The 46,638-nt window shown below is 59.9% G+C and carries 46 protein-coding genes and 2 pseudogenes; 37 read left to right on the plus strand and 11 right to left on the minus strand.

Translation table 11 applies throughout. The features are described from left to right. Positions 1 to 218: 218 nt before the first annotated feature. Positions 219 to 326: pseudogene (locus PQR53_RS36450) on the plus strand (transposase domain-containing protein); the annotation flags it as partial. A gap of 211 nt (positions 327 to 537) precedes the next feature. Here PQR53_RS36450 and PQR53_RS36455 read toward each other — a convergent pair. Beyond that, on the minus strand, positions 538 to 1,887 hold the full coding sequence (locus PQR53_RS36455; protein WP_408465080.1) for a hypothetical protein: 1,350 nt from the start codon (positions 1,885 to 1,887) through the stop codon (positions 538 to 540). Positions 1,888 to 1,925: 38 nt separating this feature from the next. Next, positions 1,926 to 2,594, minus strand: coding sequence for a TetR family transcriptional regulator (locus PQR53_RS36460; RefSeq protein ID WP_408465082.1), 669 nt, complete (start codon positions 2,592 to 2,594; stop codon positions 1,926 to 1,928). Positions 2,595 to 2,973: 379 nt separating this feature from the next. On the opposite strand from PQR53_RS36460, the gene PQR53_RS36465 reads away from it, so the two are divergent. Next, the gene (locus PQR53_RS36465) at positions 2,974 to 4,488 is read left to right on the plus strand and encodes a DUF1254 domain-containing protein (protein WP_408465084.1); all 1,515 of its coding nucleotides are present in this window, start codon (positions 2,974 to 2,976) and stop codon (positions 4,486 to 4,488) included. A gap of 84 nt (positions 4,489 to 4,572) precedes the next feature. Next, on the plus strand, positions 4,573 to 5,619 hold the full coding sequence (locus PQR53_RS36470) for a DUF1254 domain-containing protein (protein WP_408465086.1): 1,047 nt from the start codon (positions 4,573 to 4,575) through the stop codon (positions 5,617 to 5,619). Between the two features lie 244 nt (positions 5,620 to 5,863). Here the strand turns inward: PQR53_RS36470 and PQR53_RS36475 are convergent. Continuing rightward, positions 5,864 to 6,124, minus strand: a pseudogene (locus PQR53_RS36475) (phage integrase N-terminal SAM-like domain-containing protein); the annotation flags it as partial. A 375-nt stretch (positions 6,125 to 6,499) separates the two neighbouring features. Here PQR53_RS36475 and PQR53_RS36480 point away from each other — a divergent pair. From PQR53_RS36480 to PQR53_RS36490, 3 genes are all read left to right on the plus strand, one after another. Next, complete coding sequence (locus PQR53_RS36480) at positions 6,500 to 7,642, plus strand: ATP-binding protein (protein WP_408465088.1); 1,143 nt, start codon at positions 6,500 to 6,502, stop codon at positions 7,640 to 7,642. Between the two features lie 252 nt (positions 7,643 to 7,894). Next, positions 7,895 to 8,287, plus strand: a complete 393-nt coding sequence (locus PQR53_RS36485; protein ID WP_408465090.1) for a hypothetical protein — start codon at positions 7,895 to 7,897, stop codon at positions 8,285 to 8,287. Positions 8,288 to 8,419: 132 nt separating this feature from the next. Next, entirely contained in the window at positions 8,420 to 9,139 is a 720-nt protein-coding gene (locus PQR53_RS36490; RefSeq protein WP_408348931.1) for a Crp/Fnr family transcriptional regulator, read from the plus strand. A gap of 418 nt (positions 9,140 to 9,557) precedes the next feature. Here the strand turns inward: PQR53_RS36490 and PQR53_RS36495 are convergent, their stop codons facing one another. Genes PQR53_RS36495 through imuA form a run of 4 tightly spaced genes read right to left on the minus strand, consistent with a single transcriptional unit; the run spans position 9,558 to position 15,826 of the window. Further along, on the minus strand, positions 9,558 to 10,517 hold the full coding sequence (locus tag PQR53_RS36495) for an SOS response-associated peptidase family protein (protein WP_408465156.1): 960 nt from the start codon (positions 10,515 to 10,517) through the stop codon (positions 9,558 to 9,560). Between the two features lie 46 nt (positions 10,518 to 10,563). Continuing rightward, positions 10,564 to 13,713, minus strand: coding sequence for an error-prone DNA polymerase (locus PQR53_RS36500; RefSeq protein ID WP_408465092.1), 3,150 nt, complete (start codon positions 13,711 to 13,713; stop codon positions 10,564 to 10,566). 6 nt (positions 13,714 to 13,719) lie between these two features. Next, complete coding sequence (locus PQR53_RS36505) at positions 13,720 to 15,189, minus strand: Y-family DNA polymerase (RefSeq protein WP_408465094.1); 1,470 nt, start codon at positions 15,187 to 15,189, stop codon at positions 13,720 to 13,722. After that, positions 15,119 to 15,826: a translesion DNA synthesis-associated protein ImuA gene (imuA, locus tag PQR53_RS36510; protein WP_408465096.1), complete on the minus strand. Its 708-nt coding sequence runs from the start codon at positions 15,824 to 15,826 to the stop codon at positions 15,119 to 15,121. The genes PQR53_RS36505 and imuA overlap by 71 nt, the downstream gene beginning before the upstream one ends. A gap of 86 nt (positions 15,827 to 15,912) precedes the next feature. On the opposite strand from imuA, the gene PQR53_RS36515 reads away from it, so the two are divergent. The 4 genes from PQR53_RS36515 to PQR53_RS36530 all read left to right on the plus strand — a co-directional run bounded on the left by PQR53_RS36515 (position 15,913) and on the right by PQR53_RS36530 (position 21,003). Continuing rightward, the gene (locus PQR53_RS36515) at positions 15,913 to 16,197 is read left to right on the plus strand and encodes a hypothetical protein (protein ID WP_408375243.1); all 285 of its coding nucleotides are present in this window, start codon (positions 15,913 to 15,915) and stop codon (positions 16,195 to 16,197) included. A 637-nt stretch (positions 16,198 to 16,834) separates the two neighbouring features. Then, positions 16,835 to 17,329, plus strand: coding sequence for a zinc-finger-containing protein (locus PQR53_RS36520; protein ID WP_408375284.1), 495 nt, complete (start codon positions 16,835 to 16,837; stop codon positions 17,327 to 17,329). Between the two features lie 671 nt (positions 17,330 to 18,000). After that, positions 18,001 to 19,968 carry a diguanylate cyclase domain-containing protein gene (locus tag PQR53_RS36525; RefSeq protein ID WP_408465098.1) on the plus strand — a complete coding sequence of 656 codons (1,968 nt, stop codon included), beginning with the start codon at positions 18,001 to 18,003 and terminating at the stop codon, positions 19,966 to 19,968. Positions 19,969 to 19,980: 12 nt separating this feature from the next. Further along, positions 19,981 to 21,003, plus strand: coding sequence for a helix-turn-helix transcriptional regulator (locus PQR53_RS36530; RefSeq protein ID WP_408465100.1), 1,023 nt, complete (start codon positions 19,981 to 19,983; stop codon positions 21,001 to 21,003). A 163-nt stretch (positions 21,004 to 21,166) separates the two neighbouring features. Here the strand turns inward: PQR53_RS36530 and PQR53_RS36535 are convergent, their stop codons facing one another. Then, positions 21,167 to 21,565 carry a helix-turn-helix transcriptional regulator gene (locus PQR53_RS36535; RefSeq protein ID WP_408320138.1) on the minus strand — a complete coding sequence of 133 codons (399 nt, stop codon included), beginning with the start codon at positions 21,563 to 21,565 and terminating at the stop codon, positions 21,167 to 21,169. Between the two features lie 84 nt (positions 21,566 to 21,649). Between PQR53_RS36535 and PQR53_RS36540 the strand changes: the two genes are divergently transcribed. From PQR53_RS36540 to PQR53_RS36655, 24 genes are all read left to right on the plus strand, one after another. Beyond that, on the plus strand, positions 21,650 to 21,898 hold the full coding sequence (locus PQR53_RS36540) for a DNA-binding protein (protein WP_408465102.1): 249 nt from the start codon (positions 21,650 to 21,652) through the stop codon (positions 21,896 to 21,898). A gap of 146 nt (positions 21,899 to 22,044) precedes the next feature. Next, positions 22,045 to 22,704: a lytic transglycosylase domain-containing protein gene (locus tag PQR53_RS36545; protein ID WP_408465104.1), complete on the plus strand. Its 660-nt coding sequence runs from the start codon at positions 22,045 to 22,047 to the stop codon at positions 22,702 to 22,704. A gap of 50 nt (positions 22,705 to 22,754) precedes the next feature. After that, positions 22,755 to 23,120, plus strand: a complete 366-nt coding sequence (locus PQR53_RS36550) for a hypothetical protein (RefSeq protein WP_408465106.1) — start codon at positions 22,755 to 22,757, stop codon at positions 23,118 to 23,120. A 7-nt stretch (positions 23,121 to 23,127) separates the two neighbouring features. Beyond that, positions 23,128 to 23,565 carry a VirB3 family type IV secretion system protein gene (locus PQR53_RS36555; RefSeq protein WP_408465108.1) on the plus strand — a complete coding sequence of 146 codons (438 nt, stop codon included), beginning with the start codon at positions 23,128 to 23,130 and terminating at the stop codon, positions 23,563 to 23,565. Then, entirely contained in the window at positions 23,565 to 26,135 is a 2,571-nt protein-coding gene (locus tag PQR53_RS36560) for a VirB4 family type IV secretion system protein (RefSeq protein ID WP_408465110.1), read from the plus strand. Before PQR53_RS36555 ends, PQR53_RS36560 begins: the two co-directional genes overlap by 1 nt. A gap of 25 nt (positions 26,136 to 26,160) precedes the next feature. Beyond that, complete coding sequence (locus PQR53_RS36565; RefSeq protein WP_408465112.1) at positions 26,161 to 26,934, plus strand: TrbJ/VirB5 family protein; 774 nt, start codon at positions 26,161 to 26,163, stop codon at positions 26,932 to 26,934. Beyond that, positions 26,927 to 27,172, plus strand: coding sequence for a hypothetical protein (locus tag PQR53_RS36570; RefSeq protein WP_408360376.1), 246 nt, complete (start codon positions 26,927 to 26,929; stop codon positions 27,170 to 27,172). The genes PQR53_RS36565 and PQR53_RS36570 overlap by 8 nt, the downstream gene beginning before the upstream one ends. A gap of 21 nt (positions 27,173 to 27,193) precedes the next feature. Then, positions 27,194 to 28,108 carry a TrbL/VirB6 family protein gene (locus PQR53_RS36575; RefSeq protein ID WP_408465114.1) on the plus strand — a complete coding sequence of 305 codons (915 nt, stop codon included), beginning with the start codon at positions 27,194 to 27,196 and terminating at the stop codon, positions 28,106 to 28,108. 9 nt (positions 28,109 to 28,117) lie between these two features. Next, entirely contained in the window at positions 28,118 to 28,243 is a 126-nt protein-coding gene (locus PQR53_RS36580; RefSeq protein ID WP_408465116.1) for a hypothetical protein, read from the plus strand. A 23-nt stretch (positions 28,244 to 28,266) separates the two neighbouring features. Further along, positions 28,267 to 28,554, plus strand: a complete 288-nt coding sequence (locus PQR53_RS36585; RefSeq protein ID WP_408465118.1) for a hypothetical protein — start codon at positions 28,267 to 28,269, stop codon at positions 28,552 to 28,554. A gap of 148 nt (positions 28,555 to 28,702) precedes the next feature. After that, positions 28,703 to 29,542: a VirB8 family type IV secretion system protein gene (locus tag PQR53_RS36590; RefSeq protein WP_408465120.1), complete on the plus strand. Its 840-nt coding sequence runs from the start codon at positions 28,703 to 28,705 to the stop codon at positions 29,540 to 29,542. Continuing rightward, positions 29,539 to 30,450: a TrbG/VirB9 family P-type conjugative transfer protein gene (locus PQR53_RS36595; protein WP_507022020.1), complete on the plus strand. Its 912-nt coding sequence runs from the start codon at positions 29,539 to 29,541 to the stop codon at positions 30,448 to 30,450. Before PQR53_RS36590 ends, PQR53_RS36595 begins: the two co-directional genes overlap by 4 nt. 18 nt (positions 30,451 to 30,468) lie before the next feature. Next, positions 30,469 to 31,824 (plus strand): TrbI/VirB10 family protein, encoded by a 1,356-nt coding sequence (locus PQR53_RS36600; protein WP_408465122.1) that lies wholly within the window; start codon positions 30,469 to 30,471, stop codon positions 31,822 to 31,824. An 11-nt stretch (positions 31,825 to 31,835) separates the two neighbouring features. Then, positions 31,836 to 32,498 carry a hypothetical protein gene (locus tag PQR53_RS36605; RefSeq protein ID WP_408465124.1) on the plus strand — a complete coding sequence of 221 codons (663 nt, stop codon included), beginning with the start codon at positions 31,836 to 31,838 and terminating at the stop codon, positions 32,496 to 32,498. Positions 32,499 to 32,552: 54 nt separating this feature from the next. Then, positions 32,553 to 33,593 (plus strand): P-type DNA transfer ATPase VirB11, encoded by a 1,041-nt coding sequence (gene virB11 / locus PQR53_RS36610; protein ID WP_408465126.1) that lies wholly within the window; start codon positions 32,553 to 32,555, stop codon positions 33,591 to 33,593. Further along, positions 33,590 to 33,853 carry a hypothetical protein gene (locus tag PQR53_RS36615; protein ID WP_175054589.1) on the plus strand — a complete coding sequence of 88 codons (264 nt, stop codon included), beginning with the start codon at positions 33,590 to 33,592 and terminating at the stop codon, positions 33,851 to 33,853. Before virB11 ends, PQR53_RS36615 begins: the two co-directional genes overlap by 4 nt. Continuing rightward, the gene (locus PQR53_RS36620; RefSeq protein WP_408465128.1) at positions 33,850 to 34,077 is read left to right on the plus strand and encodes a DUF3717 domain-containing protein; all 228 of its coding nucleotides are present in this window, start codon (positions 33,850 to 33,852) and stop codon (positions 34,075 to 34,077) included. Before PQR53_RS36615 ends, PQR53_RS36620 begins: the two co-directional genes overlap by 4 nt. Continuing rightward, complete coding sequence (locus PQR53_RS36625; protein ID WP_408465130.1) at positions 34,074 to 34,364, plus strand: hypothetical protein; 291 nt, start codon at positions 34,074 to 34,076, stop codon at positions 34,362 to 34,364. The genes PQR53_RS36620 and PQR53_RS36625 overlap by 4 nt, the downstream gene beginning before the upstream one ends. 56 nt (positions 34,365 to 34,420) lie before the next feature. Then, positions 34,421 to 34,777 (plus strand): hypothetical protein, encoded by a 357-nt coding sequence (locus PQR53_RS36630; RefSeq protein ID WP_408465132.1) that lies wholly within the window; start codon positions 34,421 to 34,423, stop codon positions 34,775 to 34,777. Positions 34,778 to 34,779: 2 nt separating this feature from the next. Continuing rightward, positions 34,780 to 36,561 carry a type IV secretory system conjugative DNA transfer family protein gene (locus tag PQR53_RS36635; protein WP_408465134.1) on the plus strand — a complete coding sequence of 594 codons (1,782 nt, stop codon included), beginning with the start codon at positions 34,780 to 34,782 and terminating at the stop codon, positions 36,559 to 36,561. Next, the gene (locus tag PQR53_RS36640; RefSeq protein ID WP_408465136.1) at positions 36,558 to 38,231 is read left to right on the plus strand and encodes an LPD7 domain-containing protein; all 1,674 of its coding nucleotides are present in this window, start codon (positions 36,558 to 36,560) and stop codon (positions 38,229 to 38,231) included. Before PQR53_RS36635 ends, PQR53_RS36640 begins: the two co-directional genes overlap by 4 nt. 76 nt (positions 38,232 to 38,307) lie before the next feature. After that, positions 38,308 to 39,021 (plus strand): StbB family protein, encoded by a 714-nt coding sequence (gene stbB, locus PQR53_RS36645; RefSeq protein ID WP_408465138.1) that lies wholly within the window; start codon positions 38,308 to 38,310, stop codon positions 39,019 to 39,021. Next, positions 39,021 to 39,473, plus strand: a complete 453-nt coding sequence (locus tag PQR53_RS36650) for a hypothetical protein (protein WP_408465140.1) — start codon at positions 39,021 to 39,023, stop codon at positions 39,471 to 39,473. The genes stbB and PQR53_RS36650 overlap by 1 nt, the downstream gene beginning before the upstream one ends. 11 nt (positions 39,474 to 39,484) lie before the next feature. Then, positions 39,485 to 39,799 (plus strand): TrbM/KikA/MpfK family conjugal transfer protein, encoded by a 315-nt coding sequence (locus PQR53_RS36655; RefSeq protein WP_408465142.1) that lies wholly within the window; start codon positions 39,485 to 39,487, stop codon positions 39,797 to 39,799. A 503-nt stretch (positions 39,800 to 40,302) separates the two neighbouring features. Here the strand turns inward: PQR53_RS36655 and PQR53_RS36660 are convergent. Beyond that, entirely contained in the window at positions 40,303 to 40,569 is a 267-nt protein-coding gene (locus tag PQR53_RS36660) for a hypothetical protein (protein WP_408465144.1), read from the minus strand. A gap of 61 nt (positions 40,570 to 40,630) precedes the next feature. Between PQR53_RS36660 and PQR53_RS36665 the strand changes: the two genes are divergently transcribed. From PQR53_RS36665 to PQR53_RS36675, 3 genes are all read left to right on the plus strand, one after another. Continuing rightward, positions 40,631 to 41,095 carry a response regulator gene (locus PQR53_RS36665; protein WP_408465146.1) on the plus strand — a complete coding sequence of 155 codons (465 nt, stop codon included), beginning with the start codon at positions 40,631 to 40,633 and terminating at the stop codon, positions 41,093 to 41,095. A 991-nt stretch (positions 41,096 to 42,086) separates the two neighbouring features. Beyond that, complete coding sequence (fliG, locus tag PQR53_RS36670) at positions 42,087 to 43,082, plus strand: flagellar motor switch protein FliG (RefSeq protein WP_408465148.1); 996 nt, start codon at positions 42,087 to 42,089, stop codon at positions 43,080 to 43,082. A gap of 169 nt (positions 43,083 to 43,251) precedes the next feature. Then, complete coding sequence (locus tag PQR53_RS36675) at positions 43,252 to 44,823, plus strand: EAL domain-containing protein (RefSeq protein ID WP_408465150.1); 1,572 nt, start codon at positions 43,252 to 43,254, stop codon at positions 44,821 to 44,823. A gap of 202 nt (positions 44,824 to 45,025) precedes the next feature. Here the strand turns inward: PQR53_RS36675 and PQR53_RS36680 are convergent, their stop codons facing one another. Then, positions 45,026 to 45,820: a 2OG-Fe(II) oxygenase gene (locus tag PQR53_RS36680; RefSeq protein WP_408465152.1), complete on the minus strand. Its 795-nt coding sequence runs from the start codon at positions 45,818 to 45,820 to the stop codon at positions 45,026 to 45,028. Between the two features lie 339 nt (positions 45,821 to 46,159). Next, positions 46,160 to 46,534, minus strand: coding sequence for a glutaredoxin family protein (locus PQR53_RS36685; protein WP_408465154.1), 375 nt, complete (start codon positions 46,532 to 46,534; stop codon positions 46,160 to 46,162). Positions 46,535 to 46,638: the final 104 nt, after the last annotated feature.

Genomic DNA, 46,638 nt, shown 5'->3' on the forward strand with positions numbered 1-46,638 from the left:
ATGAGCCGTCATTGGCTCACCTCATCTGTTCGACATCCGGGAGCCGGCTCGACTCCAAAAGCGGTCGCCTGAGGGCGACTCCAGGCAAATGCGTCATTCTCTTATTCGATCCTGGGAAGCCTACTTCGCGTGATGCAACGCATTAGCAACGACGACGAACGCCGGAGTCGGCTGGCGGCGGCTGGGATAGTACAGATGGAAGCCAGAGAACGACGGACGACCCATATCGCTACCTCACCTGGCTCTTCCAGCGCGTCCCACTGGCGAAGACCGTCGACGACTACGACGCGCTGTTGCCGTGGAAGATGCCCGTCGATTTCCGCTGACCCTTCTCCCTACCACACAATTTACGCCTCAGAGTACCTCTGCGTGGCGTCGTTCGTGGACCGCATACGAACAGGTGACTCGTTAAAACGACCCGCCGTTATCCTCGTCGTTCTCAATCTGAGGATCATTGCTGTCGCGGTAAATTGCGAATTGAGGCTCACCTGCCGCGAGCGGCTGACTCCATGCGAGTCAGCCGCAGCGCCCAAGTGCTTACTTACACCCAAGCGACTGGAATGCGGCCGTCGTCGTGTACGAAATGGTGGGTAGATACGGACCTATAACAGTGGCTTCATCTCCCGGGGTTTTGGTGTTCTGGATGGCGTTTGAGAAATCCGCGCTAGCTAGCATGTTGCGCATGATCAAGAAACCGTCGTCTGTATGGCCCATCCCATCGCCGGCGTCCGACCACGCGATGAAACCGCGCCCGCACGCCGCCGTCGCGTTTGACGGCCGGTCGGCAGAGCGGCTCACAACGATCGTGTAGTTTCCGTTTGAGTCGACAGGAATCTGTTCGTCATACAGACAGACAGTTCCCTTCTGGCTGTAGAACTCGTTTGTGCAGATCGACCAGTAACGCACCTGTCCAGTTGTCATGGTGGGGGCGTTATTGAACGTTTTCGGCGCATTGGGCACACGCCCCTGCAGAACAACAACTGCGCCGAAAGCACGATTGAGCAAGGCGGTAACGTACGCATTATCGAGGTTGGCGAAGAAAGAAACCTGGCGAACCGGATTGCCGCCGCATTTGCCTAGAAACATACACTGCAAGCCGTATTGGGTGTTGTACTGAGTCATCCAGACACCGGGATTAAAGGCCGGGAAGCCGGCCGGTTTGCCCGTCTGGTCGCGCAGAGACGTATAGGTTGCGGCTGGTATCAACGGCGAAGCAACCACGGTCTGCGACGGCGAGAGTGCATTGCACGCGTTTGCACCGGTGAGCACCGTGCCGTCCGCCTGCTGTACCTCCAACTCTGGAAGTCCAACGCCGCCCGTGGCATCGGCGCCTTTGTCCGGGACATAGACCCGATACCATACAGTGATTGTCTGGCCATAGTCGCTATCCGCATACAGCGTATTGGGCGCAGGAGTTCCGGCCTCGGACGTCGGTACTACCTCGACCGTAAAGTTGCGATTTGTCGCGTACCGGGCAGCGCCTCCAATGAACGGATTCGTTGAACCAGCATCAGGCGCTATCTGGTAGTCAGTCAACGCGACGGCCGGCGAATTGTCGGTTCGGTAGCTATTAAAGGAAACATACCGCGAATAGGTGAACTGCCCTTTCAGAAACACGCGTGCTCCTGATGGTATCTTGAACTGGGCAGCCCAGTATTGTGCACCGGCATCCGGATAGGCTTCGTTGACGTCCGTCGGCGCGGTGCCAACCGGTCCTTGCCACAAGCAGGTGGACATTGCGTGCGACGCGGAAAAGCTGGCGGGAAGCGGATGTGCGGCATCGACACTATCGCCACCGCAACCTGACAGCAAGACGGTGCTGACCAGTATCGATCCACTAAGTACAACTGATTTTATCAGTGAAGATGCAGATGTTGTTTTTTCCATAGATTCTTGTCTCCCAGTTTGTTGTGCTAACTCCCGCTTTATCCGCGCTTGCTGCTGAAACGGATGCCACCCTCGATATAGTCGAGTAGATACCGGTCAAGCCGGTCGATACTTGTCGTTTCCAATGGCCAATAGGCCTCGAGTCCGACGTCGACGACCACATTCAGCGCGGTATTGAACGCAAACAGCGCTTTGACGCCAGCAGCCTCGCGCCCGTTTTCTGGCACTGCGCGAAACACCAGATCGTTCACGCGTTCCGCCACGCTGCGCCACTCGCGCGCAATTATTTCCTTTCCGCGCGGGCCGGACCCACCGATCATCCGGGCGAGAAACTGCAGACCGGCCATGCCATCGGGCGAGCTCGAGATGTGAACGATTGGACGCACGATTGCTTCCACCACGATCGGCAGCGAAATCGGTTCGCTCTCTTCAGTTCCGGTTCGCGCGGCGTCGAGCAAAGTGCGCACACCGTCAAGGTACCGGTTGAGCGAATGCTGGATGGCGGCATCCACAAGGCCCCACATATCGCCGAAATAGTGATACACGGCGTTCTGGCTGCTTACCCCAGCGGCCTTGTTGAGCGTGCGAATGGACACCCCTTCAATACCGTGGTGCGCAAACAGTGGAATCGCCTCTTGCACCAGGCGGGCTTTCGGGCCGGCTTCCGGGTCAGCGCGCTGAGCGCGTGCGTCTTGTTTCGTCGTCATCCAAGGTCGATAAGGTGCGTGTCAGGGGGCAGTCTGGTACGTTTGTACGGGTACGATCGTACCAACAGCGACTATTCTTGACGCCAGGTACTTTCCCGATGGCGTGTTCGCCACGGATTTTGGGCCGCCGAGCGGCATTATTGAAGCAAAGCGCATTAACCGGGAGTCGAAGTGAGGGAACTGTCGAAAACTGACGCTGGAGATTTCCCGCGAAGTTAAATAACCGGTATCGTCTTAATCGAAAACGGCTTCACGAACTTGTCCGGGCACCCGCGGCACATAAAGCGCAATGTCCACGCCCGTTGCCCGTCGATGATGAAAGGCATGTCCGGCACGCTCATGCGACGCAACAGAACGATGACTACTGTCTGGAGCTTGAATGAATCGCCTTCCGCAAGTCTGGTCCTGTCTCACTATTTCCCTTGCGTTGTCAAGCACGTACGCGCTTGCAGCACCACCGACGTACAAGATGACCACGCCAATCCCGCCGGAAATCACCACACCCGACCGCGTTGAAACGCGGATTGGACAACTCGATTTTATCGACGGTGTGCCCACGCCGGAGACAGCGCAGAAGGTCTATGACAACCTCGACTTCACGCGCGGTGTCGAGGCGTTTCTCAACGGCATCCCCGGGGCGTCTCTCGTCGCGCTTCGAGCTGGCTTGAGGGAAGCCGGCGCAGTAGGCAACACGATCGGGGTGTTCGCGTCCCTGATGGACTCGAAATCGTTGTTTCTGACGGCAAACACCGAGACAGTCTATTTCTGGAACTGGATGGATTTGAAGGACGGTCCAGTTGTGGTCGAAACGCCTCCTAATATTCTGGGCGTCGTCGACGATTTCTGGTTCCGTTATGTCACTGACCTGGGCAATGCGGGGCCAGATAAGGGCAAGGGAGGCAAGTTCCTATTCGTGCCGCCCGGCTACAAAGGCGAATTGCCAAAGAGTGGCTATTACATCATCAAGTCTCCGACCTTCGGCAATCTGCTATTTGGCAGAGCGTTCATGAAGAACGGCGATCCGGGTCCCGGCGTTGCCAGCCTGAAGGCACATCTACGTGTCTACCCGTTATCGCAAGCAAGCGCGCCCATGCCGACCAATTTTGTGAATCTTTCTGGCCGCGTGATGAACACGGTTCACGCCAACAACATCAAGTTCTACGACGAGGTTAACCAGATCATTCAGGAGGAGCCGGCGGGCGCATATGGTCCCGACATGACCGGACTCTTTGCCTCGATCGGAATGGAGAAGGGTAAAGCCTTTGCACCGGACGCGAGAATGACGAAGATTCTCATGGATGCCGTAGCCGTAGGTAACGCAACCGCACGCGCGATCGACTTTTCGAATCGCGACAAAGCGGTGCTGATCTATCCGGATCGCCACTGGAACACACCGTTCGTTGGCGGAAGTTATGAGTGGTTGAACCATGGCGCGCGCAACTTCGATGCGCGGACAATGTTCTTCTATGCAGCAACCGTTGATACCCCCGCAATGGCCGTTGCGATGCCGGGCATCGGCTCGCAATATGCCGCCGCCAATTTTGACGCAGCGGGCAAGCCGTTCGACGGAGGCAGGGACTACACCCTTCGCGTCCCCCCGAACGTGCCGGCGAAGGATTTCTGGTCCGTCGTCCTTTATGACACCCAGACGCGGTCCATGCTGCAAACCGACCAGCAGTTTCCAAGTTTATCCAGTGAAAAAGGACTCCTGAAAAACTCGGACGGTTCAGTGGATTTGTATTTCGGTCCGAAAGCGCCGACCGGCAAAGAGAGCAATTGGGTTCAAACCATTCCAGGAAAAAGCTGGCTAACAATTTTCCGGCTTTATGGTCCGCTCGGTCCGTGGTTTGACAAGAGCTGGAAGCTCAACGACATCACCGAGACTTCGTATTAAGTTGGAAGGGGCGACTTGCTAAAGATTGCGAGTCGCCGCCATCGCTGCATGACGGCTCGATCCCAATAGACAAACAGACTATTCATGAAAAATGCACTGATTACCGCCTGCGTTGCGGGCGTTGTTCTCGCGGCTGTTGGCACTGCTCTGTCACAAACCGTCGCGGCTCAGCCATCAGGCGCGACGGTTCCAGTTACCGTGGACAACTTTGTTCGCGCGGAATCAGACATGTATGTCGTTGCATTGGCAAAACAGGGGGGGCTGGGAAAGCTGCTCCATCGCCGGGAGCCCGCATCGATCGAGCATCAGACTGTCATCAGGCTGAATCGTGACACGCTCTACTCGTCCGGTGTCTTCGACCTCGATGCCGGGCCAGTGACGATCAAGATGCCTGATCCAGGCAAGCGCTTCATGGCGATGCAGATCATCAACGAGGATCACTATGTACCGAACGTATTCTACGGTGGGGGAACGCATACCCTTACCCGAGAGAATGTAGGTACGCGTTACGTCGTCGTCGCAATACGAACGCTTGTCGATCCGAATAGCCCGGACGACGTCAAGCAGGTCCACACCCTTCAGGACGCGATCACGGTCAGCCAGAACGCGCCGGGCAAGCTGGAGATGCCCAACTGGGATGCTGCGAGCCAGAAGAAGGTTCGCGACGCGCTTCTGGTTCTTGCTTCCACGATTCCGGATTTCAAGCGAGCGTTCGGCACCAAGGAGGAGGTCGACCCTGTACGACGCTTGGTCGGCGCTCCGGCAGCATGGGGCGGCAACCCGGACAAGGACGCAACCTACCTCAACTTCACGCCGGCAAAGAACGACGGAAAGACCGTCTATCGGCTCTCGGTCAGGGACGTTCCCGTCGATGCCTTCTGGTCGGTGAGCGTCTACAACGCCAAAGGGTACTTTGAGAAAAACCCGGCAAACGCGTACTCGATCAACAACCTCACCGCGAAGAAAGGTAGCGACGGTTCGATTACGATGCAGTTTGGTGGCTGCGATGGACAGGTGGCCAATTGCCTGCCCGTTGTCGCCGGCTGGAACTACACGGTGCGACTGTACCGCCCACGCGCCGAAATTCTCAGCGGCGCCTGGACTTTTCCAGAGCCTCAGCCGGTCAATTGATCTAGCTAGGTGACCGCGGTGGCGGAGCGCATTCGGTTTAGACGCAAAAAGGCAGCGGCCGTACCCGTGCTCAACTTGCGCCGGCGGGTTCGTCCCGTCCGCAAGCCGTCAAATGAATAGTCTGTCGTTCGGTCGTGAGATTGGTGGCGGTGAGACCTCGCAACCGACGCATTGACTTCTCAGGATCTATCAGCCAGAACGCGGCAACGCTCGCTGCAAGAAGGATGGACCCAAGAATCAGGAAGAGCGTGATCTCGAAGAAGAACTTCAGTCCGGTGATGGCGGCATTCAGCGACACGGGCGAGATGCCGTGGTCGACCAGATGCAGCTTGTAGCGCCGCAGGTCCTCGACGGTGGCGGTGTCGGGCGGGCGCCCGAGGATAGCGGCGAACTGACGGACCACGCGGACATAGCCGGCCTGCGTCTGCGGTGCGAGCTTGCGCATGCGCATGTCGTCGATCATGTGCTGGCGCAGCGGACTGATATCCTGGCTGGTGTGAGTCATGGCTCTGCTCCTGTTGAGGAACGAGGCGGATTGCCTCGTACCCAACATGGAAACAGAGTCGGTTTCCTCTCACCTGCCACCAGAGCTCAACCGGAGCCCCATTACCGCGCGAGCGGTTTCGTCCACCGGACTAAACTTGCCTCCTAACGTCGCGTTCGTGTATCCGGATTGCGCGCATACCATCGTGCCATCGGCCCGCACCTTTTTCGCAACACGAACGCTATCTCACATCAACAAGTTTCGCGGCCAGGCAGCCACGCTGGCCACGATAGCGTTCGGCCACCAACGAGGTTTTCTTCCGGTCGAATCGTCCCTAATTTGCGCGTAACATAGGGACGCTGACCGGACCTCGACACCCGTTTTGGAGACGCCTACATGCGACTTGCTGACTTTATCTCGCGAGACATGGAGCCGATTCTGGCGCAATGGGAGGCGTTCGCCGCCACCCTTCTGCCGGCGGCGGCAAACATGGAATCGTTGGCGCTGCGCGACCACGCGCAGCAGATTCTTCTCGCCGTGGCAAAGGACTTGCAGACTTCGCAAACCAGGGAAGCACAACGCGAAAAATCAATGGGGCGAGGGCCCACTCTGATCGACGCCACCGAAACAGCCGCGCAAGCCCACGCCCTTCTGAGAGCGAGGGCCGGCTTCAACATCAACCAGCTTGCCGCCGAATATCGCGCACTGCGCGCAAGCGTGCTTCGCTTATGGATCGACCATTGCGAGCCGGAAGCGGCTGATCTGGACGACATCATTCGCTTTAACGAAGCAATTGATCAGGTACTTGCCGAATCGGTCACATTTTTCAGTGCACAGATCGACCAGAACCGTAACCTTCTGCTTGGCATGCTGGGGCACGACATGCGCAGCCCTCTGCAGGCGATTCAGGTGACCGCGTCGTGTCTGGCAGCACTGAACGCCGGGGAGCAAATATCGGAAGCCGCCGGCCGCCTGATACGTAGCGGGGCCCGAATGCAGGCGTTGCTTGACGATTTGAGCGATTTCAATCGGACCAGACTGGGCTTGGGCATCAACGTCATACCAACCAGTGTCAATCTCGCGGACGTGCTTGCCGACGAGCTGGACGAGTTGCGCGCGGTTCATCCTGACAGGCAGATTGAGCTGCACGTGAGTGGCAATTCACAGGGGGTCTGGGACGGCCACCGCCTGCAACAATTGATCGGAAATCTTGTACTCAATGCCATTAAGTACGGGGCACAAGACACTCCAGTGCACGTGACAGTGACTGGCGACGTAGCACTTGTTCGTATCGACGTCAGCAACCGCGGACCTGCGATCGATCGCGCCACGCTGGCGCGCATTTTTGATCCCTTGATGCGGGGTCCGGACCATCAGAGCAAAGACGACAGGGCGGATGGCCTCGGACTGGGACTCTATATTGCAAGCGAAATCGCCAAGGCCCACCACGGTGCGATCGAAGCGCGGTCCGGCGAGACAGAGACCTCCTTTTCAGTGTCACTCCCACGTGCGGAGGACGCGGGACGAGGGGCTGGATAATGGACCCGATGAAAAGGCAATATCGACCTGAATCACTTGGCGGAGAGTCTTGAACGCTACCGTACAGACGTTCCCTCTGTGCCGTGAGACGCTGTCGCTTCCTACGTGCATCCGGCAATCGCGAGTCGCCCGAGCGGGTTTGCGGACCCGTTGCAGTTGGCAGAGCCTGCCCGGTCCTTGTTAGGAGCGGGCGCCAAACACCACTGGATTTCTCGGGCTGACCGCGATCCGGAAGTCAAAAGAGGAAGCACCATGTCGGCGCAGAGAATCTCCTACCGGCGGTATCTGGATATTTCCTGTAAGCGTCGCTCAGCCGTGGTCGATCGAGATATGAACCGCCCTCGCCGGCGAGCCGCCATCGCTTTTTCAGACAACGTTCCGCTGACCCACGGCCATTTCGACCTGTCGCAGAGCAGGGTCGAAATTTTGTTGACGATTGCGCACGAGCTGTTCAATCGTTTGACACCACTGCGACTCGCGGTTCAAACCCTCCGCACGGCATCTCCGGATCAGCCAGAGATACTCGGGGCGATTGACACGATTGACCGGGAGATTGGCAGGATCGCGAGCCTTGCAGAGGATTTGATGGGCCACGTCTTTTCAGGCGAAAGGTCTGCCGACGTAAACGCATTACGCCATGGCTGAAAGTCGGGGCAACGCGCAGCGACATTCTTACCGTTTGTTCGACGCGCTCAACACGGCTTCGTTACGTGATCCTGTCAAGACGACGCCTACGCATGCCGTGCGGTGCGGACCAGATGCCTGGGAGCGAGACACATGACGAACGAACATCGTGCCAAAGAGAATCACTTGCTCAGCGTTCTTCCCGACGCAGAATGGGCGCGTCTGGCAGCGCACCTGGTCCCAGTCAATATGCCCCTGGGGCAGGTTGTGTATGAGTCTGACGCAAACGTGGAGAACGTCTATTTTCCGAGGACGGCAGTTGTATCGATGCTGCACCTGATGCATGACGGAACGCCCGCAGAAATTGCGATCGTGGGTAACGAAGGACTCGTTGGGATCGCGCTTTTTATGGGTGGAGAGACGATGCCAAACAGGGCTATCGTGCAAAGCGCCGGGCAGGCATATCGCCTGGATGCCCGAATCCTGAAGGAGGAATTCGACCGAGCTGGCCCGGTGCAGCGGCTATTGCTACGCTATACCCAGGCATTGATCACGCAGATGGCCCAGACGGTCGTTTGCAACCAGCATCACTCGATGGACCAGCAAATGTGCAGATGGCTGCTGCTCAGTGTCGACCGCCTACCGCTGGACGAACAGAAAATGACGGTCGAACTGATTGCGAACATGCTTGGGATCCCAAGGGCCGGCATGACCGAAGTGGCAATGAAGCTGCAGGATGCCGGGTTGGTACGATGCAGCGGTAATCACGTTGAGGTGCTGGATCGGCCGGGACTCGAAAAGCGCGCGTGCGAATGCTATGGCGTGGTGAAACGGGAGTTCGACCGACTGTTGCCCGATATGCAGGCGATATAAAGGTTCTGGCCTGGTTCGCCTGATATTGGCGTTACTCGCTGTGGTCTGTCGCTGGGCGCCGATCGTTCGAGCGAGTATCCAGAGTGGCCGAGCCGCAGAGCGTCGCATTTTGATCTGCGAGCGTCTCATACTAGCGTGAGATCGGACGACCGTGACCGTAGGCTGGCCGGCTGAAGTGGGTCGACTTCTGCCCTATGCGGATCGATCAACCGCGGAGCACTACGCCGGTCCAACGTCAGACCGGGTTCGTTAAGGTTTATTCGACGCCTGCCGACATGCGCGGAGGCAGGCACATCCTTGCGGCCGATGGCAGGCATCGAATAAACCTTAACGCACGGAGACTTTCGTTAGTGGGCGACGGTCCGACCTACTTATGTGCACCGAGGCTCGGCCCGATGTCGTTCACGACTCGCGCTGCTCAGGCCGCCATTCGATGCTCGTAGTAAGGTCTATGACGGTCGTCCAGAATCGCGTACTGTGCCGCGAGATTGTTGGGCTCGGGGCAAAGCCAGGCGTCGATATTCTCCGGCTTGATCGGGATGATGCAGCGGTCATGGCCTGCAGCGGCAATCTCCGGCGGCGGCTCATCGGTGATCGCAGCAAAGGAGAGCAGATCAGGCTCGCCGGGGCTTTGCCAGTGCGACCACAGGCAGGCGACGAGCATGTCCTGAGCGGGCTGCGGCTTGAACTCGAGGACCACGTTTTCCTCCAGTTCGCCTTCAGCGAGCTCGCGCCCTTCCAGGCGATGTCGTTTCACGTTTTCATAGAAGGCATTCGCGACGATAAGACCATGCGAATACCCAAAAACTCCCCTCCAGAAGCCTTCGAGGTTGTCGAGCCTGGCATTGTATAGGCCAGGATACTTCGTGTCGTAGAACGCAGGCTTGCCAGCCGGGCGGCAGCGGTATCGCATCGACTTTATGACACGCTTGCCGTCTTCCATGATCATCATCGGAGCATAGTTGCCGGGGAAAATTCGCGAGTCGCGGTCTTTCAGTTCGGTGCGCCGGAGATCGTCGAGCCCGCGCAGCGTCGACTCGATCTTGCTGGTTGCGATTCGTTTGCTTTCGGTGGCCGCCTTCGTCGTTTTGCGCTGAAGGGTGCGTTCCGCGTCGGCGAGTCGCGCGCGCTGTTTGAACAATTCCTGCGCGAGTCTGGTTGACTGCCCGCCATTGAACCTTTCGATCGCTTCCTTGATCCGCCGTTCCTCGTCGCTCTGGGGGACCGAGAACTCGGCGTCCATCGCTTTCGGAATTTTCACGTTGCTGCCCTCGGCGCGTTCCCAGTACAGCTGCGCGAACTCCCGGATGCTCATGTGCGCGCCAAACATCCTGACGTACTTGCGGTAGTCCGCCTGGATCTGGGCTGAATAGCACATGGTTGCTCTCCCTGAAGAAAGGTGCGCCATTATGGTACGCCGGTTCCTAATGGAAGTTTCGCGTTGACGTGACAAGTGCGCCGAGCAAATGTGACATGTCGACCAGCCGCTGTGCAACCAGGTGTCGTACTTCCCCCTGGCATTGCCACGTACCATAGACGGCGAGAAGTGACGCACCCAGCGCTTCCTGTCGCTGTTTTTCTAGCAGACCCGGCCACACGATCACGTTCACGTTGCCGGTCTCGTCCTCGAGCGTCACAAACATCACACCCTTGGCGGTGCCCGGACGCTGACGTACGGTGACGAGCCCGCAGCCCCGAGCAAGCCGCCCATCGCGATAGGCGCGCAGCGTTGACGCCGGCATCAGCCTGTTGGCGAGTAGTTGCGGCCTGAGCAGCTCAAGTGGGTGCCGGCCAAGCGTCAGGCCCACTGAGCGGTAATCAGCAACGATGTTGTTTGCCTCGGTTGGCGCACCGAGCGCTGGCGTCTCGTCCTGAACGGCTGCTGTCGCGAGCATGTCCTTGTCTGGAACCGCCGCGACGGATTGCCAGAGCGCTTCACGGCGATTACCGGCGAGGGAGGCGAGGGCATTGGCATCGGCCAGCACGTGAAGATCCTTGCGATCCAGTTGCGCGCGGCGGGCCAGGTCGTTGACGCTTTCAAATGGCCGAACCGCGCGCGCGTTCTCGATGCGGTCCGCAGCGCCGTCTTTCATGCCTCGCAGTAGTGACATGCCGAGCCGGACGGCGGGTCTTCCGGCGTCTGGCAGATTCACCAGTGCAGAGTCCCAGCCACTGATTCTCACGTCGACGGGCAGGACTTTGACACCGTGGCGTTGTGCGTCCTGCACGAGCTGCGACGGCGAGTAGAAACCCATCGGCTGTGAATTCAGCATGGCCGCCAGAAACGCTTCCGGCTCGTGGCACTTCAACCAGCTGCTTGCGTACACAAGCAGGGCAAAACTGGCCGCATGACTCTCCGGAAAACCGTATTCACCAAAGCCCTTGATCTGTTCGAAGATGGATTCGGCGAAGGCGAGGGTATAGCCGCGCTCCTGCATGCCATGAACGATTCGATCGTAATATTTTTCCAGTCCGCCTTTACGTTTCCATGCGGCCATCGCGCGGCGCAGCTGGTCGGCTTCGCCAGCGGTAAAGCCGGCTGCCAGAATCGCGACCTGCATGACCTGCTCCTGAAAGATCGGAACGCCAAGGGTTCGTCCCAGTGCGGTTTTCAGCGCGTCGCTCGGGTAGGAGACCGGCTCGAAACCCTGGCGCCGCTGCAGGTAGGGATGCACGGCGCCGCCCTGAATCGGACCTGGGCGGACGATCGCCACCTCAATCACGAGGTCGTAGAACGTCCGGGGCTGCATCCGCGGCAGCATGCTCATCTGGGCACGCGATTCGATCTGGAACACACCGACTGTGTCTGCCGCCGAAATCATCTCGTAGGTCTGCGGGTCCTCCGCAGGGATGTCCTGCATTTCGAAACGCTCGCCGCGCTGCTCCGACACAATATCAAGCGCGCGCCGGATGGCCGAGAGCATGCCGAGTGCAAGGACGTCGATTTTCAGCAGACCGAGCGCTTCGAGGTCGTCCTTGTCCCACTCGATGACAGAGCGGTCCTCCATTGCAGCATTCTCGACAGGCACGAGACGCGTCAGCTTGCCGCGACTGATAACAAAGCCACCCGAGTGCTGGGAGAGGTGCCGCGGGAAGCCAAGCAATTGCGATGCGAGCTTCGCCCACGCCTGAATAAGCGGCTTTTCCGGGTCGAAGCCTGATTCCCTGAATCGCACAAGCAGATCCTGACTCGTATCAAACCAGTGATGTGACTTTGCAACGACGTCAACGATCTGGGGATCAACGCCGAGCGCCTTACCAGTTTCACGCAGCGCACCACGCGGTCGATAGGTTGAGACCGCCGCCGCAATTGCTGCGCGGTCGCGGCCGTACTTTCGATAGATGTACTGGATGACTTCTTCGCGCCGCTGATGCTCAAAGTCGACATCGATGTCCGGCGGCTCGCCACGCTCCTTCGAGATGAAGCGCTCAAAAAGCATGTTGCCGCGAGCCGGGTCCACCTCGGTGACGCCGAGGCAATAGCAGACGGCAGAGTTAGCCGCGGAGCCGCGCCCCTGGCAGAGGATGCTCTGGCTACGTGCAAAGCGCACGATGTCGTACACCGTGAGGAAGTACGGTTCGTATTGCAGGTCCGCTATCAGCTCAAGCTCATGCTCAATCTGTTCCTGCACCTTGTGCGGAATACCCGACGGAAAGCGTCGTTGTGCGCCAATGTACGTTTCCTGCCGCAGATAGGCGGCAGGGGTGAAGCCGGTTGGAACGAGTTCGTCCGGATACTCGTAGCGCAGTTCATCCAGTGAAAAAGTGCAACGGCCTGCAATATCAACCGTTGCGGCAAGTGCGTCGTCGGGGTAAAGGTTAGCGAGCCGCAATCTGGAACGCAGGTGCTGCTCGGCATTCTGTGTCAGGTCATAGCCGCACTCATGCACCGGCCTGCGAACGCGGATCGCGGTCATGGTGTCCTGCAGCGGCTTTCGCGAGCGCACATGCATGACGACGTTGCCGAGCGCGACAACCGGGACGTCCTGATTCCGCGCGACAAATTCAACCGAACCCCGATGGATGTCGTCCATCGCACGCTGGTGCAGCACAAGTCCCACCCAGGCGCGACCCGTGAACGTGTCATCGAGCCATTCAACCTGTGCCGCCAGCACGTCTTCTTTCGCCGGAAAGTCCGGTACGAGAATGGCCAGGCAGTCGGGCAGGCCGCGCAGGTGCCGGTTCTCCCTGTCGGGCCGCGACAGGTCCTGCGGCGTCAGGCGGTACTCACCCTTCGGAGCGCGCGTACGGGCCAGCGTAATCAGTTCGGACAGGTTGCCGTATCCCTCGCGAATTCTGGCAAGGAGAATCAGCCCGAACGCGGGTGATCCGTCAGCGTTCACCAGACGGAAGTAAGACCCAACGATAAACGGCAGCTTTGCGTCCTTTGCTGCAACGTGTGCGCGCACGACGCCTGCCAGCGAGCACTCGTCGGTCACGGCCAGCGCTGAATAGCCCAATTGCTCCGCGCGCTCAGCCAGTTCTTCCGCATGCGAGGCGCCGTGCAGAAAAGTGAAGTTGGAAAAGCAGAACAGCTCGGCATACGCCGGCAGGGTGGAAAACGTGGAGTCCATGCCTTGTCATCCGAACAGGCCATGCAGGAACCACCGCTGGTCTTCTTCCGCGTTCCGACTGCTGACGCGCTCGCGGTATATCCAGAAGCAGCTCTGGTCTTCGCCTTGGGCGACGAAGTAGTCGCGCGTCACCAGTTCGCCATCAAACCACCCGGCCTCGATGCGCTCGCCCGGAGACACCATGCGCAGCGGTGAGCCGTAAAACGGCCGGTGTTTGCGCATGAGCAGACGCACCGGCTTTTCCAGAAGCCATGTGGGTCGCGGAAATCCTTCGGGCAAGACGGTGCTTTTCGACGCACTTGCGACAGGCACCCATCGATTGGCAATTTCAGGTCGGTAATCCGCGGTTGGCGCAGGCCGGAGTACGTTTTCTTCACCGAGTCGTGCAACCAGCAATTCGACAAGACGGGCGTGGTCCTCGACCGAGCCGCCGGGCTCCGGAAAGAGTGTGTCAGATGCAGGCACTGCAGGTTGCACGTTGGACGCATCGAGCCGCAATGCAATGACCGGCGCAGTCAGCTCGATCCGTCCAAGGCGCTCCTTGAGGAGGCGCATCAGGTGGTCCTCACGCCACGTTGGCTCGCCGAGCGCAATCTCGATTGGGGTCGGCTCAATTGCCTGCCTGCCGCGCTCGTGCTCCAGCAGGAGGGTCGCGCCTGTTAGGGCCAGCTGTTTTGCACACAGCCAGCCACATAGCTGGACGACGAGACGATGCGCGCCAAAGAGCGCTGCTTCCGCATGCTCGATGCGGTCGGGCATTTCAATGCGGGCGGAGAACGTCGGGGGCAGTTCCAGCCAGTCAAAGAGTTCGGGTGCCGTGCCGAAGGCCCGGTCCAGCGAATCAAGGAGGTGTTCGCCGCAACGGCGCTGCAGTCCGGCGCGCGGCAACCGTCGTACATCGGCGATCGTTTCGCAGCCCAGTCCCACGAACCAGTCAGCGAACGCTCGAACCTCTGGCACCGACAGCAATGGCAATGCGGATAGTTGCCGCTCGAGTGATTCCATCTTGAGTACGCGCCGGTTCCGGTGTTTCGCGAGCAGCCATGCGCCTTGACCTGTGGGTGCGGCACTTATCCGTGCGGTCAGTCCTATTGCATCGAGTATCGCTTTGGCCTGACGGCACACCGCAAGCAGACCGCCGAACAGACGCAGGCTCGCACCGATGTCGACCACCACGACGGCCTCGTCGAGCAAGGCGACATCTGGCGAGAACATCATGAGTGCGATCGCCACTTCCCGCTGCGCTTCGTATTCACGGCCCGGATCGCGTTCGTACATCTCCACTTCCGGCGCGAGCGTCAGCACACCGCCGCGTTTCATTCCAACCCGCACGCCCGCTGACCTGGCAACCCCGTCTGCGATGAGCACCTTGCCGCTGTCCAGGACCACGCAGCCGTGCGCAGCTTCAGGCAGCCACCGTGGCCGGAAGACCTCGAGCTGCAACCGGGGCAAGTGGACGGCGAGAAATACGCGCATGGTGCGAAAACAGAACAGGGGTTGGTTGAAGTGGGATCGACAGAGGTTCCGCGCGTGCTGGACCTCGTCGCTTCGCAATATCGACGGTCAGACCGTCGCGTTCTGGCCTGAGCGCCAGTCGTAAAACGGCAGGGGACGCATCCTGCGCGGCCGCTAGCGGGCGAACCATGAAAAAAAGCGTCTCCGAAGACTGCGCGGCCAGATGCAGCCGCCGCAGCGAAGACGTCTGGACGTACTGCGTCCAGAACAGGAGCGCACCGCAGCTTCCGGCACGCAGGATCTGCTCGGCTGACCACAATGCGTCGGCCGTCTTTGCGGCGCGAATCTGCAGCAGCTGTTCCGGGGAAAGACCGATGTACTCCAGACCGAGGCCGTTCGGAACGTGTGGCGGCTGAACCATCGCAACGGGCCGTTTGCCCAGTGCGCTGAGCGCAGGGCGAAGCAACCGCATCTCCCCCACGCCGGCCTGCTGGACCAGCAGGTCGATGAGCACGCCGATCGGCCATCCACCGCCGGGCAGCTCTGCTGAAAGCGCCGCGTAACCGGTATCGACCGTCCTGCCGCGGCCGCGCGCAAGCTGCGACGCCCGCCACAGCGACGGGTGTATTGCTTCCGGGACGGGTGGCGGGACGGTCATTGAATGCGCAAAAACCTGTATGTATGTACAGTATCCTACACGGAAATTCGTAGCGGCGATCAGGTACTTTTTTTGGGAGAGGCCAGATGGATATACGCGTTCGCAAGCCGGTCAGCCATCCGATGCCGGAAATTGAGGCGTTTGTTGCAGACATGAAAGCGGTGTTCGGCGAGCGGGAAATCGATGAAGCCATTCGCCGTAGCAAGGCGGGAGAACCGACGTTTTACGCGTGCGAAAATGGCCGTACTGCTGGCACCCCTACGCCCGCGCAAACCAACGTCTGGCATGTTGACGGGGCGGTGCGCAACCGTCATTACTGTGCTGGCTGCGACGGTTCATGTGTGGGCACCGCGAAATCGTGCCGGGCGTGAACGGCAAGAGAGTGTACGGAGACGATATGTTTCGATTTTTGAGTGTGGGCGCAATGCTGCTTGCCGCTGCTTCGACCGGAGTCGCAGGTGAACACTACGTGGAAATCTGGAACCCGCCTGAAGCACGCATGCAGCCGACGGGGAACGGCAAGCCGAAACCAGGCAAGGTTGCAGCTCTCCCACGTCATATGTCCAACGCTACACCGCGCCGGGTCGCCGATCCGGTAGCGAAGTCCCTGGCAAATAAACGCATTGGGAATGGTCCCAGGAAAGCTGCGGTGCCGAGGGCGACGGACCTTCCCCGAATAATGACACCCGAAGGCAACGTGCTCCGGGTGCGCGATGGAGGAGCGTTGGCCGAGGTAGTTCGATAACGAGAAAAAGTTAGTCGGAGAAGGAACCCATCTCGGAGTCGCCAACCGTCCCTGCGCTCCTGTTCCGCCCAGAACTTCCGTTTCTTTTGACAGATGGGTTACGCCACAAGCGCCCACGCCGAATCGGGATAGTCGTACTTTTCATGCATTCTCCCGGGTTCAAGGGGCGCGGCGATCCCACTCAAAATGCCTCCACATTTTCAACCCGCCGGTTGCAATCGGCCGCTGGTATAGTTTGCGCTCCACGTCCCTCCTTTCCGTTCATGCGCGTCGGTCGACCTGTCAAACCGTTGCCGCAGCCAGTCTGTGACTATTGCGCCGTCAAGGCCGTGCTGGTTCGGGCTGGTGAGGAGGCATATCCGTATCGAGACAATCACGGTCCACTCTGGCTATGTGCGTCGTGCGAGGCGTGGATCGGCGTGTTCTCGCGCAGCAGGCGTAACGTGCCACTCGGACGCCTGGCCAATGCCGAACTGCGGGACTGGAAGGCAAAGCTGCATGACGCGCTTGAGCCGCTCGCGGTCGCGAAGGTGCGCCGCGATGGCTGCAATCTCTTCGAAGCGCGCGCCAGAGGGATGAACTGGCTGGCTGGCGAGATGGCGCTTGAGGGCAAGTACGGCAACATTCACCAACTGGACCTCGATCAGTGCAAAACGGCGATCGGCCTCATCGAACAGTTCAGACGCCTGCGAGCAATGACTGCGTCATCGCGAAGAGATGACATCAACGGTGATCCGGGAGCCCGCGACGACAATTAATGCGTGACATCGAGGAACACTTGGCAGCATCGTTTGACGAAGCGCTAGAGGCGGTTGTTCCTGTCGCAGAGCCAACTCCTTTTGATAGGACGGGGCTCCGATCTCGAGAAGTTGGAACGGGTCGGAGGCAATATCGATACCGTCGATCTCCTGGCATTCAACCAGGGCCCCCCAGAACTCGAGCGGGAGGTCTGCAAGCGCATATCAGAGTTCGAGGCGGCCCAAATCACAGACGGCGATGATGATGCTCACGAGCAACCGTACGGCGATCGTGATCGTCATGGTGCTCGGCCCGAAATTAGTCGACTGCATCGCGGACATCATGTAGCGGCGCGCGAAAAAAATGGCCGGCCAATATCAATATATATCGGGCTATCTCGCGCGTAAGGGGGAAAAGTATGGAGACGACCGATAGCACACGTGACCCCATTTAGCGCTGGCCACCCGCAGGTTAAGCGCCCGCGCTGCGTTCAGAAGCGGTTCATTCCGTAGGAGAGCTTCGGAAAGCATTGAGCGTCCGTTCATCCGGAAATGGAGGCCGCAGTGACGATTAAGCAATGTATCACCTCATGCTCGTATGCGAGTCGCATAAGAATAATTGCCTTGCATGTAACGTTTTGTAAAACCCGTCCCATTCGATCCGTTAGACGATTTAAGGTTTTCGGATGGACATGTACGAACACGACGCGATTGACCTGTTCCGGACAACGTTTGAAACGCTGAGTCCGCGCTGGCAGTTGTCTCACGATAGCAATGCTCTCGAACTGAGCCCGATTACCGGGCCGGTCGCAGCAGTTATTACGCTTTCATCCAAGCAGGCCGCACAGATTCGCGCACTTGACGGGGTCACCTCGACCGTGACTGTCGACGCGCTGCTGTTAGAAAAGAGGTTTCGCTTGCACCTGGTCGGACGGAAAGTCGATCGGACCAGGTGGGCCGGAACGGCCTCTCCGAGCATTAATGCCGAAGCCATTGCGGGGGATCTGGCGCGCGGGCTGTCATTTGCAGAGACAGTCCTGTCGGAAGTCAATTCGCTTGTTGTGATTCTGAATCGCGATGGCACTATTCAACGGTTCAACCGGTTCGCCGAAGAGCTTTCCGGCCTCAAGGAAGCTGACGTAATAGGAAAAAATGCGTGGGACCTGTTCATGTCCGACGAGGATGGAAGTGAGTCCCGTCAGAACATAGAAAGGTTTTTCCAGCGCGGCGAGGCGTATGAGGTTGAACGGACGGTAAAAACGATCCGGGGTCCGCGGCTGTTCCAATTCCGCAACAAGTTTGCCCGAACAAGTGAGCATCCTGATGACACGTTTTTGATTTGTTCAGGCATCGACATCACTGAAGAACGGCGGGCGCGCGATCGCCTGGCGGAGCTGGCTAACACGGATACGCTGACTGGCTTGCGGAACCGGAATTACCTGATGGACCGCCTGAATGCTCTAACGATGACTCAGCAAAGCATTGAACGGCTTGCGCTTCTCTTCATTGACCTTGACAACTTCAAGCGAGTCAACGACTCCCTTGGACATAAGGATGGTGATCAGCTACTCAAACAGGTAGCAAACCGCCTGCAGCGCGTCGCCCATGGTGAGCAGGAGGTGATTCGGGTTAGCGGCGACGAATTCGTGATCGTCGTTAGCGGTGACTTTGCCCGCTTCACTGCGCAGGAACTGGCAAACCGTGTCGTAGAAGACTTCGAGCTCGCTTATGTGCTGCGCGCGAATAGCTATCGGATGCGGGGCAGCATTGGAGTGGTCGAGCACGTGAGGCACGGAGACAGCGCATTCGATCTTCTGACCCGTGCTGACCTCGCGATGTATGCCGCCAAAGCGGTTGGTAAGGGCAAGGATATCAGCGCGTGTCATGTCTATACGCCCGAACTGTCCGAACGCGCTGAGCGCGGACTGGAGTTCTATCAGGCGCTGCAGTACGGGTTTCTCAGGAAGGAATTCGCGCTGGATTATCGAGACTGCTACACCGTCGGCGGAACGGCACGCGGCCTTCTTGCATCGGTGCAGTGGAATCGGGACGGTGCGCCTCCACTGGAAGGGCGCGAGCTTTTCTCAATGGTCGAGTCGTCGGGCTTCGGCGTCCAGCTCGGTGAGTTCCAGCTGACCGAGGCGTGCCGGCAGCTGCGCGAATGGCGTGCCGCAGGACAGGGTGTTCAGCACGTCACCCTGAACGTACCCTACGCGCAGCTCGTTGACGGCGATCTCACTGGCTGTGTATCCGAATGCTTACGTGAGCACGCGGTGGAACCATCGACCTTGCGGCTGATCGTTCAGACCCGTCTGGATCAGGCCGCAGCGCATGTTCTCGACAAGCTGGAGACGATACGCTCTACCGGTGTGCAGATTCTTGCCGCGCTCACGGCCGATTCTGCGTTCCCGAATTTGTCGAAGCTGCCTATCGATGGCCTTTGCATCGACGAAGAGCTTGTGGACCGCGTACCTTCTGAACCGGTTTCCAGGGCGCTCGTTAAAGGCATAGTCGGCGTCTGTACCGAGATGGAGTTGAGCGTCTTGGTTCATGGTGTGGACCGTCAGGAGCAGTTCACGTGGCTCACACAGTTTCCCGGCGCTGAAGTGCAAGGTCGTTTCGTTACCGATGCCTTTTCCGCGACGAGTTCATCGGTGTAGAGGTATGCGGCGATGCAGGAGAAAGTGATCGAGGTGGCTACACCCGCGACACTGCATGAAGATGAACATCACATTTTCAACGAGTGCGTGGAGCTGAGTCTGTCGCAGGACTGCATCCTGACACGAAGGTTGATCCGCAGTGACGGCGCGTCGTTCAGCCAGATTGTCGCGATAGATAGCGTGGACGTTCTGTCGGATTTTGTGACGGCTGATCCATATGAGACCCGCCTGCAGGAGAGTTACGACCGCATCCGGCAGAAGTGCGTCGCAGCGACGGAGGGTGATCGCCCGAGACAGGTCGAAACTGGCGACCCTGTAAGATTAATCGGCGAGCTTTCAATGTGCGCGACGGAAGGTGCGCTGCTGTCCAAGGTGCGGACAATCATTGCTGGTATGGGCGGAATGCAGTTCATTTACCAATGGATCCGTTTTGACGGTGCTACTCCCGCCACGGGCGATCCCGTAGAGACCCGTTACCTCGTTGGTTGCAGGCCTGGCTGGACGCAACAGTACATCGCAAGGCTGTGGTACATGAACGATCCCTGCGTGATGTACGCCAGAACGAATGTTGCACCTGCGCTTATGTCGCACGTGAATGTGCATCGCGTCGATCACTGGCTGGTGACAGAGGCGCGCATGCACGGTTTTGCGAGCGGGATCGTTGTCCCGGCGCACATCCATGGCCATGGTCTGGTCGGGCTGCTGCATGTGAGCAATTCAGTCCGGGCGCCCGCTGGCGAAGGCGTGCTGTGGGACAACCGGGTGCTGTTCCGCGCCATGTCGTCGGAACTCCTGGACTGGCGCGTGTCCCAGGTGCGCCAGAATGCGCTGGCGAAGTACGAGCTCAGCGAACAGGAGACACAGATCCTGCGGATGCTGCGCGATGGCGCAAGCGCATCCCATGTCGCCGATCAATTGGGAATGTCCAAACATACAGTCTATAAAACGATCTACCAGCGGATCACCAGAAAAACGGGCGCAACGAGAATTACAGATGCCGTCGAAAAGGCGGCCGCCCACGGTCTGCTTGACTGAATCTGTTGTCGCGATCCACTGACTCTCGACCGCCACCAATATTCAGGATGACTGAATATATCGCTGTACATACTAATTCGATGGCTTGAATTCGCCATTGCCTCTGCGCCATAGTGTCACTAGCGTTCCAGTGCGATGCGCGAACCACCGCGTAATGAAATAGTCAGGAAAGGAGGTCGATTGCTTTCTGCGCGACGAGCGGATCGACCTGACCCGTTTCGGAGGCGGTTTGATAAACCAGTGCGACAAGCTTCGCTTTTTTTTCAACAGCAACCGAATGATCAACGTTCGAAAGGGCCGTTTCGACAGCGGTGAATACGTTGCGTAGCAGTTCTTCATTGACTGTCCCATATCGGGGGCCTCTTTTGCCCGTAACGATGTAAAGCACATCGAGATTGTTGGTGGCAAGGATAGACAGGTAGCCAGCATCAGGTAGTCGAACGCTTTTCTCGTAAGAAAACTGGGTTTTTCGGCTCACGCCTGTGAGGTCGCAAATTTGGCCTTGCGACAGCCCGAGGCGCTCCCGCTCTTCAAGCAGGCGGGATCCGATTGAATGGGTCATAAATGGGGTTTTAGTTGCAAACGGGTACAAAATGACCCATACTGGGTCATATACGATTAATTCGCTCAGTATACGGGCCGTCGCATGGCACTGAAAACCCTGCAGGATGTCCGGGCAGACTTCGATCGCAACGGGATATCCATTTCGAGCTGGGCCGTCAAACACGGAATCCCCCGCAACATCGTTAACGGCGTGTTGCAGGGAAGGCTAAAGGGCAAGCGCGGTCAAGCGCACAACGCGGCAGTCTTGCTGGGACTGAAAGACGGTGTTGTAAATCGTGAGGAGGCGCGCGAGCCAGATCTTTGCGAGGTACCGCCAGCCAAGGAAGGGTAGGTGAGGGGGTAGGAGCGGTCAGCGTCGATGTTGCGAGCATTGGCGCCGACCTGACCAGTTGTTGGAACCTGAGAGGTCGACAATGGCTCAAGCCATTATATCGTTCGGGCACAGCCGGCGACATAACGTGGGCGAAGGGAGAAGTCATGCTTGATTTCAACTCCCTGGCCCAGCAATGCGCGCCGAACGTCCACCCCACGACGCTTCAGGCGGTCGTGAGGACTGAATCCGGCTTCAACCCGTACGCGATCGGCGTTGTTGGTGGCCACCTTGTTCGGCAGCCGCATGATCGTGCTGAAGCCGTGGCAACGGCAAAGGCGCTCGAAGCGCAAGGCATCAACTTCAGCATGGGTCTTGGACAGGTCAACAAAGCCAATCTCGCCCGCTACGGACTGACCTACGAAACAGCTTTCGATCCGTGCGAAAACCTGCGCGCGGGCAGCGCAATCCTGAATGACTGCTATCAGCGGGCGACCGTAGCAATGGGGCAGGGCACACCCGCATTGCGTGCTGCGATCAGCTGTTACTACAGCGGTAATTTCACGCGCGGCAAGGCAGCCGACGCCGACGGCACCAGTTACGTTCAGCGAGTGGTTGCCAACGCCCAGACGGCGGCAGGTCCAAGCAATGTCGTTCCTGCGATTCCTGTTGTGATGGACAGTCAGTCCGACAGCCCAGCACGCGCAGCAGCGCCTGATGCCAAAGCATCTTCCGCGCACCGTAGCGGCTCCAAACAACGGCTGGACGCCCCGCACCCGTCGTGGGACGCATTCGGCGATTCTGCCTGCGATGACAATTGCAACTGATCTGAGCCGCGACGACGCGGCCTGATCTCAACCACCGGAAAGGAGAAGCCATGCATCGCAATACAAAAGTCAAGATCATGAAATCAGTACAACTGAAAGGTGATGCATATCGCATAACGGCGCAGCGAATCTTGACCCGCGCGCGCCAGACGGTGGCATTGGGCATCGCAATCGGTCCCGAACTCGCATTTGCGGGTGGAGGGCTGGACTCAGCAACGCAGGGCGCGACCACCTTCAAGATCTGGCTCTATTCGTTCCTCGGCGTCGTCGCGGCCTGCGTGCTGATGTGGAAAGGGGCGGAGTGCTGGGCCGATCGCGCGCACTGGAGCGAGTTTGTGACGATGTGCGGCAAGGTGGCGGCGGTGGGCTCGGTGGTCGGCGTGCTCGCACCTTATCTGTGGAACATGTTCAGCTGAGCACGCCATGTCAGACGAAAAAACCCGTTACCCCGGATTCAACGGCCTTGGCCGCACGGCGGCCATCTGGGGCGTCCCCTACATGGCGATGCTGGTTGTCGTCGTCGTGTCGATGTTTATCGGCGTGCTGGTTTCATTCTTCGTCGGGCCCGGCGGTCTGCTGTTCGTTTTTCTTGGCTTTCCGGTGCTGCTGTATTTCAAGAACGTATGCGAAACCGATGACCAGGGCCTTCGGATCATGTGGCTGGAATTCCGTTGCCGCGTCTACTTCTGGCGGCTGCGGGTCCGTGCACGCGTGAACGCAGGACGATCTACGCCGCGCTTCGGCAACACCGCCACGCTCGCGCCGTTGCGGTACGGACGGCAACGTCGCGTCTACCGTGATTTTCTCAAACCGTTGTCCAAGGGTGAGCGCCGGCTGCGCGAGCTCGATACGGAGGCTTGATGCAGAGCAGACCCGCCGTCTCCAGCGAAATCCTCGGCGCGATCGGCGCCGTGGAAGACTGGATTCCGCAGTACAGGCATCCTGTCACGAAACACGTACAGCACCTTGAGGGCAACCGGTTCATGGTGACGCTGGCCATGCGCGGCGTGCCGTTTGAAGTGCACGAGAATGTCGTGATGGAGCGCATGTTCGATCGTGATACAGAAGCGTACAGCAAGCTTGGTCGCGATCTGGGTGGTCGCCTTGGCTATCACGCAACGTTCATACGACAGCGTGTGAGTTTTGACCGCGTGTACCGGTTCAAACAACGCTTCCTGCAGTGGTTCGTACGCGAGTACATCGGACGACGTTTCGGCGACGAAAAGTTCTTCGAGAACCGCTACTACCTGTCGCTGATCCTGAAATACGAGGACTTCGATGACGGGCTGAAGGAAATCGGCTCCCTTGCGAAACAGGCGCTGCTGCAGTTCGGCGAGTATGAAGCCGAGTTGCTTGAAGTGTACGAGCGCAAGCACATGAACGGCACGAAGATGCTGTTCTCGCCTTTGTATGGGCTCGTCAGTTATCTCATCAATGGGAAGACCGGCGATTTGCCGGTCGCAGCGGAACCCGGCACCGATGTCATCCCGTCGAGCCATCTGCATTTTGGTTACAACACGCTTGAGATCGCGGGAAGCGACGTGCCGGCGTACCGACGCGTTGCAACCTGCCTTGACCTTCGCAGTTGCCCGGAGAAGCCGGGCTGGGGCCAACTCGACCCGTTGATCACGTTGAACATGGAATTCACGATTACGCATACGTTCAACTGCATGACGGGCTTCGAGTCAAACCGGACCATCGATTCGGTCATCAACAAGCTGGAGTCGGCCGGTGACAAGGCGAAGCATCAGGTCAAGGAACTACGCGACGCTCAGGGTTACGTGAACACGGGTGAGCTGTCGTTCGGTGAGTATCACGGCGCGGCGGTTATCTACGGCGAAACAGCGAAAGAGGCGCTGGAGAACGCCGACAGGTTTGCGTCCCGCTCACGCAACGAGTGTGGGGTTGAATGGTCGCCGGCGACGGGATCGGCACCGTTCACGTACTTCTCGCAGGTCCCGGGCGCTGCGGGCAAACCTCGTCCGAAAGTACAGTCCTCGCGCAATTTTGCTGCGATGTACACGTGCCACGACTACTCGTCAGGCAAGGCGGAAGGCAACCCGATCGGTGACGGGTCAGCTGTCATCCCGTTTCGCTCGGATTCGGGTGTGTACAACTACAGTTCGCACGCGAGCCGGCTGGGCGATATCAATGTCTCGGAGAAGGTGGCCGGCCATTTTGAAGCGAAAGGCACGACGGGCAGCGGGAAGTCTACGGTCATCGTAGCGGCGACTGGCATGCTGTCCCGCTTCGATCCGATGCTGTACGTGCTGGACAAGGGGCGGGGCTGGGAAGTGTTTATCCGCGCGATGGGTGGCGCCTATGTCTATCTCGAGAAAGGCAAGCCGACCGGATGGGCGCCGTTCGAGCTCGCCGCCACGCCAGACAATCGCGAATTCCTCTACGGGCTTGTCGAACTGTGCGGCCGCAAGAACGGTGTCGACCATCAGGGTAAGCCAATCAAGATCGACCTGACCGCCACGGAAAAGATTCAGTGCCGCAATGCCGCCGATGCGGTAATGGGAGTCGATGACGTGCGGCTGCGCCGCTTCAGCCTGCTACTGGACAGCATTCCGGACGAAGGCGACGACTGCCTGCGTGCGCGGCTGTCGATCTGGTGCAGGTCGGAGAGCGGCCGCTTCGGGTGGGTGTTCGATAACCCGCCCAATCTCTCATTGAACATGAGCGAGCAACGCTGGATCGGGTTCGATGTTGAGGCGTTTCTTGTCGAGAACTATGAGCCGTCGGAGCCCGCATTTGCCTATCTGTTCCATCTCAAAAAACTGATGCGTCGGGAAGGCACCCTGATGCTGACTGTGATCGAAGAGTACTGGCTGCCGCTGCGCTTTCGCACGATCCGCGAGCAGATCGAGGAAACGCTGGCGAGCGGGCGTAAAGAAGGGGAATTCATGGGACTGATCACGCAACAGCCGGAACAGGCACAGCGAGCGGCAGACCTGTTTCCCGCGCTGCGCAGTCTGGTCGCCACGAAGATCTGGCTGGCCGATCCGGCGGCCGAAGAAGAGGCCTATCTGCGCGACGGCATGACCCGCAAGGAGTTCAAGGAATTCAAAAAACTCACGCCACAGGCGCGCCGATTCCTCATCAAGCAGGGCAACCAGTCGGCCTTCGCCAGCTTTGACCTGAGCGGCCTGGACGACGCGATTGCGGTGTTCTCCGGCGATCGCGAGAACGCACTGATCTGCGACGGGGTGCGCGCCGAGTTTGGCGACGATCCGGACGTCTGGCTGCCCGTCCATCTGTACCGCGTGTTTGAACGCAAGCTGCGCACGCGGCTCGCGGCGAAGCACGGCGCCGATGAGCGTTTGTGGTCCGCTGAGCTGCAGCGTGGCCTCGAGCGCAAGCGTGCCGAGCTTGCGCAGATCTATCGACCGGTTAATCAGCCGGTTGACGACGAAGTTTTTGCCTGATGTGCTGCAACTCAAGGAGGAAACGATGAACAGCACCGATGTCTATCCGGCCGTGCGCCGGCAGGTTGACCCAGCGATCCGGAACCTTCGCGAGGCGTTGCGGGCGCGATCAACGCGCGCTGGCATGGACGTCTTTGCCTATCTGCCGGGAATTACGCTTTGGCCGAGCCGCAGTCTGGTCGCGCTGCTGTGCGCCTGTGCGTTTTCGCAGGCCCACGCGCAGGGCGTGCCGACCATCTCACCGGCGGAGCTCGCGCAACAGATGGTGCAGGTCGAGCAGCTGATGCAGCAGGTCCAGAATCAGGATGCCCAGTTTCAGGCGCTGACCGGCAACAGCAGCTTTGGCAACATCCTGAACAATCCGGCGCTGCGCAATTACCTGCCTGAACAATGGCAGGACATCTACAGCCAGGCGAAGAACGGCAGCCTGTCGGGAATCAGCTCAACGATGCGTTCGATCGAGCAGCAGGAAAGCATGACCGGCGCGAGCACGTCCGGACAGCAGCGCTATTACGACACGCTCGCTGCAAACAAGGCGATGAACGAGCAGGCGTATAGCGCGATCATGGCGCGCTTTAACAACATCCAGTCGCTCATGCAGCAGTCGAATCTGACGCAAGATCCGGCACAGAAAGCGGATCTCCAGAACCGCATGGCAGCGGAAGAGGCGATAGTCACGAACGATCAGACGCGCCTGCAGCTCACCGCGCAGTTGCAGAAAACAGAGCTGCAGCTTGCCGAACAGCAGCGCGATCGCGAATTCAAAAACACTTTCCTCGGAGGTTCCAGTGGTGAATAAAGCACTTCTTTCGACCATCATCAGTCTGCTTGTCGCGATTGCAGGCTACCTCGGCTATCTCGCGTGGGACAGGCATCAACACAATTTGCAGGAAGAAGCTGCACACCAGCGCGAACTTGCGTTCAAGGCTCAGTTCCTGGGTACGACTCCAGAAAAGCTTGAACAGGAAGAAACGCCGGAGCGGCGTGCGCAGAGAAAAGCTGACGAGGCAGAGGCTGCGAAAGCCGTCCAGAAGTAGAGCCTGACACAGGGAACTCCAATGTCCTACACACCCATCACCACGACCATCTTTTCGGATATGACAACCGACTTCGACGCGAACGTGGTTTCGACCATCAGTTCGGGTTCGGAGCGCATCATCGGACTGATTTCGCCTCTGATGGCAACGTGTTTCAGCATCTATGTACTGCTGATCCTGTGGTCGTACTGGCAGGGCAGGAACGATGAGCCCATCAACGATTTCCTGATGCGCATGGCAACCTGGGCATTCATCCTGACCTGCGGGATGAATATTCAGTTTTACACCACTTACATCGTACCTGCCTTGAACGGCCTGGGTGAGCAACTGGCCGGTGCGATCACTGGGCAGGCGAATCCGATCTCCGGCCTGGACAATCTGTTGAGTGCATACATCAATGCCTGTGGGCAGATCTACGATAGGGCCGAGGGCTTCCAGATTATTGGCGCTGTGTGGGTGATCACGGTGCTGCTTATCTTCGCGACGCCGTTTATGGGATTGGCCGTTGCATACATCATCCTCGCCAAATTTGCGCTCGGTTTGCTGCTTGCGCTCGGGCCGCTCTTTATCTCAATGGCGCTGTTTCCGCCGGTGCGTCAGTTCTTCTGGAACTGGGCGGGCCAGTGTCTTAACTACGCCTTGCTCGTGGCGCTATTTGCGGGCGCCGGCGCTATCGAGGTGGGTTTTGCGCAGAAGATCGCGCCTTCGGGATCGGCTTTCCCATCGATGAAACAGGTGGTTGAAATCGATGTGATGGGCGTGGTGTTCTTCATTGTCGCGCTCAATCTGCCGGGTCTTGCTTCGGCGTTGGCGAGTGGTGTGGGGATTTCCACGATGACCGGCAAGCTCGGTGCGGCCGGTAAAGCCCTTGCGGCTGCGGCGAAGATGGGCGGCGAGGGGAAGCAAAACACGGGTGGATCCGCGTCGAAAGCGTAAGGAGGGTACATGCCCGATTTTTTTGCGAAACTGATCCGCTGGTGGTTGCTCGCTGTCTGCTGGGTCACGTTTGCCGGTTTTGCGCTGGCATTGCTGAATAGCATCGGTAGATCCATTTACCACCGTCTGCATTAGATGCAGGTAGCAGGAGATCACAATTGAAAGAGCAACTTCGCATTGGAAAGGCGACAACGTTTGTGAAGCGGGTGACAGGTAGGGCATCACGGCTTGCCGGGTGCCTCGCCCTGCTGGTATTCAGCGCGTTTGTCGTCTGGTTCGGAATTAGCTCATTGCAGGTGTACGGAGACCGGCTCGAACATGTCGCTGTCGTGGCCATCCTGCTTGTACAGGGCGTGGAGGTTGCAGTTTATATCGCCCGCTACGGCTGGCTGGCGATGTTCCGCCGGGCGTTCTCGGGTGAGATGACACAAGGGAAGCAATCATGAAAGGCACATTAACGCTCGCGCTGCTTGCTCTCGCGTTGCAGGCCTGCAGCTCGGCGCCAAAGCCACCCGAGCCGACTGGTCAGTGGGTACCCGTCAATCAACCGTTGGCCCAGCAGTCGGCCCCTACGGAACGGAAGTGAGGAACAGGATGGCATCGACTATCAGGCAATGGTTTGCGTCGGGAGCGAACGCGCGCAAACGTAAGGGAAGCCCGGCCGGGTCGACCACGCGCGCAGACGCGCCGGTGAGCGGTGTCGAGTCAGGCGAGCGCGATGCAGTCAGCTGGTACCTGAAACAGGCGGAGGCCTTCGAAAAGTCGAAGGTCGAAGCCGCGGAAGAGAAGGCCCGTATCGCCGACCGGCGTTCGGTGCTCATGGGTGTTGTCGCCCTCGCCGCTGTTTCTGGCATGGGGGCTTTAGGACTCCTAAAGCGACCGAACCCGCCCGCCGTGCTGCGCGTGAACGACACGACAGGGAAGGTGGATGTGTTGCCGACAACAGCGAACGGACACGTCACGTTTTCCCAGAAGACCGATCGCGCGGATCTGCACCGTTACGTCGAACTGCGCGAGAGCTACGACTGGGAGACGATTTCGGACACGCACGCCGCGGTGATGTTCATGAGCGACGACCACGAGAAGGAAGCCTATGACGGGCTGGTGCGCGGCCCGGTGGGCCCGCTCAAGCTTCTGAAGGATCAGGCGCGGGTCATCGCACACGTAGGCTCGATCACGTTCGCGCCCGCCGCACAGGTGTTCTTCTCGCGTCAGCTGGTCCCGCTGAATCCCGCGGCGAAACGGCCGGATCCGACGTACTGGATTGCGACGGTCGCATTCGAGCGTGTGAACGTTCCGGAAAAGCAGGATCAGCAGGATCTCAACGCAGACGGCTTTCGCTGCACGAGCTACGAGGTCACGCGAGACTGGACCCGGGCGCCCGCCGATGCTGCGCCGGCGTCGGGCCCTGCGGCAGCCGGAGGTGGAGCATGAAAGGACGAACGATCCGGATGTCAGCGAGCGCAGCGGCGGTCGCACTGGGCTTCGCGTTGGTGCCGATCCACGCGCGGGCGCTCGAAACGCCGCGCAGCTGCGGTTCAGACCCGCACATCCAGTGTGCGACCTACGATCCGGACCAGGCCTATCGTGTGGCAACCATGCCGGGGCGTGCGGTGATGATCCAGTTCGAGCCAGGTGAACACATCATCAACAGCGGCGAGGGCATCGGAGACGGCAAGGCCTGGCACGTGGCCATCAACGACAGTGGCGCGATGCTCAAACCGGGTGCGACGCAGCCGGAAACCAATCTTCTGCTGGTCACCAACCGGCGCACGTATCCGCTGTCACTTGTCGACGTGTCGGCCGCTCAGCCGGCGACATGGATATTGCGTTTCGACTATCCGGACACGCGTGCTAAAGCGGCAACCGCGCAGCAGCGCCGTCAGGACGCTGTCAACGCAGCGCTGGGCGGTCAGCAGGCTAATGGGCCAGCGATTCCGGCATCGATTGCGAATAACGTGGGTGGTGCGAAAGCCGCTCCTCTCGCATCGATTCCCGCAGCCAATATCCAGTACATGATGCGCGGCGATCGTGCGCTCGCGCCGACCGCCCTGTGGGACGACGGCCATTTCACGTACTTCAAGTACGCAACCGCGCGTGACCTGCCGACGATCTTCACGAAGCTTCCCGACGGTGGCGAGGCGACGGCGAACTTCCATATGGAGGGCGATACGGTCGTCGTGCACGAAGTGGCGAAGTCGTTTGTCATCCGCTACGGCCAGTCGGTGCTGGGTATCCGCAACGACGGCTATTCGCCTGATGGTCATTACAACCGTGCGGGCTCGTCGGTACCGGGCAGCGCGCGCATCGCACGTGACCATACCGATGCATCGACGAACTGATCAGGGAGCGAACACGGTATGACTGAACGAAACGAAATGGAACATGCGGCATCGGCCGACGTCGGCCCGCAGCCTTCGCTCGACCTGCCGGGCCGTCGGAAAACGCGCGTGGGCAAGCTGCGTCTGGTGCTGGTCGCGCTCGCCGTTATTGCGCTGGGTGCGTCGGGCGTGACGATCTATCTGCAACGGCTCTTCCAGCAGCATCAGGATGCGAAGCAGGCGGTACTGAACAAACCGAAGGATAGCGGCGCGAGTGACGCCGGTGCGGATCTGGAGACGCAGAAGGATCGAATAAAGCGTGCGGAAGAAGATCAGGCCCGTGCAGCGTCGGAGGCTGCGGCCGCCGCTGCCGCGAATTCCCACCTCGCGACGCCGGCTGGCGCGGTATCGCAGACGAGCGGACATGCGGTGGCCGTAAGCAACCAGCCGCGGCCGCTCACGCCGGCCGAGCGCCGCCTGCAGGGCAGTGTGCTCGTCGCGAGCGGCAACAACGATTCTGACCAGAGCAACGATGGTCCCGTAGCATCAAATGAAACTGCAGGTGACAGCAGTGGCAACACCGGCGGCGGCAACGCCGGGGCCAGCGGCCATGATGCGTCTGGTCTGGCAGGTCTGGCGAAGTCGATGGGTCTGTCAGCGCTGCGCGGCCGCAATGCAGGCGGCACGTCCAACTCGCCGGGCAAGACGGACACCGGCGACGGCAACGGTTCGTCGATCGACCAGTCCTTGCAGCCGTCAAAGCTGCAGCCGATGCAGGCCTCGTTCCGGCCGAACCGGCATTACCTGCTCAGTCGCAACACGATGATCCGCTGTGGTCAGTCGACGGCGATCCGTACCGACCGGCCCGGCCTGATCGGGTGCCCGATCGCGCAGGACGTATGGTCTGACGATGGCACGACGCTGCTTGTTCGCAAGGGTGCGATGGCGAAGGGCGAACAGCGCGATGCGGTGATCCAGGGGCAGGGCGTGATCGGCGCGATCTGGGACGAGATCGACGACGGCGACGTACACATTCCGCTGAACTCGCCGGCGACCGATCCGCTGGGTGCTGCGGGTATTCCAGCCTATGTCGACGAGCACTTCTGGCTGCGGTTCAAGGGCGCGCTGATGGTCAGCCTGATTGGCGACTTCGGCCAGGCGCTGGCCAACAAGGCGAGCGGCAGTGGCAACCAGATCACATTCTCCAACAGTTCGAACGCCACGCAGGATGTGGCCGCGGAGACGCTGCGTAACACCATCAACATCCCGCCGACGGCTTATTCAAACCAGGGCTCCGTAATCAATATCTTTGTGGCACGCGACATTGACCTGACCGGTGTGTACGAGAACGTTGACGCGCAGGGCAACCCTGTTGGCCCGAACGGGCAGCAATGAGGAACGGACTCATGAACCTGAAGATCACCTATCCGGACGATTTCCCGCTGCATGGTCTCGATCGCGACATGTTCGAGACCAAACTGCGCGACGCACTGCGTTTCTGTTTCTACGGCACGACGGTTCGGCAGCTGGCCGAACGGGTCGATGCACGCCGTGCGCTTGTGGTTCCCGATGTGTTGCCACTGCGTCAGATCGCCGACGAGCACACGTTTGAGGATTGCATGGCGCTCGATGGGTGCCGGATCGACGATATGTCAGCGCCGCTGCGGCGCAACCTGCTGCGTCATATCGGGGCACGTATTGGGCTGACACTCTCGGAATGGGGCGATAGCGCTTTGCCGTTGCTCGATGAGCCGGTCAATCATTCGGCCAGTCTCGCAACGGAAGCGAGCGCAACTAACCGTCAACCGGCCGGGGTTCTGGAAATTCAAAATCGCCAGGCTCCGCGCATATCGCGTGTCCTGCTTGCCACGGGGCTCTGCGCCGCAGTGGCGATCAGCGGTGCGGCCTGGAAATTGACCCGGCCGGCTGCGCCTCTGAGCGCAACCGTGGTTTCCACCTCGCCGGCGCAAACGCTTCGCGAACTTGCCAGCAGCGTGCCGGACGATCGCCGCCCGTATCGCGTGTCGGTGCAGATCGAGCCCCAGGATTCGGGCACCACGCCCCGCTGAACCGGTGCGTCACCTTGACAGATGGATGTGAGCCTGAACCAGAAAGGAATGCAGATGAGCGCAGACATAATCGATGTGATCGAGAAGGGCACGATCGCCCGCAGCTTCCTCAAACAGATGGGCATCTCGAACTTCTTCGACGGGAGCCTCACCGAAGTTGCGATCAACCGTCCCGGTGAAATCTGGACACAGGGCAGTGCCGGATGGCGCCGGCACGATGCACCGGCCTGCTCGCTTGATGCGTGCTTCAAGCTCGCGAATGCCCTGACAGTGATGAAGGGCGGCAAGTTCTCGACAAAGGAGCCGATTCATCCGGTGGTGCTGCCGGAGGGCCAGCGCGGGCACGTTCTGATGCAGCCGGCCTGCGAGCAGGACACCATCTCCATCACGATCCGTATTCCTTCGAACGTGCGCTTTACCGTTGACGAATACGACACCAACGGCTGGTTCGAGGGATACCGCGACGTTTCGCCTCGCCGCGAGATGCCAGCCGCGCTTGATCTGCAGCCGTTCGAGATGGAGATGCTCGAGGCGAAATCGCAGCGCAATGTCACGCGCATGCTGGAGCTTGCCGTCGCCAACCGGTTGAATATTGCGCTCGCCGGCGGCACCGGCTCCGGCAAGACGACGCTGAACAAGGCGCTCTCAGACCTCGTGCCGTCCGATGAACGGATCGGCACGATCGAGGACACGCCGGAACTGTCGCTGCCGAACCATCCGAATCGCGTGCACATGTTCTTCAGCGACACGCTGCCGGCGAAGGAACTGGTGCGTTCCACACTGCGCATGAAGTTCGACCGTGTGTTTCTTGCCGAGTGTCGTGGCGACGAAACGTGGGACTACGTGACTCTGCTCAACACGGGCACGCCAGGCGGCATTACGACGGTGCATTGCAACGACGCGCGTTCAGCTCATTCGCGCATCGCGACGCTGGTCAAGCAGAGCGTCGTTGGCCAGACGCTCGACTGGCAATTCATCATGGACCAGGTGCGCGTAACGGTGGACCTCGTCCTGTTCATGAACCGCGACAAGCGGCTCGCTGAGATCTGGTACGACCCGATCGGCAAGGCGCAGCTGCTGGGTTGTGTCTCATGAGCGCCGATGCCGCGGCGCAGATGATCGAACAGATCGCGATCAGCCTGTGCGGTGCGCTCGCCGTGTTTCTGTCGCAGGACCGGCGTGCGCACTGGCGGCGCTGGGCCTGCATCTTCGGGCTGGCTGCGCAGCCGTTCTGGTTCGACATGGCGTGGCGAGCGCATCAGTACGGCGTGCTCGCGCTGTGCTTTGTTTATGCGGCGTCGTGGGCGCGCGGTTTCACGGCGCACTGGCTCGTTCGCAGGGAGGACCGTGTATGAACTTCGCGATCAGCGATATCGAGGCGGCGATCGAGGGGTGGCGCATGCGTTCGCCGTCGGACGAAGCATTTGCTGCCAGCACAGAGGTCCGCGCGCTGGCGCGGCTCTACGGCGCTGTGATCGTGCGCGGCTGCGAGGGTGTCCCCGACGCTGGGCTGGACGACGCGCAGCGCGACGCCCTGCGGATCCTGTTCGCCGATCCACCCGGAGAGTTCCCGCAATGAAGGCAGATCTTCCGGTTCCCGCGATTGCCGATGCCGCGGACGCGGACGATGACAGCCAGTGCAAATGGCGACCGTCCGGCGACTTTGCGCTGGTCCACCCGTCGGGCTGGACGATCGCGCGGTACTCAGTCTATGACGAGTGGCGCTACCTGCTGTGGGAGCCGATCGATCGCTGTACGGCGGGCAACAGCAACCAGTTCCACGGACCCAACGATCACGTGCGCGACGCGATGCGCCTGCATCGCGACCTGACCGCGCATCGGCAACAACAGGAGATGGCCGCATGACAACGCATCTGAAATTCCAGGCCGCTATCGACGCGGCCGCGCACTGAGGATCGGCCATGCCAAAACCGCTTCGAATTCTGATCCCCGTCGTGGTCCTCCTGCTGATCCTGTGCGGCTTCGCGTTCCTCGGCCAGTTCGCCGGCGGCCAGCTTTTCGCGAAGATGCAGAAGCTGCCGGAGGGCAGCGCGGGCGTGTTCACGCTGTACGACTACTGGCATACCTACGGTGACGTGCCTGCGGTGGTGCGCGCGCTCAAGGTGTGCACGCTGCTGTCGGTGGTCATCACCGGCCTGCCTGTGGTCGTGATCACGATGGCGCTCGTGTCGGGACGCAAGCGCCTCGCCCAGTTTGGCGAGGCCCGGTTCGCAACCCGTAACGACATTGTGAAAGCGGGCCTGCTGGAGAAGAAATAACAATGACGACTTCACAACATCTGTATCCGCCGTTCATTGTCGGCAAGTACAAGGGTGAATACCTGAAGTATTACGGCCAGGATTTCCTGATGACGGCTGCCGGCACCCGCTCCGGCAAGGGCACGTCGCTCGTGATCCCGAATCTTCTCACCTATCCCGATTCCGTCGTGGTCGAGGACATCAAGGAAGAGAACTACCACTACACGTCCGGCTATCGGCGGGCATGCGGTCATGAAACCTATCTGTGGGCGCCGTTCTCGGAAGACGGACGCTCGCATGCGTACAACCCGCTCGAATACATCGCAGGCCGACCCGCATATGCGCGCGTGGGCGACGTGATGACGATCGGCGAACACCTGTATCCGTCCAACGTCGACGCACGTCTGAAGTACTGGAACGACAATGCCCGCAACCTGTTCATCGGGATCGTGCTGTATCTGCTGGAAACGCCCTCGCTGCCGTGCACGTTTGGTGAGGTGCTGCGACAGGCCTCCGGCAAGGGCAGGGCGATCCGTGAACACATCTCGTCGATCGTCAGCACGCGCGCCGATGCAGCTCACGCGACTGACGGGCTGCCGGCGCTCACGTTCGAATGTCTCGACGCGCTGAACCGCTTCCTGTCGCAGTCGAAGGAAGCCTTCGCGAACATCGTATCGACGATGACCGCGCCGCTGAACGTCTTCAGCAATCCGGTTGTCGACGCGGCAACCAGTCGCTCGGACTTCGATCTGGCCGATGTGCGCAAAAAGCGTATGTCGATCTATGTGGGCATCAAGCCGGGCGACCTGAAGGCCGGTGCGCTGCTGGTCAATCTCTTTTTCTCGCAGCTGATCGACCTGAACACGCGCGAGCTGCCTGCCGAGAATCCGGCGCTTAAATACCAGTGCGCGCTCGTGCTGGACGAGTTTGCAGCGCCTGGCAAGATCGACATCATCGATACGGCCAACCCGTTCATTGCTGGCTACAACCTCCGGCTGATGCTGATCTTTCAGGGCATGTCCCAGATCGAGGATCCGAAGCTGTACGGCAAGCACGGCGCCGAAACGCTCGCCATCAACTGCAAGATGCGCAGCCTGTATGCGCCGCGTACGGTCAAGGAATCGGAAGAGTACTCGAAGATGCTGGGGACCTTCACGCTGATGGCGCGCTCGCGTAGCCGCAGTCGCGGCCGCAGTTCGTCGACCAGCACGAACGAGTCGGAGCACGGCAGGGCACTGATGATGCCGCAGGAGCTGCGTGCACTGAAGCACAACAAACAGATCATCACGATCGAAGGGTGCGAGCCGATCCTGTGCGAGAAGGCGTTTTTCTATGAAGACGCCGAGCTCGTCGACCGGCTTGTTCGACAGAGCCCCTACCTGCAGGGAGTGATGGCGAAGCTGGAGAAGACCAACCGCCGTCGCGCCTGGATAGGTTTCGATCCGAAGTTTCCGGACGAAACGCAGATGAAACACGCTGCGTTCGTCGCGCGCGAGCTGTGCGCGCCTGTCCCAAAGATCGACGTCGAGCAGTGGTGGCAGGCACAGAACGCGGCGCGCCGCGCGCAGCAGGCTGCGGCGGCCGCAGACGCAGCCACACAGTCGGCCGGTCTGGCGCGTGACGTCCGGGAGCACGAGATCGGCGTACTCGCGCCTATTCATCTCGCCAACCGTAACAGCATCCGCGCATCGCTGTTCCAGTTGATGCCTTATCTGCGAGAAGTCCTGCCGGACGCGGCCGCCGCCGTGTCGGCGCAAACCGCAGCACCTCAATCACAGCCTGAACCGCAAGGAGTGACCGTATGAACGAGATCGAATTTTCCGCCGACCGGATCGACTACCGCGAACGCGACGCGGCCAATGCCGACGATGCGTCGACCATCCGCGCGCGCGTCACGCCGCCGGCGAACGAGCCTGACGCGGGCGCCGTGCCCGGCAGTCCGGAAACGCCGGTCGATGACGCAACCGAAGAGCGCCTGAAGAAGATCCGCGCGGCCGATCGGGAGAAGGTCGAGAAGCTTCTCAAGCGCGACCCATTGCCCAACGCAGCGACCAGCACAGCCACCGACGAGTCGGTGAAGCCGGCCGCCGGCACCGGCAAGTCACTGGGGAAGAAGGGCGATGGGCCGGAGAACACCATCCGCCCGAAACCGGTTTTCGAGAAGACTGGCTATGACGTGCCGAAGTCGGTCACTAACCAGTATGTCGCGCATGAAGGCAAGTTTCTCGATCGCAAAAGCGAGACGGTGCACTTCGAGGACAAGGGCCGCTCGCTGTCGACGGCCAGCGAGGACCGCGACGTGATCGCACACATGGTCGAAGTCGCGAAGGCGAAGAACTGGGGTGAGCTGCAGCTTAAGGGCAGCGAAGAGTTTCGACGACAGGCGTGGATCGCCGCCGAACTCGTTGGCGTGCCGACGCGTGGCTTCAAGCCTGGTGCGCAGGATCGGTCAGTACTGACTGCTGCGCGCGAGGCGATGCGCATCGGGGCCGGTGACAAATCCAATGATACGGACAAGGCGCGCACGAATGAGATGGAGGCAGCAGACGCAGTGGGGCAAAAACCCGCCGCGCCGGAGTCGGCGAAACCGGTCACTCCGGGACGTGAAAACACCGCGCCCGGAGGCAACCCGACGACCGCCACGCAACCGTCTGCAGCTGCGCCGGCGAGCCCTGTTCAGAGCACGCCAACGCCGGCCGGTGTCACGGCGGGGGTGCTGGTGGCGTACGGTCCCGCCCCGTTCAACCACGACGACAAGCAGAACGACAGCTACTACGCGACCGTGCGGACAGAGGATGGCGAGCGCACCGTCTGGGGACTGGACATCGAGCGCGCGATCGGCGAAAGCGGTGTGCAGCCCGGCCAGCGGATCGAGCTGGAAAAGGGCGGCAGCAAGACGGTAACAGCGCAGCAGCGCCAGTTCGACGAGAAGGGTACCGAACTCGCGCCAAAGTCAGTCGAGAGCCGACGTAACGAATGGCTGGTGTTCTCGCCCGATGTGCCGGGCCTGCCCACGCGCGAGCAGCGCGAAGCGCTGGCCAGCGCGCGCCGCGACGCCGATGAGCGCCGTCAGATCAATGAGGCACGCGAGCGGTTCCTGAGCGGAGACTGGAAATACTCGAAGGAACAGCAGAAGACGCTCGATGAGGCACGCGAGCGCATCAAGGCGCAGGCCGCGCGTGAGGTGCTGCGTGACGAGATCAAGGGTCTGCCGGAGCAGCAGCAGGAGAAGCTGACGGGGGAGTTCGAAAGCGCCGTGGCCGAGGCGCGCGCAACTAACCGGCCACTGGACGTGCCTATGCCTCAGGTAAGCGAAGCAACGATCGAGGCTGTGCACGAGCAGATCGAGCGGGAGCAGCGAGGCCAGGCTCACACAGCACAGCAGGGCACCCAACAGGCGACGCCGGAGCGCGGACAGGACCTGCAGTCGCAGACCGCCGAGCACGACCGTCCGACGCTCGAAATGGAACCATAAGGCGGCGGAGAACAACGGGCGGCCGTGATCACCTCGCGACCGTCATCGTCAAATCGAACATCAGGAGCAAACCATCATGAAGATCGCTGTAATCAACTTCTCAGGCAATGTTGGCAAGAGTACCGTTGCACATCACCTTCTCGCGCCACGGCTGGAAGGTGCCCAGGTGATTCCTGTCGAGTCGATCAACTCAGACGACAGCGAAAAAGGCTCAGCGATGCGCGGAAAAGAGTTTGGAGAACTGCAGGACAAACTCATGACCTTGCGCCATGCCGTAGTCGATATCGGGGCATCGAATGTCGAAGACTTTGTCTCGCTGATGCGTGACTATCACGGTTCTCACGAAGACTTCGATGCTTTCGTGGTCCCGACCGTTCCTGCGCTTAAACAGCAGGTTGACACGATTTCGACGTTGCGCGCACTGACCGGCGAAATCGGTGTGCCGGCAGACCGCATTCGCGTGGTGTTTAACACGATCACCCCTAAAGACGATGTGTCAAAGATTTTCTCGAAAATTTTCGACTACTACGCGGAAAACCGCAATTTCGTCTTGAATCGCGATGCGGTGATGTATGAAAACCCTATCTACGAAAAGATCAAGGCGTTCGATCGCTCCATCATCGATCTTCGCAACGATCCGACCGACTATGTCGCGATGAACGCCGAAGCAATGGAGAACGGGGAGCCCGAGGAACATCTTGCACAGATTCGCCAACTGGTTGCGATCAAACGTCTGGCCACACGGGTAACCACCGAACTGGACGCAGTCTTCAAACTCGTGGTGCATTGATGGGCGCATCGGACGATTCGATTCGCGAGGAACTGATTGGCGCAGTGCTGGGTGAGCTATCGCTCTTGCGCCGTGACGTGAAGGATCTGTCCCAGCGGCTCGAGACCACGGGCAAGCAGTTTAAGGATGATGGCGAACTTACGCTGCTGCGCTTCACCTCCGGCTACGAGCGGTTCCTCGACCAGTTCGCAGCATCGAGCACTGATGTGCTGGCCGAAGCGGGGCGGTTTTCAGAGGCCCGCGATCAACTGCTTGGCGAGATCTCGCTCAGGCAGTACGACGAAGCCAACGGACGAAGCCGCGATCTGCTGCGCGAGGTCTTGCGCGAAGAGCGCGGCCGCGGTCGTGGTATCGGCCGAATCGAACTGGCCGCATGGACCGTATGTGCCACGCTTGGCTCCGCGGCGCTCACAGTCGGAGCCCTTGCGGCACTGCGCCTTCTGACCACCTGACAGGAGATCTCATGAAACGACTGATCGCAATATTAATCTGCGGCGCGGTCGCCACCCAGACGGTGGCGCTGGCCGACGACGACAACCCGTCCGCCTGCGGTGCCGTCTTGTGTCTCGCCGGTCTGATCGCCGGTGGCAGTGCCGGCGGGGACTGCAAAAACTATATGACAGGTTACTTTTCCATCGTGAAATTTCACCACGGTCACTTCGATGAGACAGGCACGTCGAATGCCCGTAGCGATTTCACGAACCAGTGCCAGAGCGTTGGACCGGATACGAAGAAAGGTGTGAACGACCGGTACGGAAACGTTCAATCTGGTCCGTGACGCGTAGCCGCTCTCTTAGGTCCTGACAATGTCTTGCCCTCGGAAGTCAGGACTTTTTACGGTGCGGGCTACGTCCCGCGGTCGACAGCACGCGATAGCAGGCTTCCGGGTTCGGCCATTAAGTGACGTCCGCCATCGCTGCGCCGTTGGCCGCAACCGTATCTAAATCAGACGCCCAGCGGGAACCAGCGTCTCGTCGGTTCCACAGAGCGAGTCCGGCGTTCGCTCTCGTTTGCCGCCCGCTTTTTGACGGGTTGGCAGCAAGGCAAATGGCCACTTGGCATGCATTCCGCTTGTACGCTTGCGTACCGATATTTGCTGGGATCAAGGGGACACTGGTTGCGCGCATGGCAGGTGCCAGCGCGTGTGGTTTCGATAGCTGCCGCAGTCGCGGCGGCTCGTTTTTTTGTGTGCCGAGGTCCGCTACTCGTAATGGCGCATGAAAATGGGCGCGCATCCAGCTACCTGAAGTCCCGCCATGCCCGGTTTGAGTGACCGCGAGCTTAAGGTAGGGCCGTGCCGTAATCGCAGAGCGAGACAATCAAATGGTTCAGCGCAGCCTCCGGTTGATTGAGGACACAAAAAGACGCGGCGACGGCGAAAGCGCTGCGCAACACGTAATCAGCATTGACCAGAGGTCCAACTGTCGAAATGAATTCATCGACTTGAGCACGAAGCAAGGGGCCGCGAACCATCTCAGTTCGATTTTGCAAGGCCTTGACCATTACCGCCAGATCTGCGGAGGTCACCCGGCGCGGGCTTCGTTGCATTTTGGATTTCCTCCTCACAAGCGGATTCGACGGTCAGCCGGCGAGGCCTTAGGCGCGCGATATGCAGCGCATGCCTGTCCACGAGATTGCCGCCATGCGAAGCCTGCCGTTTTCTAACCCTCCTGACCATTTCAATCGGCGACAGATTGCCCTTTTCGGCGCGCCCGCGCGCGTGCTTGTGGTCGATGATAGCCGGCCTAACGCTGAGGCGCTGGTAGCTTCATTGTCGATCGATGGCCTGGAGGCGCGCTTTGCGCTGAGTGGACCTGAGGCACTCCAACAACTCAACTCGTGGCTCCCACACGTGTTCGTCCTCGACATTAACATGCCGATACACAACGGGTTCGCAGTGGCGCGAGTGCTCCGACGTATGCTCACGACCCGCGACACGGGGATAATCGCATTCACGGCACTTGGAAAGGCGGACTTTGCCGCAGCCGGACCAGTTGTCGATTTCGACGCTTACTGCCAGAAGGGCGGGACTCAGGCGCCGCTTCTGAAAATAATTAATGACATGCTGACCTAGCGCTCATGTATTCCATTCAGGGCAGAAAGGTGCGCCAGCAGAGACTGGCCGTTTAAAGAAGGCTACGGCCACGGAAACCGGCCGAAAGACGGAATCGGGTCGGGTCGAGCCGATCACCGCCAGAGGTGCCGTTCGATCACATACGCCAACTGCATCCGGCAGCACGCGGGCCACTTCCGGCCGCTCGCTCACGCGCTGAGGGGGTCACTTGGCCGTCGGGTTTTGCTCATCCAGCGGACATTCGTCTGACAGACAGGTAAGTTCTAACCGGCCAAAGCGGATTACCTTGCATAGGCGCGGAACTTTCGATGGTTGGTGATTGCGGGGGCAATCGAAGACTGCTGTCCTTTCGCGCAGCCTTGCGAGGTATCCGCGAAACAGCATGCGATTGACTACGTGCTGTCCGTGAGTTTGCTCCGACGAGTTTGCATTATCCCTGGAGAATGATCATTCGTCCCTTCCCCGGGCGGTAACCGGCATGCCTGCAACGAATGGCCAGAAGTGTGCGGCACCGCTTGCGCTTCGCCTGCTGCCTTGTTCCGTCCGGGGTCAGCCGCTTAAGGGTTTCATCAGATTAATTGACTACCATTGCACCAAGGCATCGCTGCATGCGTGCCCGGCGGCAGACTACTAAGTGCTGCCTCCGCCGTGCCGTGCGGACTGGACGCCCGCGAGGAGGCGAGGACTCTCCTTTATCGTGCCCCCGTTCGCGACACGGACGGGGGCAGCGGCACTTCATCGCCTTTTGGTAACTTGCGAGTACATCATCGAGTTCACATCGCAGGACGGCAGTGCCCGCCCGCAGTCTGGCGGGAGGCAGCCAAGCTGGGCCGTGATGCCTACGGTTACGTCGATGTGGGAATCAACACGAAAGGGGGGCGAGACGTATGAACACTCCGTCGGCCAGGAGCGTGGGCCAATGCTGCATTAAGGCGGGCGGTTCGGCTGACTGGAAAAGACATGCGTCCTTTTCTGGCCGCAGGTGTATCCGATGAGCGCCGACGGTGTCGTCAAGGCGGCGTTGCTGCTGGTCGCGCTCGGCGAAGAACAAGCGGCCGAGGCCTTCCGTCATCTCAGCCCGCGCGAAGTGCAGAAACTGAGCACCGCAATGGCCGCGTTGAAAAACGTTGAGCGCACCGCCGTCGATGATGCTGTGTGCCGCTTCATCGAGCAGGCGCAAACGCATACGACGCTGTCGCTTGAGGCGGACCAGTACATCCGTTCTGTGCTCAACCGGGCGCTGGGCGAAGACAAGGCAGGCGCCGTTGTTGATCGCATTCTCGTCGGCGGCGATATCAGCGGTATCGAAGGTCTGAAGTGGATGGATGCGCCGGTTGTTGCGGAGCTCATCAAGAACGAACATCCCCAGATCATTGCGACTGTGCTCGTGCATCTCGATCCCCAGCAGGCGTCCGGTGTGCTCGCGTGTTTTACCGAGCGCACGCGCAACGACGTGCTGCTGCGGATCGCGACGCTTGACGGCATTCAGCCGGCTGCGTTGCGTGAACTCGATGACTCATTGACCGAGCTGCTTGCGGGCGGCGCCAACATGAAACGGCGCGCAATGGGGGGACCGCGCGCGGCCGCCGAAATCATCAGCAACCTGTCGGGCCAGCATGAAGAGTCGGTGATTGGCAATGTGCGCGACTATAACGACGACCTGGCGCAAAAGATCGTCGACGAGATGTTCACCTTCGAAAAGCTGGTTGCACTGGATGACCGGTCGATCCGGCTGCTGCTCAGGGAGATTGACTCTCAGACGTTGATCGTTGCGCTGAAGGTGGGACCGCCGGAACTCACCCAGAAATTCGTGGTCAACATGTCGCGGCGTGCGGCGGAACTGTTTGTTGATGACATGGAAGCGCGCGGTCCGGTGCGTCTGTCGGAAGTGGAAATGCAACAGCGCACGATAATGCAGATCGCCCGCCGGCTAGCAGACAGCGGTGAAATCGTGCTGGGCGACAGGCCCGGCGATGCCTATGTCTGACAAGCGTACTGTTGGTCGCCATCCCATGCCCGGAGCCCGCCCGTCATCCAGATGAATTCGCGCTATGTTACGAAAGCCATACAAGAACGCTTCGCCCGCGTCCAGAGCCGATGGCCAAGGAGTCGCTGTCTGCGTCGCCTGATGTGCGATATAGACCGCGTCCGCCAGCATGTCACCACCGATTGACGCCGCACGCAAGGCGAACATTTTTCGCGGGATAGCGCCGCGGTTGTCACTGGCCCTCGTGGTCGTCTCTGGCGTACTGGTCGTGCTGATCGCCATCCTCCTCGGGGAACGGAACGCGGACAACGCCGTGAAGCGTCACGAGCAACTGATCGGCGATGACCTCGTTGCTTCAATCGACCGCATTCTGCACAGCGTCATGTCGCGACGTCGGACCGAGCTGGCTGCGCTTGCCGGCCAGTCCTGTGAGAAAGTTGAGCGGCCGCTGGCCGAGCTGGAAACACAACTCCGCTATGTGCGTGCTGTGGCACTTGTCTCAAACGGGCAGCTGTACTGTTCGTCGGCCCTCGGACCGATCGGCCTCCCGTTGCATGCTTACGTCACCCCATCCACTCATGGTGACAGGACGGGTCTCCTTGCGCAGACCCCGTTCCAGCCCGGGATACCAGTACTCGCCATGTTCAGCCCGACGGGCAACGGTGCTGGCGTGTTGTACCTTGTCGAGGGCGACTATCTTGCCGATGCACTCGCGCACGGCATCAGATTAGGCGCCGAAACGGCAGCGCTATCAATGGCGGGGACTGGTCTTTTGAATGATCAGGGCGGCTTCCTGCCTGCCTCGTCATCTCAGGCGGCTGACGCGACGCGCGTGGCATCGCATGCCTGGCCGTTCGCCGTTCTGGTTTCCTCTTCTAAAGGCTTCGTTTCGGGTATGCGCTGGAAATACGGGCTGGCCTACGGTGCGGTCGGAGTGCTACTTGCCGCATTGATCGCGGTCGGGTACCTGCTAGCGTTCGCACCGCGCCGGCTTCTCCTGAACGCCGTTCATCACGCGCTGCGACGCGGGGAGTTTCACGTCGTCTATCAGCCGATCGTCGCGCTCGCTAGCGGCAGTGTCGTTGGAGTGGAGGCGCTGTTACGATGGGATCACCCGAGATGGGGGCCGGTCAGCCCGGCCGTCTTTATGGCTGAAGTCGAATCCAGTGACATGCTGGCCGAGGTAACAGAGTTTGTGCTGCGTACCTCGGTCGCAGAGATGAGTCTTAGCCCGCCGGCCAATTCGCTGCGTGTTGCTGTGAACGTCGCGGCCATGGACCTTGAACGGAAAGGGTTCGTTGTTGAGGTGGAGGCTTTGAACGAGCAGTTGCCACCGGGTAGCAGCCTTGTTCTCGAATTGACTGAACGCTTTCTGCTGAGCGAAAGCGCACGCACCGCAGCCGTTTTCGAGGCACTCAAGGCAAAGGGTATCAAGTTCGCGATCGACGATTTCGGCACCCAGCACAGTAACCTGGATGTGCTCAGCCGGTTTCAGTTTGACTACGTGAAGATCGACCGGCAGTTCGTGAACCAGATCGCTACGGGCCGAGCCGACCTGATCAACGGTATCGTTTCAGTCGCCAGGCACTTCGGTTTGCAGGTGATTGCTGAAGGCGTCGAGACCGAGGCACAACACCGGGCGTTACTGACGGCTGGCGTGCCATTCGCACAAGGGTACCTATACCAGAGGCCTGTACGGGCTAACGAGCTGGTATCAGCAGCGACCGCGGAAAAACTGTGAACTGCTGCCACGTTCCGCTTGGAACTGGCCAACGGCAGCTTTTGGGCCGGCGTTTGATTACCCGTACGCATGACGAGAGCAAGCCTAAACAGCATCGAACCTCTGCGCGATGCAAATAGACGGCGTAAATGACCGTTGAACGAAAGCGGCCGTTCACCTGATGCGACACTGAGGGACCGGAACGGGTCGCGTGCTGCCGGCCTTACAGCCGTTGCCTCATCCAGCACGCGATGCTCATGCGATCGCGCGTCGCGGGCAGCACCTCGTGTTCAAATTGTGCCGAGAGAAACAACAGCAGCGTTCCGGCGCGGGGAAAGACGTCGTGATATGTCTGATCGGCAAGGTAGAGCCGCAGTGCGCCACCCTCGGCGTCCTGCCACGCTTCGTTGAGGTAGAACACGGCGGAAATCACGCGGCTGTCGTTATTACGCAGGCAGTCGAGGTGGCGTGCGTATCCGGTACCTGGCCGATATACCGCGTAGTGTGATTCGTTATCGACCAGACCTAAAAACAGGTCGCGGTTGAGCGCGTTCTGTAGCGCTTCGATGCGATCGGCGAACGTCTGTTGCCGCGAACTCAGCGCGTCGGGTTGGAACCAGCGCGTACTATCGCCGCGCAAAAGCGTGGCAGCGCGATCGGCCCCTACACGGGCTGGCGTCAACAGCTGCGCGTCGTGCATGTCCATGCATTCGGTCGACAAGGCCTGCGTCTGGGTCTGTGACAAAAAGTTCGGCACGACACACCAGCCATTGCCGGCGAGCGCACTCGTCGCGATGTCGAATTCGCTGGATCGAGAATTCACCGAGACATTCATCGCCTCTTCCGGAACGGCGTCGCGGATCAGGCAATCAACGAGCACTTCGATTTCCGTTTCAGCCAGAGGCCGTTCCAGAAACTCATCCCCTTTCACGTGCTCTCCAGATCGCGCCTCGCTCGGGTCTGCTACAAGCTTGCCAAAACCATCAGGCGTTGGTGGGGGCGCGTTGACCACAGGCATTGACACGCGCCGGCGCCCAGGAGGAAGGGTGGGGCTGAGGTAGTCTATCTGTTGGGACATCGGCGCAGTCTACACGAGCCGGACATACCGACCGCCGATGCTCGAACGAAGGCTTTGGCCGACCCTTGTACACGTGAAAACGGCCATCAGGAAAACGTCGGACCTAACGGCGGAAGCGGGTCGACAGGCGAACCTTGGGGGAGCGGCACAATCGAGCCCCGGCCCATTTCGTACCGCCGAGGTTAGTTGGATTGCGGAGCCACAGACTACTAAGCTCGATGCCACGGAGCAAGCCTGGGCCGGAGCTTTCATAAAAGCCTCACGACTGCGCGCGACGGATCACGCGATCCCGGCGAAGCGTTGCTCCAGATAGGCGATGATGGCGTTGGACTCGTACAACCAGCGCGACTCGCCCTCTTCCTGAATATGCAGGCAAGGCACTTTAATCTTGCCACCGCCGGCCAGCAAACGATCCCGTGCGAGTGGATCACTTTTGGCGTCGTGCAACGCCATTGGCACATTCAGACGATGCAGGGCACGCCGGGTCTTGACGCAGAAGGGGCACGCATGGAACTGATACAACGATAGCCGCGCCGCTTCTTTTTCTACAATCGCCTGACCTTGCGCCGCGCGACGTTGCGGGCGCGGGCGGCTGACAGCGTCGCTGAGTAAAATCAACTGGCCGAGACCGACACGCAGGACTTTCATCAACATAGAGACTACCTTGAACGGCGAATGGGAGCGGGCAAGTCTACTCTTTCCAAGATCCGACTGCTCCCGGCCTAACTACGGCGATCGCGATGCGCCGGGCAGCGAGC

It is taken from the genome of Paraburkholderia fungorum (assembly GCF_046027605.1).
In the GTDB taxonomy this organism is placed as follows: Bacteria; Pseudomonadota; Gammaproteobacteria; order Burkholderiales; family Burkholderiaceae; genus Paraburkholderia; species Paraburkholderia fungorum_F.

Excerpts from the sequence above, each read along its gene's own strand:
- PQR53_RS36455 (WP_408465080.1), bottom strand. The coding sequence starts at position 1,887 with ATGGAAAAAACAACATCTGCATCTTCACTGATAAAATCAGTTGTACTT.
- PQR53_RS36460 (WP_408465082.1), bottom strand. The coding sequence starts at position 2,594 with ATGACGACGAAACAAGACGCACGCGCTCAGCGCGCTGACCCGGAAGCC.
- PQR53_RS36465 (WP_408465084.1), top strand. The coding sequence starts at position 2,974 with ATGAATCGCCTTCCGCAAGTCTGGTCCTGTCTCACTATTTCCCTTGCG.
- PQR53_RS36470 (WP_408465086.1), top strand. The coding sequence starts at position 4,573 with ATGAAAAATGCACTGATTACCGCCTGCGTTGCGGGCGTTGTTCTCGCG.
- PQR53_RS36480 (WP_408465088.1), top strand. The coding sequence starts at position 6,500 with ATGCGACTTGCTGACTTTATCTCGCGAGACATGGAGCCGATTCTGGCG.
- PQR53_RS36485 (WP_408465090.1), top strand. The coding sequence starts at position 7,895 with ATGTCGGCGCAGAGAATCTCCTACCGGCGGTATCTGGATATTTCCTGT.
- PQR53_RS36490 (WP_408348931.1), top strand. The coding sequence starts at position 8,420 with ATGACGAACGAACATCGTGCCAAAGAGAATCACTTGCTCAGCGTTCTT.
- PQR53_RS36495 (WP_408465156.1), bottom strand. The coding sequence starts at position 10,517 with ATGTGCTATTCAGCCCAGATCCAGGCGGACTACCGCAAGTACGTCAGG.
- PQR53_RS36500 (WP_408465092.1), bottom strand. The coding sequence starts at position 13,713 with ATGGACTCCACGTTTTCCACCCTGCCGGCGTATGCCGAGCTGTTCTGC.
- PQR53_RS36505 (WP_408465094.1), bottom strand. The coding sequence starts at position 15,189 with ATGCGCGTATTTCTCGCCGTCCACTTGCCCCGGTTGCAGCTCGAGGTC.
- imuA (WP_408465096.1), bottom strand. The coding sequence starts at position 15,826 with ATGACCGTCCCGCCACCCGTCCCGGAAGCAATACACCCGTCGCTGTGG.
- PQR53_RS36515 (WP_408375243.1), top strand. The coding sequence starts at position 15,913 with ATGGATATACGCGTTCGCAAGCCGGTCAGCCATCCGATGCCGGAAATT.
- PQR53_RS36520 (WP_408375284.1), top strand. The coding sequence starts at position 16,835 with ATGCGCGTCGGTCGACCTGTCAAACCGTTGCCGCAGCCAGTCTGTGAC.
- PQR53_RS36525 (WP_408465098.1), top strand. The coding sequence starts at position 18,001 with ATGTACGAACACGACGCGATTGACCTGTTCCGGACAACGTTTGAAACG.
- PQR53_RS36530 (WP_408465100.1), top strand. The coding sequence starts at position 19,981 with ATGCAGGAGAAAGTGATCGAGGTGGCTACACCCGCGACACTGCATGAA.
- PQR53_RS36535 (WP_408320138.1), bottom strand. The coding sequence starts at position 21,565 with ATGACCCATTCAATCGGATCCCGCCTGCTTGAAGAGCGGGAGCGCCTC.
- PQR53_RS36540 (WP_408465102.1), top strand. The coding sequence starts at position 21,650 with ATGGCACTGAAAACCCTGCAGGATGTCCGGGCAGACTTCGATCGCAAC.
- PQR53_RS36545 (WP_408465104.1), top strand. The coding sequence starts at position 22,045 with ATGCTTGATTTCAACTCCCTGGCCCAGCAATGCGCGCCGAACGTCCAC.
- PQR53_RS36550 (WP_408465106.1), top strand. The coding sequence starts at position 22,755 with ATGCATCGCAATACAAAAGTCAAGATCATGAAATCAGTACAACTGAAA.
- PQR53_RS36555 (WP_408465108.1), top strand. The coding sequence starts at position 23,128 with ATGTCAGACGAAAAAACCCGTTACCCCGGATTCAACGGCCTTGGCCGC.
- PQR53_RS36560 (WP_408465110.1), top strand. The coding sequence starts at position 23,565 with ATGCAGAGCAGACCCGCCGTCTCCAGCGAAATCCTCGGCGCGATCGGC.
- PQR53_RS36565 (WP_408465112.1), top strand. The coding sequence starts at position 26,161 with ATGAACAGCACCGATGTCTATCCGGCCGTGCGCCGGCAGGTTGACCCA.
- PQR53_RS36575 (WP_408465114.1), top strand. The coding sequence starts at position 27,194 with ATGTCCTACACACCCATCACCACGACCATCTTTTCGGATATGACAACC.
- PQR53_RS36580 (WP_408465116.1), top strand. The coding sequence starts at position 28,118 with ATGCCCGATTTTTTTGCGAAACTGATCCGCTGGTGGTTGCTCGCTGTC.
- PQR53_RS36590 (WP_408465120.1), top strand. The coding sequence starts at position 28,703 with ATGGCATCGACTATCAGGCAATGGTTTGCGTCGGGAGCGAACGCGCGC.
- PQR53_RS36595 (WP_507022020.1), top strand. The coding sequence starts at position 29,539 with ATGAAAGGACGAACGATCCGGATGTCAGCGAGCGCAGCGGCGGTCGCA.
- PQR53_RS36600 (WP_408465122.1), top strand. The coding sequence starts at position 30,469 with ATGACTGAACGAAACGAAATGGAACATGCGGCATCGGCCGACGTCGGC.
- PQR53_RS36605 (WP_408465124.1), top strand. The coding sequence starts at position 31,836 with ATGAACCTGAAGATCACCTATCCGGACGATTTCCCGCTGCATGGTCTC.
- virB11 (WP_408465126.1), top strand. The coding sequence starts at position 32,553 with ATGAGCGCAGACATAATCGATGTGATCGAGAAGGGCACGATCGCCCGC.
- PQR53_RS36615 (WP_175054589.1), top strand. The coding sequence starts at position 33,590 with ATGAGCGCCGATGCCGCGGCGCAGATGATCGAACAGATCGCGATCAGC.
- PQR53_RS36620 (WP_408465128.1), top strand. The coding sequence starts at position 33,850 with ATGAACTTCGCGATCAGCGATATCGAGGCGGCGATCGAGGGGTGGCGC.
- PQR53_RS36625 (WP_408465130.1), top strand. The coding sequence starts at position 34,074 with ATGAAGGCAGATCTTCCGGTTCCCGCGATTGCCGATGCCGCGGACGCG.
- PQR53_RS36630 (WP_408465132.1), top strand. The coding sequence starts at position 34,421 with ATGCCAAAACCGCTTCGAATTCTGATCCCCGTCGTGGTCCTCCTGCTG.
- PQR53_RS36635 (WP_408465134.1), top strand. The coding sequence starts at position 34,780 with ATGACGACTTCACAACATCTGTATCCGCCGTTCATTGTCGGCAAGTAC.
- PQR53_RS36640 (WP_408465136.1), top strand. The coding sequence starts at position 36,558 with ATGAACGAGATCGAATTTTCCGCCGACCGGATCGACTACCGCGAACGC.
- stbB (WP_408465138.1), top strand. The coding sequence starts at position 38,308 with ATGAAGATCGCTGTAATCAACTTCTCAGGCAATGTTGGCAAGAGTACC.
- PQR53_RS36650 (WP_408465140.1), top strand. The coding sequence starts at position 39,021 with ATGGGCGCATCGGACGATTCGATTCGCGAGGAACTGATTGGCGCAGTG.
- PQR53_RS36655 (WP_408465142.1), top strand. The coding sequence starts at position 39,485 with ATGAAACGACTGATCGCAATATTAATCTGCGGCGCGGTCGCCACCCAG.
- PQR53_RS36660 (WP_408465144.1), bottom strand. The coding sequence starts at position 40,569 with ATGCAACGAAGCCCGCGCCGGGTGACCTCCGCAGATCTGGCGGTAATG.
- PQR53_RS36665 (WP_408465146.1), top strand. The coding sequence starts at position 40,631 with ATGCAGCGCATGCCTGTCCACGAGATTGCCGCCATGCGAAGCCTGCCG.
- fliG (WP_408465148.1), top strand. The coding sequence starts at position 42,087 with ATGAGCGCCGACGGTGTCGTCAAGGCGGCGTTGCTGCTGGTCGCGCTC.
- PQR53_RS36675 (WP_408465150.1), top strand. The coding sequence starts at position 43,252 with ATGTCACCACCGATTGACGCCGCACGCAAGGCGAACATTTTTCGCGGG.
- PQR53_RS36680 (WP_408465152.1), bottom strand. The coding sequence starts at position 45,820 with ATGCCTGTGGTCAACGCGCCCCCACCAACGCCTGATGGTTTTGGCAAG.
- PQR53_RS36685 (WP_408465154.1), bottom strand. The coding sequence starts at position 46,534 with ATGTTGATGAAAGTCCTGCGTGTCGGTCTCGGCCAGTTGATTTTACTC.